At 33.7% G+C, this 41,567-nt stretch carries 47 protein-coding genes (1 of these 47 only partly in view); 9 read left to right on the top strand and 38 right to left on the bottom strand.

Annotated elements, in window-relative coordinates:
• Positions 1–447: 447 nt before the first annotated feature.
• Positions 448–1,326, bottom strand: coding sequence for a LysR family transcriptional regulator (locus JE46_RS20350; protein WP_031457128.1), 879 nt, complete (start codon positions 1,324–1,326; stop codon positions 448–450).
• 80 nt (positions 1,327–1,406) lie between these two features.
• Here JE46_RS20350 and JE46_RS20345 point away from each other — a divergent pair, with 80 nt between their 5' ends.
• Entirely contained in the window at positions 1,407–2,027 is a 621-nt protein-coding gene (locus tag JE46_RS20345; protein WP_031457127.1) for an FMN-dependent NADH-azoreductase, read from the top strand.
• 384 nt (positions 2,028–2,411) lie between these two features.
• Here the strand turns inward: JE46_RS20345 and JE46_RS20340 are convergent, their stop codons facing one another.
• The 8 genes from JE46_RS20340 to JE46_RS20305 all read right to left on the bottom strand — a co-directional run bounded on the left by JE46_RS20340 (position 2,412) and on the right by JE46_RS20305 (position 11,971).
• Positions 2,412–2,897, bottom strand: coding sequence for a hypothetical protein (locus tag JE46_RS20340; protein WP_031457126.1), 486 nt, complete (start codon positions 2,895–2,897; stop codon positions 2,412–2,414).
• Between the two features lie 174 nt (positions 2,898–3,071).
• Positions 3,072–3,476, bottom strand: a complete 405-nt coding sequence (locus JE46_RS20335) for a lysozyme inhibitor LprI family protein (RefSeq protein WP_031457125.1) — start codon at positions 3,474–3,476, stop codon at positions 3,072–3,074.
• A gap of 178 nt (positions 3,477–3,654) precedes the next feature.
• A complete protein-coding gene (locus JE46_RS20330) occupies positions 3,655–4,083 on the bottom strand; it encodes a hypothetical protein (RefSeq protein WP_031457124.1) in 429 nt (142 codons plus the stop codon).
• A 212-nt stretch (positions 4,084–4,295) separates the two neighbouring features.
• Positions 4,296–5,054 carry a hypothetical protein gene (locus JE46_RS20325; RefSeq protein ID WP_031457123.1) on the bottom strand — a complete coding sequence of 253 codons (759 nt, stop codon included), beginning with the start codon at positions 5,052–5,054 and terminating at the stop codon, positions 4,296–4,298.
• 259 nt (positions 5,055–5,313) lie between these two features.
• A complete protein-coding gene (locus tag JE46_RS20320; RefSeq protein WP_031457122.1) occupies positions 5,314–7,086 on the bottom strand; it encodes a RagB/SusD family nutrient uptake outer membrane protein in 1,773 nt (590 codons plus the stop codon).
• Positions 7,087–7,091: 5 nt separating this feature from the next.
• Positions 7,092–10,373 carry a SusC/RagA family TonB-linked outer membrane protein gene (locus tag JE46_RS20315; RefSeq protein ID WP_031457121.1) on the bottom strand — a complete coding sequence of 1,094 codons (3,282 nt, stop codon included), beginning with the start codon at positions 10,371–10,373 and terminating at the stop codon, positions 7,092–7,094.
• 69 nt (positions 10,374–10,442) lie between these two features.
• Positions 10,443–11,363 (bottom strand): FecR family protein, encoded by a 921-nt coding sequence (locus JE46_RS20310; RefSeq protein ID WP_031457120.1) that lies wholly within the window; start codon positions 11,361–11,363, stop codon positions 10,443–10,445.
• 92 nt (positions 11,364–11,455) lie between these two features.
• Positions 11,456–11,971: an RNA polymerase sigma-70 factor gene (locus JE46_RS20305; RefSeq protein ID WP_031457119.1), complete on the bottom strand. Its 516-nt coding sequence runs from the start codon at positions 11,969–11,971 to the stop codon at positions 11,456–11,458.
• A 380-nt stretch (positions 11,972–12,351) separates the two neighbouring features.
• On the opposite strand from JE46_RS20305, the gene JE46_RS20300 reads away from it, so the two are divergent.
• Positions 12,352–13,407, top strand: coding sequence for a phosphatidylinositol-specific phospholipase C1-like protein (locus JE46_RS20300; protein WP_031457118.1), 1,056 nt, complete (start codon positions 12,352–12,354; stop codon positions 13,405–13,407).
• A gap of 70 nt (positions 13,408–13,477) precedes the next feature.
• Here the strand turns inward: JE46_RS20300 and JE46_RS20295 are convergent, their stop codons facing one another.
• Positions 13,478–15,424 (bottom strand): metallophosphoesterase, encoded by a 1,947-nt coding sequence (locus tag JE46_RS20295; protein WP_031457117.1) that lies wholly within the window; start codon positions 15,422–15,424, stop codon positions 13,478–13,480.
• A 139-nt stretch (positions 15,425–15,563) separates the two neighbouring features.
• Positions 15,564–16,202 carry an HAD family hydrolase gene (locus JE46_RS20290; protein WP_031457116.1) on the bottom strand — a complete coding sequence of 213 codons (639 nt, stop codon included), beginning with the start codon at positions 16,200–16,202 and terminating at the stop codon, positions 15,564–15,566.
• 142 nt (positions 16,203–16,344) lie between these two features.
• Here JE46_RS20290 and JE46_RS20285 point away from each other — a divergent pair, with 142 nt between their 5' ends.
• The 5 genes from JE46_RS20285 (at position 16,345) to JE46_RS20265 (ending at position 20,225) form a co-directional block, all read left to right on the top strand.
• Positions 16,345–17,133 (top strand): SDR family NAD(P)-dependent oxidoreductase, encoded by a 789-nt coding sequence (locus JE46_RS20285; protein ID WP_031457115.1) that lies wholly within the window; start codon positions 16,345–16,347, stop codon positions 17,131–17,133.
• 228 nt (positions 17,134–17,361) lie between these two features.
• A complete protein-coding gene (locus tag JE46_RS20280) occupies positions 17,362–18,168 on the top strand; it encodes a phytanoyl-CoA dioxygenase family protein (RefSeq protein WP_031457114.1) in 807 nt (268 codons plus the stop codon).
• A gap of 154 nt (positions 18,169–18,322) precedes the next feature.
• On the top strand, positions 18,323–19,009 hold the full coding sequence (locus tag JE46_RS20275; RefSeq protein ID WP_031457113.1) for a CDP-alcohol phosphatidyltransferase family protein: 687 nt from the start codon (positions 18,323–18,325) through the stop codon (positions 19,007–19,009).
• A 1-nt stretch (position 19,010) separates the two neighbouring features.
• On the top strand, positions 19,011–19,442 hold the full coding sequence (locus JE46_RS20270) for a GtrA family protein (RefSeq protein WP_031457112.1): 432 nt from the start codon (positions 19,011–19,013) through the stop codon (positions 19,440–19,442).
• Between the two features lie 204 nt (positions 19,443–19,646).
• A complete protein-coding gene (locus tag JE46_RS20265; protein WP_031457111.1) occupies positions 19,647–20,225 on the top strand; it encodes a DUF4833 domain-containing protein in 579 nt (192 codons plus the stop codon).
• Between the two features lie 423 nt (positions 20,226–20,648).
• On the opposite strand, the gene JE46_RS20260 is transcribed toward JE46_RS20265, so the two are convergent.
• From JE46_RS20260 to JE46_RS20145, 24 genes are all read right to left on the bottom strand, one after another.
• Positions 20,649–22,151, bottom strand: coding sequence for a leucine-rich repeat domain-containing protein (locus JE46_RS20260; protein ID WP_031457110.1), 1,503 nt, complete (start codon positions 22,149–22,151; stop codon positions 20,649–20,651).
• Positions 22,132–22,359, bottom strand: coding sequence for a hypothetical protein (locus tag JE46_RS20255; RefSeq protein ID WP_031457109.1), 228 nt, complete (start codon positions 22,357–22,359; stop codon positions 22,132–22,134). The genes JE46_RS20260 and JE46_RS20255 overlap by 20 nt, the downstream gene beginning before the upstream one ends.
• A 2-nt stretch (positions 22,360–22,361) precedes the next feature.
• Positions 22,362–22,772: a hypothetical protein gene (locus JE46_RS20250; protein ID WP_031457108.1), complete on the bottom strand. Its 411-nt coding sequence runs from the start codon at positions 22,770–22,772 to the stop codon at positions 22,362–22,364.
• Positions 22,773–22,872: 100 nt separating this feature from the next.
• Positions 22,873–23,064 carry a hypothetical protein gene (locus tag JE46_RS20245; protein WP_031457107.1) on the bottom strand — a complete coding sequence of 64 codons (192 nt, stop codon included), beginning with the start codon at positions 23,062–23,064 and terminating at the stop codon, positions 22,873–22,875.
• A 20-nt stretch (positions 23,065–23,084) separates the two neighbouring features.
• A complete protein-coding gene (locus tag JE46_RS20240) occupies positions 23,085–24,707 on the bottom strand; it encodes a hypothetical protein (protein WP_031457106.1) in 1,623 nt (540 codons plus the stop codon).
• 383 nt (positions 24,708–25,090) lie between these two features.
• Positions 25,091–25,282, bottom strand: a complete 192-nt coding sequence (locus JE46_RS20235) for a hypothetical protein (RefSeq protein WP_031457105.1) — start codon at positions 25,280–25,282, stop codon at positions 25,091–25,093.
• A gap of 33 nt (positions 25,283–25,315) precedes the next feature.
• Positions 25,316–26,656: a hypothetical protein gene (locus JE46_RS20230; protein ID WP_031457104.1), complete on the bottom strand. Its 1,341-nt coding sequence runs from the start codon at positions 26,654–26,656 to the stop codon at positions 25,316–25,318.
• Between the two features lie 403 nt (positions 26,657–27,059).
• On the bottom strand, positions 27,060–27,251 hold the full coding sequence (locus tag JE46_RS20225; protein ID WP_031457103.1) for a hypothetical protein: 192 nt from the start codon (positions 27,249–27,251) through the stop codon (positions 27,060–27,062).
• A gap of 33 nt (positions 27,252–27,284) precedes the next feature.
• Positions 27,285–28,586, bottom strand: a complete 1,302-nt coding sequence (locus tag JE46_RS20220) for a hypothetical protein (RefSeq protein WP_035136928.1) — start codon at positions 28,584–28,586, stop codon at positions 27,285–27,287.
• A gap of 50 nt (positions 28,587–28,636) precedes the next feature.
• Positions 28,637–29,089, bottom strand: coding sequence for a hypothetical protein (locus tag JE46_RS20215; RefSeq protein ID WP_031457102.1), 453 nt, complete (start codon positions 29,087–29,089; stop codon positions 28,637–28,639).
• A gap of 3 nt (positions 29,090–29,092) precedes the next feature.
• A complete protein-coding gene (locus JE46_RS20210; RefSeq protein ID WP_051872962.1) occupies positions 29,093–29,869 on the bottom strand; it encodes a hypothetical protein in 777 nt (258 codons plus the stop codon).
• On the bottom strand, positions 29,869–30,333 hold the full coding sequence (locus tag JE46_RS20205) for a hypothetical protein (RefSeq protein WP_031457100.1): 465 nt from the start codon (positions 30,331–30,333) through the stop codon (positions 29,869–29,871). The genes JE46_RS20210 and JE46_RS20205 overlap by 1 nt, the downstream gene beginning before the upstream one ends.
• Positions 30,323–31,165: a hypothetical protein gene (locus JE46_RS20200; protein WP_031457099.1), complete on the bottom strand. Its 843-nt coding sequence runs from the start codon at positions 31,163–31,165 to the stop codon at positions 30,323–30,325. Before JE46_RS20200 ends, JE46_RS20205 begins: the two co-directional genes overlap by 11 nt.
• Positions 31,165–31,461, bottom strand: coding sequence for a hypothetical protein (locus JE46_RS20195; RefSeq protein ID WP_031457098.1), 297 nt, complete (start codon positions 31,459–31,461; stop codon positions 31,165–31,167). The genes JE46_RS20200 and JE46_RS20195 overlap by 1 nt, the downstream gene beginning before the upstream one ends.
• Positions 31,439–31,807, bottom strand: a complete 369-nt coding sequence (locus JE46_RS20190) for a hypothetical protein (protein WP_031457097.1) — start codon at positions 31,805–31,807, stop codon at positions 31,439–31,441. The genes JE46_RS20195 and JE46_RS20190 overlap by 23 nt, the downstream gene beginning before the upstream one ends.
• On the bottom strand, positions 31,807–32,310 hold the full coding sequence (locus JE46_RS20185; RefSeq protein ID WP_031457096.1) for a hypothetical protein: 504 nt from the start codon (positions 32,308–32,310) through the stop codon (positions 31,807–31,809). Before JE46_RS20185 ends, JE46_RS20190 begins: the two co-directional genes overlap by 1 nt.
• Entirely contained in the window at positions 32,310–33,275 is a 966-nt protein-coding gene (locus JE46_RS20180; protein ID WP_031457095.1) for a hypothetical protein, read from the bottom strand. The genes JE46_RS20185 and JE46_RS20180 overlap by 1 nt, the downstream gene beginning before the upstream one ends.
• Positions 33,276–33,292: 17 nt before the next feature.
• Positions 33,293–33,883 (bottom strand): DUF6046 domain-containing protein, encoded by a 591-nt coding sequence (locus tag JE46_RS20175; protein WP_031457094.1) that lies wholly within the window; start codon positions 33,881–33,883, stop codon positions 33,293–33,295.
• On the bottom strand, positions 33,883–35,304 hold the full coding sequence (locus tag JE46_RS20170; protein WP_031457093.1) for a phage tail tape measure protein: 1,422 nt from the start codon (positions 35,302–35,304) through the stop codon (positions 33,883–33,885). The genes JE46_RS20175 and JE46_RS20170 overlap by 1 nt, the downstream gene beginning before the upstream one ends.
• A gap of 224 nt (positions 35,305–35,528) precedes the next feature.
• Entirely contained in the window at positions 35,529–36,098 is a 570-nt protein-coding gene (locus tag JE46_RS20165) for a hypothetical protein (RefSeq protein WP_051872961.1), read from the bottom strand.
• Between the two features lie 74 nt (positions 36,099–36,172).
• Complete coding sequence (locus tag JE46_RS20160) at positions 36,173–36,589, bottom strand: hypothetical protein (RefSeq protein WP_031457091.1); 417 nt, start codon at positions 36,587–36,589, stop codon at positions 36,173–36,175.
• Entirely contained in the window at positions 36,589–37,764 is a 1,176-nt protein-coding gene (locus JE46_RS20155) for a DUF2586 family protein (RefSeq protein ID WP_031457090.1), read from the bottom strand. Before JE46_RS20155 ends, JE46_RS20160 begins: the two co-directional genes overlap by 1 nt.
• Complete coding sequence (locus JE46_RS24095; RefSeq protein WP_157505957.1) at positions 37,761–38,078, bottom strand: hypothetical protein; 318 nt, start codon at positions 38,076–38,078, stop codon at positions 37,761–37,763. The genes JE46_RS20155 and JE46_RS24095 overlap by 4 nt, the downstream gene beginning before the upstream one ends.
• A gap of 218 nt (positions 38,079–38,296) precedes the next feature.
• The gene (locus JE46_RS20145) at positions 38,297–38,710 is read right to left on the bottom strand and encodes an N-acetylmuramoyl-L-alanine amidase (RefSeq protein WP_031457088.1); all 414 of its coding nucleotides are present in this window, start codon (positions 38,708–38,710) and stop codon (positions 38,297–38,299) included.
• Positions 38,711–39,015: 305 nt separating this feature from the next.
• Between JE46_RS20145 and JE46_RS20140 the strand changes: the two genes are divergently transcribed.
• Both JE46_RS20140 and JE46_RS20135 read left to right on the top strand, forming a co-directional pair.
• The gene (locus JE46_RS20140) at positions 39,016–39,303 is read left to right on the top strand and encodes a hypothetical protein (RefSeq protein ID WP_031457087.1); all 288 of its coding nucleotides are present in this window, start codon (positions 39,016–39,018) and stop codon (positions 39,301–39,303) included.
• Between the two features lie 86 nt (positions 39,304–39,389).
• Entirely contained in the window at positions 39,390–39,872 is a 483-nt protein-coding gene (locus JE46_RS20135; RefSeq protein WP_035136924.1) for a hypothetical protein, read from the top strand.
• Between the two features lie 180 nt (positions 39,873–40,052).
• On the opposite strand, the gene JE46_RS20130 is transcribed toward JE46_RS20135, so the two are convergent.
• The 3 genes from JE46_RS20130 to JE46_RS20120 form a co-directional block, all read right to left on the bottom strand.
• Entirely contained in the window at positions 40,053–40,283 is a 231-nt protein-coding gene (locus JE46_RS20130; RefSeq protein WP_051872960.1) for a hypothetical protein, read from the bottom strand.
• An 86-nt stretch (positions 40,284–40,369) separates the two neighbouring features.
• On the bottom strand, positions 40,370–40,936 hold the full coding sequence (locus tag JE46_RS20125; RefSeq protein WP_031457084.1) for a hypothetical protein: 567 nt from the start codon (positions 40,934–40,936) through the stop codon (positions 40,370–40,372).
• 346 nt (positions 40,937–41,282) lie between these two features.
• Positions 41,283–41,567: the 3' portion of a hypothetical protein gene (locus JE46_RS20120; RefSeq protein ID WP_031457083.1), read on the bottom strand. Its footprint extends 150 nt past the window's final position; only the last 285 of its 435 coding nucleotides appear in the window; the start codon falls outside the window, past its right edge; the stop codon is at positions 41,283–41,285.

Below are 41,567 nucleotides of genomic sequence, written 5' to 3'. Positions count from 1 at the left end.
TTTCTAAAAACGGCTATCTATGACTTAAAAAACATGTTTTTAAGCGCCTCAATTTTTAAAGACTACAACTTAAAAACAAAAATAAACCTCGCTTAAATATGTTTAAACGAGGTTGTTTTTTATGCTTATCTTGAAATTTTACTTTTTTAAGAGAGTTGCGCAACAGCTACGTGTGTTAGCACTTGTAACAATATGCGCAAACTTTTACCGCTTCTATTTTATTCTCTAAATTGTCTTTTATGTTTTAGATGAGAATTGTCGGCTAAAGAAAAACAAATAGTAATAAGCTTTGAAAAAACTTTTAAGTTTTCAAAATAGAAGCTAAATGTTTTTAAAATTTAGTATTCTCAAACGAACATTTTATAAGTGTTTGATTTTCAAAATTCTGATTTCTAATATTAATATAATATTAGTTGTGTTTAAAAACTAATTTAATAAGGCGGTAAATTAGTTTTTTTTCATTTTCTCTATAAAAAGGTTAATTTCTTTCAAGTTATTATTCTTCAGCTTGAATGAATAAAATAGTTTTTGCTCTATTATTTTAGAAGACTTAATTGGTGCTTTAATTAAATTTTTCTCTAACTCTTCCTCACATAAATGTTTAGGAACTATACTAAATCCGCTATTATTTTTTAAAGTTTCTATTATGTCCAAATAAGAAGGTAAAATATATCTTGGAACTATTCTGGGACTAGTATTAAATCTGGAATCCCAGAACTTTTTTATATCATTTTGGTTATTGTCATAGGTAAACCAGGTTTGCTTTTGCAGCCATGTGATGAATTGCGTATCATTTTTTTCAATATTCTCTGGAATAACAATAGAATTGGAGCAAATCAATTCTAACTCTTCATTCTTTAAGTATGTGAATTGATGGTCGTAAGTATCGTGTTTTTTTATTCCGACCAATAATTGAATTTTTTCCATTTCAAGAGCTTCAATCAATTCTTTTTCATTTCCAAATTGGGTCACTATATACATGTCAAAAGTATAAATATGATGTAGTAATTCTTTCCTGAAAAAGTCTGTGGTACAGCCAATTGTTATTGCAGATCGTTGTTTTTTTGCTCTTTGACCTGAATAATATTCTACTTTTTCTAATTCATTTAATGGATTATTAATTTGTGAATATAAAAATTTTCCATATTCGGTAGGGTCTAATTTCCGGGTAGTTCTTTCAAATAGTTTTTTTCCAATATGGCTTTCCATGGCAGATAAATGTTTACTAACTCCAGGTTGCGTCATATTTAATTTTTTTGAAGCTTCTGTTATATTTTTACATTCATATATAGCGCTAAAAGTTCTCAACCATTCTAAATTAATCATAACATATATTATAAATTAACAAACAAAAATAATTAAAATTATCAATGGTTTGAATCTACATTTGTAAAAAATTAGAAAAAATGACAAAAACATTAGTTGTAAACTACACACCCAGAAAAGGCTCTTACACAAAAACTTTATTTGATGAATTTGTATTACTAGCAAAAGGAAAAACAGAAATTAAACATTTAAATTTAGCTGAAACTCCACCAGAATTATTATTAGAAAAAAATTTGAATTTAATAATGGAATGGAATATGGGTAAAAGAGACTTCTCAGAAACAGAACTCTTAACGCTATCTAATCATCATAAACTTATAGATGAAGTTATTGCAGCTGATAATATTGTATTGGCTTTTCCTATTTACAATTTTACAATGCCAGCAGCAGTAAAGGCTTGGATAGATGCTATTGTCGTTAGTGATAAGACATTTTCTTTTAGCCCTGAAACAGGCTTTAGTGGTCTTTGTAAAGATAAAAAAGCTTTATCAATAGTAGTTAGTGGATTCGATTATAATAATTCCGATACTATCAAGGAATTTGCTTCATCCACAATAAAGCAAAATTTTGATTTTATGGGTATCTCTTCAGAACAGATTTCAGCTTTTGGGGTTGACCAAAATAGAGATCAATTAAATTCAATTCTTGAAAATGCAAAATTGGAAATAAAAACTTTGATTGATAAATGGTTTCCAAATTAATACTAATTATTTCAGCATCTCGCTCAGTTAGCATCTTATGAAGGCGAATATTTTCGCCTATACGAAACATAGTATAAAATAGGTTAATCTCCTAAATTTGCAAATTGTGCGAGACGTGTATTTTGAGTATTTTTTACTTTGAGAAAGCGAATATAAAATGCTTTTTTACATAAAATTAGAACTTCTACTTATACGTTTAAATATCTGAATATTCCTTCAAGATTCTGATTTTTAAAGCTATAAACACTAACTTGCTGCCGCTTGGCGAGGTTGAGGAATAAAGATGCTGGATTTTTCGGTTAAACACAAATTTCACAAATACAAAACCAACTTTCCATTAGTCCAAGACTCCCAATCTCGTCAAACGACTGTTATCCGTTGTTTTTATTTCGTTAGCCTTGAATATTTATTTATCGCCTTTATCTTCGACTCTCCCTGTTGTATTGTCAAAATATCAGTTTCTTCATCATATTCAATTATATACTCAAGTTTTAGATTTGCTTTTTTATCGAGAATGATTTTTCCATCAACGAATTTATACCTTAATTTTATTTTAGACTGCGTCCCACCAAATTCATAGGAATCAATTGTATTTTCATTAATGTGCAATTTGACTGTTTTAAATTTTTCGTATAGTTGATTGCTTGCCTTTTGAACTTTTATTTTTTTCTCTTCACAATTGTCAATGTTCTGCAGGATGTTATCAAAATATTTCACAGTGTATTTTTCAGATTTCTCGTTGTAGATTGTATCAAGATTTATCAAATATAAATCCATTTTCCAACTTCCAATAATTTTATTTTTCTGTTCTTTTTTCGGAAATGATAAGAAGCTTATTAAAATAAACGCCGAAGAAATAAGTATTTTCATTCTTATAATTTTAAGGTTTCGTTTTTCACCAAAATAACGCACAACGTTCTGTTACTACAGCAAGTTTGGAACTAAATTAAGACCATTCTTAGGATTTGCCAAATCATTTAAATACAAAACTATCTTTCTATTAAGCCAATGACCAATCCATTGTAGCTGTTATATGACGTAGGTTTATGTTCTTTTAATAAGTAATTTTACTCTTTCAAAAACAAATTCAGCCTTTTTGTCTATTACAATCATATCAAAATCATTACTGCCTTCAATAAAATCTCCTTCTTTTTTAGTTTCTGAATAAACTTTTTGGAAGTATTTATCCCGTTTTTTTAACCATTCCAATTGTTCCGTTTTTAAACTTGACTGTTTTTCAATGCTAAGTTTTTGCTTTAGTTTCTTATAAGCAACATTAAGTAAGCTGTCGGATTTTTTGTAATATTCAACAGAACAACCTTTCATATTATCTCCTTTATCTAAACAAATTTGATAAGATGATTCAATTTTTTCAATTGTTTTTAGTGTTTGTGAATTACAATTAAAGGAAAGTATAATAAGAATTATAGTTATTGATTTTGGTATCATAAATCATTTTTGGTTTTGCGTATTTTTGGTTCTAGGTCACATAACGTTCCGGCGCTTGGCGAAGTTGCGAGCTTCGGAACCAATTATTTTCTTTTAAAGAAAATTTCTTGCTAAAAGTAAACGTGTGTTTACTACAAAATTCGCAATCTTGCTAAACGCTTGTTGTGTGCTGCTTTTTTTATTCATATACTATTTCACATTCACTATCAAATACTTCTGAGTTTATACATCTCAAAATTATTTTTTTCCTATTTTTAAGTTCAATTACTATTTGAGAATTTTTCTCATTTTGTTCACAAAATATTTTAGATATTTCATTGTCTATAATGTCAAATTTGTTTGAATAATCTTTAAATATAAAGTTTTCATCATCTTCAACATCTCCTAAATCTGAATAATTTATTGTTTCGGTATCTTCCCAAAATCCAACTCCAGCATCAAGAAAATATTTTTGCCAATTCTTTCCATAATTTTTTAGATATACAAATATTACAGATTTAGTTTTTAAATTTTCACAAACTAGTATTTTATCTATCATGTAATTTTCAAAACCCTCAACTACAAAATTGCGAAGAAAATATAATTGATTTTCTAATTCCTCATTCATGTTTTTTATTTTAATTCTCTCAATATCCTGTCGATCGAAAATAGCACACAACGTTCTGAGACTACAACGAGTTTGGGACTAAATTAAGCCCATTCTTCAGATTTGCCACCCGAGCGATAGCGAGCTGGCGAAGCAAATCATCAAAATACAAAACCATCTTTCAATTAAGCCAATTACTCAAATCCGTTGTAGCTGTCGGTAATAACTCTTTTTTATTTTATTCTACTTTTTAAATCACACTCTTTTTCAATATTTTGTTTTTTTTGAGAGTTTGCAAATTCTTCGCTTGATAATTCTTTTGCTGTAAGTTTTTTATATTCAGTTATCTGACAATCACAAAATTTGTTTAAATCATTTGTTTTTGCATATCTACTATTTTCAAGATTACTTAAAATATCCTTTTTTACTGTTTCTTCTATTTTACTTGTCCAATTCATTTTCGTGTTAGAATCAAAACACTCTTCCAAATTTAATGTACCCAATTTACTTTCTGATTTTAATGAAATTAGAATTTCATCAATTTTACCAGATTTTAATTCATCAATATGTTTTTCTGATATGTTTTTATCATTTGCAAGTTTTGTTACTATACAAATGCAATACAATTTTCTTTGCTTTTCATCAGGAATCATTCTTTTCGAACCACTCATCATTTCTGCAATATCAATATTAATTCCATTTATTGTGATGATTTCAGGATTTTCTTTGTAAGTCGCCAAATTCACAAAAGCTAAAATTAAAAATGCACCAAAACAAATTGCAAAATACTTGATAAATTGAAATGAACGAATTTTTAATTTCTCTTTTGATATTCCACTACCAATTATCCAAGTGCAAAAAAATATAACTAAAAAACAGCCAATTAAAATTCCTGGAGAAGTAAAAGTTAAAAGTTCATGACTTGCACTTACATATTCAGAACCTGCACCGAATAATAAAAATACACCAATAACTATTTTTAAAATTTTCATATTTTGTATTATTTTTTCAAATATAATTTATTTATAATTAAAAACTTATCTACTAAATTTCTAAAATACTCTTTTATAATATTGGTTCTATGAAACCTAAAAGCCCTAGCCCAGATGGAAGCGGCATCCTTTTGTGCCTCGTTTTTTAACGAGGCACAAAAGATATAGCGGACAGCTGGAACCAGCTCCTGATTAAAAAACAAAAGCCTGTCTCTCTCGAAACAGGCGTTTTGTCAAAAAAATAAACTAACACGACTTCTTACTTATATCCTTCGTTTTGTTCCAGATCTTTTGCATCGATCACGGTTTGCGGAATCGGGAAAAATCTTCTGTATGGCTCTGTGGCTGGTTTTGCAGTTCCCGGCAAATCAAATTTTCCGAAACGAAGGCTTTGTGGTCTTCTTTGCAGTTCCCAGTACAATTCGAAACCTAATTCTTTATACAATTGTGCTGCGTCTAAAGCGGCAGTAAGTGCTTTTCCGGGAGTATTTGCAAATAATGATTCTCTGTGTCTGCTGGTACGCAATGTGTTTAAATCGCTCATTGCTAAACCTGTGCTCCCTTTTCTGAAATAAGCCTCGGCTCTCATGGCATACACTCCGCCTAAACGGAACAACGAAATATCAACATTACTGTTACCGTTTCCTCCTTCGGGATCAAATTCATATTTAAAAATACGGGCTCCCTGATTGATTTCGTTTTGGGCAAAAACAGATTCCAATGGTTTTGCAAACGTTAATGTTGGTGTAAAATCCATTCTGGTCGTGGTACTTTTTTCCATATACAAAGGAGAAACTTTGATACGGTTTCCTACCATTTCAAGAGATGCCGATGTCAATAATTTGGGTCCATACTGAGGTCCGGCCTGAATACCTCTGTTAAAATGAAACCAAGGCAGGTTTTTATCATTGTTAGGCACAAGATCTGTTGCTGGAACGCTTACATCTGTACCATCATTCATAAACCAGGTACCGTCTGCATATTGGTAATGCTGGTGAAACCTTGGGTCATCATGATTTCCATCCCAGGTGGCATAAAATTCAGGAGTTGTACAGGCAGCATTTGTTCCTCTGTTTGCTGCAGAAGTTCTCTGGTTACGTTCCATACATACATAAGCGAAACTGTTTGATCCGTTGCGGATGTAATCTATTTTTTGTGAAATAGCAAAAATTAACTCTTTCCCTTTATCATTGTCTCTTGCAAAGTTTTTGAAATAATCACTCTCTAAAGAAAATTTACCTGAGTCAATTAGCAATGAAGTGTAATAAATAACACGATCCATATCGGTTCCTGAACCTGATACGGCTGCTTCACTAAAATTGAAGTTTGAAGTTGCATTATAACGGTCTTTAAAAACGGCACGATTTAAATACATGGTACTCAAAAAAGCGTAAGCTGCCTGTTTTGTAAATCTTCCGTGGTGTGTGCTTTTTGTTCCTATATCAGCCAAATCAGGAATCAAAGCTTCAACTTCGGTAATTAATTTATCGATTTGAGTGTCTGCTTTAAAAACCTGCAAAGGTGCTTTGAAAACCATCGGATCTTTGTATGGCGCCTGTCCGTATAAATCCAGCGTGTGGTAAGTATAAAATGCTAAAAGGGCTTTGGCTTCGGCCAAAAACATTGCTTTGTCAGCAATAGTACTTTCTTCAATAGCTTTTATTGCAGTAAGGGAACGTGTAATTCCGTTGGTCAACAAGTTCCAATTGTCTACCACAATGGCATTATTAGAAGTCCATGTAAATTCGTGCATATCTCTCCATTTTCCTCCGTCTCCCCAGTCACTTCCCCGGGTTGGTAAAATAGCCTCGTCTGTTGTGTATTCCTGCAATGAAAAAACACCTCCGTGATCTGTAAATGTTCTGTCTCCCAATCGGTCATAAGCCGCAGCAAGTGCACCGGCAGGATCTGAGGCTTCACCTCCCAATACTTCATCCAGTACAACTTCATCAAGATCTGTACAGCTGGCAAAGAGAAAAATAAAAGAAAATAGCGTTATAATTTTTAAACTGAATATCGTTTTTGTCTTCATGATCATTATAATTTTAAAGTTGCACCAAAACTGAAGGTTCTGGAAGTTGGGTAACTCGCGTAATCGATACCGATAGACTGGTTTCCACCGTTTGATTTTGGTGTATTCACTAAAGGGTCATATCCTGAATAATTTGTAATCGTAAGCAGGTTCTGACCTGTTACATAAAGTGTTAACCCGTTTATCCATGTTGCGTTTTTAAGGTTGAAATCATACCCCAAACGAGCTGTATTTAATCTGATAAAATCTGATTTTTCAAGGAAAAGCGATGATAAAATCGGAGAGTTTGCAGAGTTTGCACCAGAGTCATAATATTGTATCGCTACGTTTCTGTCTGAAGCAAGGTTGTTGATATTTAAAGCATTCAATCCTGTATTATTCAATAAATAACCTCCTGTCTGACCAATGATAGAGAATGAAAAACTGAAGTTTTTGTATTTCATATCACTGTTAAGTCCGTAGTAAAAAGTAGGCAGTGCACCTTCAAAAATAACGCGGTCGCTGTTATCAATTTTTCCGTCACCGTTTTGGTCTTCAAAAATATCATTTCCGTTAGCGTCAAAACCAATATGTTTTCTCATGTAAAATGATCCTGCAGCATAGCCGTTTTTGTAGATATTCGCATTTACACCCGATTGTCCGGGTCCTGAAACTGTTCCGGTTAAGATTTCTGAAACCGGTAAGTCTTCAATTTTATTTTTTAATGTTGCGCCGTTTACATCAAGATTCCATGTAAAATCCTTTGTATTGATTATTTTTGAACCCAACATGATCTCGATACCTTTGTTGATGATTTTACCATCTTTAATATTTGTCCAGATTGTTGTAGTGGGGCTTAATACCGGTGCAGGAACATTCAGGATAGCGTCTGTTGTTGTTTTGTTGAAATAGTCAACTGTACCGTACAATTTATCGTTCCATAAATTAAAATCTGCTCCTACGTTAAACTGTGTAACGACTTCCCATTTTAAATCAGGATTGGCTGTTCTTACTACAGAAATTCCGTTTACCAGATTCAAATCATCATACAAATAATATCCGTCTGCTCCGGATAATGAGTAGCTTGCTTTTGTCAGTTTGTTCTCTACTTCCTGGTTTCCTGTTTGTCCCCAGCTTGCTCTAAGTTTTAAGTTGTTTACAGCAGTAGCATTTTCAAGGAAACTTTCTTTAAAAATATTCCAGCCTAAAGCAAATGAAGGAAAGTAACCGTATTTATTGTTTTCTCCAAAACGAGTTGAACCATCTGCTCTCATCGAAGCGGTCAACAGGTATTTATCATTAAACGTATAATTTAACCTGCCAAAGTAAGACTGTAATTCGTTTTCCTGTGCATAACCTGTTATGACCGGTTTTTGTCCTTTAATGCCGGGATTGATTGATGGTTTTACTCCTACTCCTTTTTCGTTAATGTTTTCAATAGTAAAATTGGTTCCTGATCGCTCGAATTTCTGATAAGAGAAACCTCCCAAAGCTTCGATTTTATGTTTATCTAAATTTAGGTTGTACGTCAGATAATGTTCGATCAAAGAGTTTTTAGAATCCAGATTGTTCTGTACATACCTTCCTGTCGGGTTTAAATCGGTGGTGTTTGGATAAATGGTCGTATTTCTTTCAGATGTAGAACGGTCAATACCTACGTTTAATTTATATTCTAATCCGTTGATAATTCTAAAAGAAGTTTCTAAGTTTCCTAAAACTCTCAAAGTACGTGTTTCATCTTCGTAAATGCTTAACAAATAAGCAGGATTGTAGTGCGCATTCATATTAAAATTGGTGTACTTTCCATCAGCATCATAAACCGATCTTGTTGGGTTTGCCATCAAAGTATGTACAATCAATTGCCCGTTAGATCCACCGTCATCACTGGTTGGAACACCGTTATCCTTAGTTTCACTTGCTGTAAGGTTCAATTTTAATTTTAAACGTTTGTTGTCTAAAAATGATTCTGAAGCATTAATCCTTCCCGAAAGACGTTTGAAATTACTGTTACGGATAATCCCCTCCTGATCCATATGTGCTATCGAAGCATAATAATTTCCTGATTCTGTTTGTTTTGCAAAAGAAAGTGCGTTGTTTGTCGTAATGGCTGTTCTGTAAATTACGTCCTGCCAGTCTGTGTTTCCGCCGTGATCAAAAGCAGGGTCTTTAATCGCTTTTCTATATTGATCTGCACTTAAAACGTCCAGTTTATTAGCCACTCTTGCAACTCCTAAATACGAATCAAAAGTCATTGTTCCCTCTCCTTTTGCTCCTTTTTTAGTCGTCACAAGAATAACACCGTTAGAACCTCTTGCACCGTAAATAGCCGCTGCCGAAGCATCTTTTAAAACGGTAATCGATTCGATATCGCTTGTATTCAAAAAGTTCAATGGATTTTTCGCAGAAGAAGCTCCAAAACCAACATTAGTTCCTGTAGGGCTTACATCGTCATTTGACAACGGCAGCCCGTCTACTACGAACAACGGCGTACTACCGCTTCTGATAGACCCAACTCCTCTAATTGTTACGTTTACTCCTGCTCCCGGCTCACCGCTTGCATTTACAACACGTACACCCGCAACTTTTCCCTGAATTAAGTTATCTACTGAAACGTTTACACCTTGTTTAAAATTGGCTGCCTCTAATTGTGTTACGGCTCCGGTTACATCTTTTTTAGACTGTTTTCCGTAACCCACAACCAAAACTTCACTTAACTCTGATGTATTTGGTTCTAACTGAATCGTCATAAAGCTTTTTTGAACCGCAACGGTTTTCATTTTATAGCCCAAATACGAAACCTCAAGATTACTACCTTCCTGAACTGTAATTTCGAATTCTCCGTCAAAATTACTTACCGAAGCATTTTTGGTTGTAGCTTCTACAATGCTTACGCCAGGCATTGGTACTCCGTTTTCGTCAACAATTTTTCCTTTTACCTTGATCTTATCTGCGGCTTCGTTCTTTTTTACAGTAACAGTTTTCTGAATCAGCACTAATTTTCCGTTGATGTTGTAATTGAAATTTGCTTTTTTAGAAAGGTCGTTTAAAATCACAGTTAATGATTCATTCGTATCACTTACTGTATAGACCTTATTATCAGCGATAATTGCCTGCCCGTAACTGAATTTGTAGTCCGTTTGCTGGCTTAATTTTGAAAAAATAGAAACCAGCGTTGCCTTTTCTATTTTATTATCTACATTTGATTTTTTGTAATTGACTTTACTGTAACCGTTTTGAACGGACAGCAATGTCAGGACCACAAAGAAAAGTCCTTTTAGAAAATTTAAATTGATTCGTTTAAAATACATGATTTAAGTTATTGGTTTTCGATACTTAATTATTAATCGCAGTTGTTCTCAGCAACTGCTTTTTTGTTTTTAATTCATTTTTACTATTTGGCCATAAACTTTAAATTTTAGGTTGGTGATGTAATTTATCTGCTCCAGAACATTCTCTAATGTTGCGTCTTTTTTGATGAATACCGTTAATGGCATAGTTAATACCTGTTCGTTTTTTAACTGAAAGGAAACGCCGTATTTATATTGTAAAATAGTGATAACCTGCTGAAGTTTAGTCTGATCCAGTGTAAGATCTGTAGCATACCAATTAACCAAAAAGGACTTCTCTGCCACTTGTCTGGTCAGGTTTTGCGATTCGAACAAAGCCGCTTCATTCGGAATCAGATAAACACTTTGTCCTTTTGAACTCACATTTACTTTTCCGGTTACAACGATTACTTCGCATTTCGTTTTTGACATTTGTATGTGAAACGAAGTCCCCAAAACTCTTGTTTTGATTTCGCCCGATGTGATAATAAAAGGATGCTTTTTGTCTTTGGCAATTTCAAAAAATGCATTTCCTTTTAATAGTGAAACGTTTCGTTCTTCGCCAGAAAATTTTTCAGGATACTGAAATAATGAGTTTGCTGCCAGATAAATTTTCGAGCCATCACTTAACTGGATAGATTTGGGGATATCTGATGTTTTAAATGTCAATTGCTTCTCTGAAACAATTTCAGGTTTATAGAAAAGTCCTAAACCAACAAGAAAAAGAATACTGGCAGCTGCCATATATTTAAAATAAGGTCTGAAGGTTCTTTTTCTGATTCGAAATTGAATTCCTTCATATATATTTTGAGAAACTTCATCAGGATTGCCCATTGAAGTTTCGTTCCATTTTGAATTTTGATAGTGGTTAAAAGCAAAATCATCCAACAGATTTTCTTCTGCTTCCGAAGTTTTGTTTCGGGAACTTTTATCGATAAGATATGCTAAACTATGTTTGATTCTTTTTGTCATAATACTTACTTGTTACTTATAAGTACTAAAACTTTAAAATCGTACTATCCGGAAATATTATGAAAACATCAACAGAAAGTTATCTTAAAAAATTAACGGAAAATAATGAATGGAGCCAGCCAAGCCAAATCTTTCAGGCCTTCACGCAATTGTTTTACAGCTGATGAAATTTGGTTTTTTACAGTTTGTTTTGAAATTCCGAGTTCATCAGCAATCTGTTCTATTGACATATCCTGAAATTTATACATCAATAAAACTTCTTTTCTTTTTTCAGGAAGCTGCTCTAATAAAGAGTAAAGTAAATCCATTACTTCGGGATCTATAGACGAAAAGTTATCAATGATGTAATCTTCAAATTGATCTTCCATAATGGTCTTGTCGAAACGATTATTCTGGTAATGTTTGAAAATCTGATTTTTGACTGCCCGAAACAAATAAGGTTCAATTGCATTAATGCTCAAATCATCTTTTCGTTCCCATAAATCAATAAAAACATCCTGAACAATGTTCTGCGCCAAGTCTTTATCCTGAGTCATTGTATACGAAAAGGAGGTGAGTTTTTTCCAGTAATCAGTATACGTTTTTTCAAAAATTTCAGGGTTCTTCATGGGTATTTGTAGTGGTATTTGTTGATGTAAAATAAGGAAATGTCCCTTCAATACTTTTTGTCTGAAGGTTAAGTTTTAATTAAATAAAAACCTCTTTTGATGAAGAAATACTACTATTTTGAATCAAAAATGATAATCGATTGCTGATTTCTTTTTTTTTATCTAACACAAAAATAGAATTCAGACTTTAATTTAGTGAGCTTTAAAAAAGGATAAAAATCATGTAAATCAATGTCATCCTAAGCGGAGTCGAAGGGCTTTTAAGTTCAGAAAAGGCTTCGACTCCGCTCAGCCTGACACCCAACCTTCGTACTGCCTCTAAAAATTTTAAATTATTTATCATATTCCCTTATCTTTATTAATACTTATTATTTTAAATTATGAAACGAATTCTGTTTACATTTTTAATTACCACAGCAGTAGCCTACACTTCTACTGCACAAAGCGACGATTTAAAAATTAATCAGCTACAGGTTATTGGCTCGCACAACAGTTACCGCCACGCCATCGAAACCGATTTGTACAATTTCATTCAGGCAAAAGATACTTTGCGTTCGCTAAAAGGTTTGCAATACACCCATATTAGCCTTACAGACCAATTAAACAAAGGTTTGCGTAATCTTGAAATTGATGTTCAGGGTGATTCTCAAGGCGGAAAATATGCACATCCAAAAGGTTTGAATCTTGCAAAATCCGGAGAAGTTTATGATCCGAATGGAGAAATGAAGAAACCGGGTTTTAAAGTTTTTCATATGATCGATATCGATTTTAGAACTTCTTGTTACACGCTTCAAAATTGTCTTGCCGAATTAAAAAAATGGTCTGATGCCAATCCGGATCATGTTCCTGTTTTCATTACGCTGGAGCCAAAAGATGATGACAGTTTTTTAGGCACAAAAGCAGAGAAATTTACGCCCGGGTTATTTGACGCTTTAGACAAAGAACTTCGTAAAGGCTTAGGAAATAAGTTAATCACACCGGACATGGTGCGCGGAAAATACAAAACCCTTGAAGAAGCGGTTTTAAATAACAACTGGCCAACACTTAAAAAAGCAAAAGGTAAATTTTTATTTATTTTGGATAACAATGGAGCCAAAAGAGATTTGTATGCTTTAAACCATCCGTCACTAAAAGACAGAGCGGTTTTCATCAACGCTGAACCCGGAAAACCGGAAGCCGCAACTTTATTCAGAAACAATCCTGAAGATTCAACAATTACAGATTTAGTTAAAAAAGGCTACATTATAAGAACCAGAGCAGATGCTGATACCAAAGAAGCTCGTGCAAATGATTACACACATTTTGAAGCAGCCAAAAAATCAGGCGCACAAATCATTACAACAGATTATTATTTGCCAAGTACGTTCTTTGATTCTTCTTATCAAATTAAATATGATGACGGAAGTTATGTGAGAACTAATCCTGTGAGTAAATAGTTTTTTCAGGTTTTCTTGTTTCAGGTTTTAGGTGTTGGACTTGAAACTTGAAACCTGAAACAAAATAAACTTAGCGTTCCTTACGGTTAATAACTCCATTCTTCAAATCTACACTAAAATGATCTGCAGGAGCTTCGTGCATGAATTTATTGAAAATAATCAGAAAAAGACGTATTTGATTTTGCAGTGGTTTTTCTTTTGAAGTATCTTCTTTATGATTTCCAAAGAATGATTGCGACAATAATCTATATGCTTTGGCCCTTTTTTCGCTAACATCGACTAAAGCCAATTCATCTGCACTACGGAAACGATAAAAATCGACCAGAAAATCATAACCTGTCCAGTTAAAATCTTCTTTTTTGACGTTATTTTCTGCTAAAATTTTATTCGATTTTTGTTCGGCTTCTGCCCATTCTTTTTTGAGGGCTTCTTTATTTTTCAGAATAAAATTAAAATCTTTATCAGTCTGAATATTAGCCAGAACCAATAAATCTTTACCGGAAACATTTAGGAAAAAATCTTTAAATGCAAAAGGCCAGTCATCTTTTAGAAAACGCAGCCGTACTAATTCTTTCAGATGAAAATCGGTAAAATCATGATAACTTTTGGTTTTCAGAATATCGATATTCCAAATGTCTTTGGTATTTTGACTTTCCAAAAACTGATATTCCATTTTATACAAATCGAAAAGTTCGTCATAGCCCGGAACATTGTCGATTGTGATGGTTTGAATATCGACCAGATTGTCTTTTTTGATCGTCAGTAATTTATACGCCGGAATATATGCAGCCAATGAGGGTGTCTGAACATTTACCAAAGTGTTTCCTTTTGATGTCGTACGGATTCCGGTATCGTTGATGTGCATGTGACCGCCAAAATGAATCTTTAGTCCTGCATCAGCAAAAACCTGCGCCACTTCTTCAACCGGAACACGATTCAATTGCCATTTATTTGGTCCTAAAAGCTCCTTTATTTCTGAAGAAGCATCATCGTTAAAATCAATCATCGGAAAGTGACTGAAAGCAATCAGTGTTTTGCCTTGTTCTTTGGCTTGCGCCGAAATAGCTGCGACCCATTTTATCAGATGTTTTTTGTTCGAAAGCACGTTATTATAACCCGTACTCGCTTCAGAATAACTTTTAGAATCCTTTGGATCTGAACCATTTTTCTTTGGAATGTACACATTTCCGTCAATTGCCATCAGCCAAAGCCCTTCCACAGGTTCAACCACATAACTCACATCCGGAACTTCGTAGCCCGGTGTCACACTGTAAACCCTGTTTGATAATTCAGCTGCTTTTTCAGCCTTTTTGTAATTGTAGTTTTGACTGGTATAAGCCGCAAAAGGCGTTGACCAGAATTTGTATTTTTTATCGGGATAAAACCCAAAATTCTTTAATCTGTTTGTAATTCCTAAATAACCCATTTTAGCAATATCGGCAGTAACCACTACAGGCTGTTCGATAGTTAAATTCGGCTTATACAATCCGTCTTTGCTGTAAATAGGTTGACTTTTACCCTCATTTCCTAAAAAATCTTCTTTACCGGATTCCTGAGCAAAAGGCCCAACAGGATCGTGATTTCCGGTTGTGATAAAAAATTCAATATTATATTTTTTTCGGTACTGGTCGAGAATTTTTTCCAAACCACGTACGTGAATGGGCTGACCATCATCTGTATAATCACCCGGAAGTGCTACGTATTTTATATTTCGCTTTGCGATATCTTCTAAAGCTGCAATGAAAGCAAAATAGTTTTCATTAAAAATTCGGGTCGAATGCAGCTGTGAGGACATTGTTCTGGCTAAAGTATATTTGCCGGTTTTAGGATTTAAAACCCCTTGATATTCATTATCTGATAATTTTCCGAATAAATCCTGCAAGTGCACATCCGATAGAAAAGCTATCTGAACTCCGTTAAGTGAATTTTGTTTTTGGGCTGAAACGAGAGCACTTAAAAAGAACAGAAGAAAAAATATTGAAGAACTTTTATAAAGAAAAATCGATTTTGAATCCATTAAATAAACGTGTAGAAATTTGTAGTTTGAAATCATATAATTTTCAAAGAAAAGACAAATTTTATTGCTTTTACCCCAATTACGTTTATGTTATTGTTATCGAAAGATAATGTTTCAGCTACCTTTCGCATCAAAGAAATTAAAAATTAAGGATGTCACTCAATTCTTCGAAACTTGAAAATAAAATGGCTCCTTCCTGCTTTAAATCAAATGCATTGTGTTCATTTGCAAAACCATACACTTCAAAACCACCTTTTACTCCTGCCATAACACCGGCAATACTGTCTTCGATCACAATACATTCGTTTACCTGGAAACCCATTTCGCTGGCAGCAAATAGAAATATTTCCGGATCTGGTTTCCACTTTTGAATTGTATAGGAACTGAATATCTTATTCTCAAATTTATCCAGCAAACCGGCAATTCCAAGATTCAGCCTGATTTTTTCAACCGGTCCGCTTGAAGCTACACAATACGGAATTTTTAATTTGCTAATAAATTCCTCAACACCTTCAACAGGTTTGGCTTCATTTTTAAACGCTTCAAAACTATTTACGCGGTATAGATCTTCAAAATCTGCAGGAAGTTTTTGCCCGATGGCATTTTCAATATGAAGAAAACATGATTTTAAATTACGCCCGTTAAAAATTCGATAAGCTTCCTCTAGTTCCATTTTAAAACCATATTCCGCAGCCATATTAATTAAGATTTGATTGCCAATTTTTTCTGTATCTACCAACACACCATCACAATCAAAAATTACACATTTTACACTCATAATTTATCTTTTCCTTTTTAATCTCTACTGATATCAATTACAAAAATATTCTTTTTGAAGGTTAAATAAAATCTAAAACGGTTACATTTTACATCATCATTTTTATGAATTAATCTTTATATTTGATCATTAAATTAATCAAATGAGCGAAAAAACTAAACCGTATGCTTTAATTACCGGCGCCAGCAAAGGCATTGGAAAATCGATTGCTTATGAATTGGCTAAACAGGGTTATCCACTATTGCTTGTTGCAAGAAGTGACGAGGAATTAAAAGCACTATCTGATGATCTTCATGTTAAATACGGAATTAATGCTCCTGTTTTATCGATTGATCTTTCGATAAATGGTGCATCGCTACGAGTAACCGATTGGATAAAAACGAATAACTATCCGGTTGGCTTCTTAGTTAACAATGCCGGTTATGGTGTGTGGGGAGATTTTAGTCAGTCTTCGCTAACCGACCAACTTGGCATGATGCAGCTGAACATGAATGTCGTTGTAGAACTTTCACATTTATTAATACCCATACTTTCGCAAGAAAAACAAGCCTACATTTTAAATATATGTAGTACTGCTGCTTACCAGGCTGTACCTACCCTGGCTGTTTATTCGGCTACAAAGGCTTTTATTTTATCCTTTACCCGTGCCCTGCGTTTTGAACTTGCCAAAACTCCAATCTCAGTAACCTGTTTTAGTCCGGGCCCGGTTGCTACTGGTTTTGCTTCAAGAGCTGGTTTAGATGCTCTTGGCAAAATGGCTGAAAAGTTCAATATGCAGCCTGATGAAGTTGCAAAAATGGCAATAAAAGCCATGTTCAGCAAAAAATCTGAAGTTATTCCGGGTTTTACCAATATCATCTCGGTTTATGCCAACCGCATACTACCAAAGGCTTTTATCGAAAAAACGGCAGCCGGGATTTATAAAGTTTAATTTTTTCAAAAAAAAATAAAAAAATATTCTTTGCAAATGAAAAAATATATTACATTTACAATGTCTACTAATTCGATAGAACATGTATAATAATAGAAATATGTTTAATTTTCCTAAAAGCCGAATGCACGCAAACATGCGAATGTGCTGTTGTTGTTGCTGTAGCTGCTGCTAACTTTTAGATAAAATTTCAAACTCATTATTTCATTTATTAAATATATATATATCATGGTATCTTCTTATAAAACATTTACACTTGCTAATCAATTAACTGCTGAACAAATTGCCTTTTTTAACGAACATGGCTTCATTCATTTCAAAAAATTTATAAATCCGGAAACGGTTTCATCCATCATTGATGCCTCGAAACAGGTAGAGCAAAAATGGATTGACAATAACCTTGAAAAGGTAAATGGCGTTCCAATTAAATACGGAAAAGATTTAGACGGCTCTCCCATTGTACAGCGTTTTGCTTTTATCAATCAGCATCATCAGGCCTTAAGTGGTCTTTTACTTGATCCAAGATTTAATGGTTTATTACCATTGGCAGGCGATGGCGCAAGATTAGGTACTGAAGAAAAAGACGGAATGGTTTTCAATCATTATATCAATGGACCGGAAAGTAAATTTGCTAAAATGGGCTGGCATACAGATGGTTTGAGAGATATTTTTTATGGTGCAAAATTAAACCCGATGCTAAATGTGGGGATCCACTTAAGCACTTTAAAACCGGAAAACGGCGGGCTTAAAATCATTCCCGGTACTCACAAGCAAAGTATTTATCAAATGCTTTTCCGTAAAAAATACTTTTTAGATCATAAAGCCGATCCTAAGGAAATTTCCATCACTCCGGAAGCAGGAGATTTAACCATTCACGATGGTCGTTTGTGGCACAGGGTTGCAGAATCAACTATCCGTGGCGAAGAAAGCAGACGAAGAGTTATTTATATTCCCATTATAGCAGGAAAATACGCTCCTAAAAACGAGAATAGTCCAACGGTTTTCTATCAACGCTTTGCGGGTATTGTTAAATAATTATGCTGTTTATTATCGCATTTAGTTATCTGGTTAGATCAGGTAAGCTAAAAAGTACCACAGATTTTTTTAAAAATACGCAAAGAAAAATCAAATTAAAAATTGCAAAACTAGAATTGGCTATACTATCTGGCTTACAAATATTGCGTTATTAATGGGAACAGAAACACAGATTGAAGATTATAATGCAATTGCACAAAGAACATTTTCAGACCGCAAGCGAACTAATATTTTAAAAAGAGCAGAACAGTTAACGATTGTATTTTTGCTTCCAAAAGTACCTAAATTCATTTCGCCAAACTTGCTCACCTTAATTGGTACGCTTGGTTCGGGATTCGTTTTTTTAGCTTTTTTTTTAGGCGCTTATTTTGCAAATTGGTATTTACTTTTGGGTATTATCGGTTTGGGTATAAATTGGTTAGGCGATTCTTTAGACGGAAGACTGGCTTATTACAGAAATATTCCACGTCGTTGGTATGGTTTTGCACTCGATATTATCGCCGACTGGATTGGTATTGTACTTATAGGTTTTGGCTACTACATTTATGCTGAAAACGGCACACAAATAGTAGCCTTTGCTTTTGTCGCGTTGTATGGCTGGTCTATCATCATTAGCCAGTTACGCTACAAAATTACAAATGAATACAGTATAGATTCCGGGTTTGTCGGACCAACTGAACTTCGATTTATTATTGCTTTCATTTTAATTTTAGAAGTTTTATTTCAGGGATCAATTACCTATTTGACTGGCTCAATCACTATTTTATTATTGATAATTAATATCATAGATAGTTTTAAGCTTTTAAAATTGGGCGATTTAAGAGATAAAAAAACTGAATGATATGCTTAGTAAAAAATCCATTTATACTTTTCTGCAGGCACAAGTTGCGGCATTTGTAGGCGGTATTACCGATTATGGTTTAATGATTTTACTAACAGAAGTATTTAAACTGCATTTTACCTTTTCTATTTTAATCTCCGGAACCGTTGGTGCCATTATCAATTTTAGCATCAACAGATTTTGGGTATTTAAAAATCAATCCGGTTATAGCAGCCACATCAATAGTCAGCTTTTCAAATTTGCGTTGGTGGTATTGGGAAGCATTTCCTTAAAATCATTAGGTACGTTTATTTTTCAAAAAGTATTTCAAATCGATTACAGAATCGGAAGATTAATCACGGATTTATTTGTTTCTTATGCATTTAATTATCCGCTGATTAAAAATTGGGTTTTTAAGGCAAACGAAAAACAGAACGTAATCCAATCAAATTAGTATATTAATAATCAATTCGTGTAATTACTTCGTCTATTCGCTTCGCTCGGGTCGTGTTTTCTATTCAACACATAGCCAACTATGTTTGTTTAAACAAGTGAAACGCTTTTTTTAAGCGTCCTAAATCTATGTTTCGAGCCTGCATGAGCGGAGTCGAAGTTTGTTAAAATAATTACACCCAATGGGTTGTACAAACATTTCGTTATGAAAAAATCATCATTTAAATATTTTACAAAATCACTAGTCGTTATAACGATCTTAGTAAATATAATTTCCGGAAATCTATTGGCACAATCCAAAAATCCATCGCCATTACATTTTCCAACGCCTAAAAATATAGATAACATGCTATTTTATATCCAGCGGGATCCGAATATAAACACTGCAATTTATTCCATAAACTATCAGGAAAATGGAAAAATAGACAAAAGCAATCCTATAAAAGCGTATTGGATTCGATATGCTGAGAAAGGAGAAAAAAAAGATTTTAGTTATATACAACGAAAATTTGCCTACGGAATAGAAAGTAAAACGTTAAACAACGAGGACTTTGAGCTTCAGTTTGTATCGTATAAAAAGTTATCCTTAACCTTGAAAAAGACAGACTCAGATCAAAAATATCATGTTTTTGCAAACGTAAATCAGAAAAAAATTCAGATAGAAAAAATATTTGTACGCATTGAAGGAGGCTCTTTTTGGCTACCCAATGTAAAGTATGCCGAAGTTACCGGAATTGATGCTTCGTCAAATAAAACGATTACGGAAAGGATATTATTGAAATAAGATACTTATATCTGGATGTATCAAAGGTTTAATTTCCAAATTTAAATACTTTTACAAAACGGTAGAGTAAAAGAAAAATGATGCAACTATAATCGGAAAAACAAGAAGTCCCTAAAAACAAAGCCAAAAGTATCCAAAAAAAGTCAATACAAATTGTATGCTTTATTAATTTACTTTAACATTATCTAATACTTATAAGGATTATATCAGTATAACTAGCATTATAATTAACTGTAGCGGTCCTAGTTTATGGTATAAGCACCTATGAAATGGATTACTCTCCTGATAATTTATACATATAGCAAAGCCACCATTAGAAGACTTTTTGTCTTTCAATGGTGGCTTTTTGTTAAATTAAATTACTCTGAGAAAGTATTAATCTGCTGAAGGACTTTTTTAAATTCCTGCCTCAGTGGAATCTGTTTAAGCATTAATTGACCACGATTTAGCCAACAAAGAAGCTTCTGTATCTGAACCTGTTATCGTATCCGGATTGTACATAGCGTAAACAACACCGTTGTTAGGCACACTATCAGTCCAATCAACCAAATTCCAACCTGCAGTATTAATACCACAGCTATCTAAAGTTAAGAGTGTCAAAGCATCTAAATTACTTGAAGGATTAAAATAAGTTAGAGGATTAACTCTTAAACGTAATTGCTGAATATTACTTAAGCTTACTGCCGGGTCAAAAACAGTTAAATTATTGCCTTCTAGGGTTAAATGGGTTAATGCTGCTGGCAATTCTAATTCTGGATCAAAAGCAGTTAAATCATTACTATCCAGATTCAAAGTTTGCAAATTCGACGGTAACGCTATTGATGGGTTAAAATCAGTCAACTTATTAATCCTTAAATCGATGAGAACTAAATTATCAGGTAAAGCTATTGCCGGATCAAAAACAGTTAAATTATTATTACTTAAATGTAAGGACTCTACATTTGATGGTAATGCTGTAGGAGGGTCAAATTCTGTAAGCTTGTTATTATTTAAACTTAAAGCATATAGATTAGCAGGCAATGGCAAAGAAGGCGTAAAAGTCGTTAATTTGTTTATAGCTAACACCAACTGGCTAATACTGTTTGGTAAGGCTATTGAAGGATCAAAACCTGTTAAATCATTAAACGCCAACCATAAAGTATTTAAATTTGGAGGTAACGCTATTGACGGATCAAAATTAGTCATTCCATTTTCACCTAAATACAAGTAATATAATGAATTAGGCAACGGTAAAGACGGGTTAAAATCACTAATACCACAACCTGATAAATTTAAATTAAATAAATTAGGCAATGCTATTGAAGGGTCAAAGTTACCAATAGGGTTATATGTCAATTTTAATATACTCATAGCCGGCAACGCTTCTGATGGGTCAAATGAAGTTAATACGTTGAATCCTAAATCTAATTCGTATAAGGTTTTATCCGAAAAATCTGTTAAGCTGAATTCTGCAATACCTAAACTAGCAAGTTTTAAATTACTAACAGGTACTTCAGATACATTAAAAATAGCCTCATTCCCTGTAACTGTAACTCTGTCAAAAGTTAAAGACCCTCTTGTTTCAAAAAATGCGTTCCAGTCGCTGATACTTTTTTTGTCTCCAATTCCATTATTTAGACATGTGGTATCAATATCTGTAAATAATAACCTCATAGCTGCCGAAGGTAATAAAATCGTTATTGCTATCAATGATGCTTGTGAATCTGAAGTAATAGGTAATCTATACAAATCACCTGGAACAAGCCCTCCAGCAAGAGCTTCACCGTTGTTATTATATTCGCCTTTGATTTCGATACTACCACCAAGCTCAGTAGAGGCAATTTCTTTTACATTTCCGTCAGAATCTCTAACCAACACTTTATCTTCTATCGTGCCAGGGTCAACTTCTTGAAAGTTTAAATGTGTTTTAAATATCTGTTTTGCCATAATTAAAAGTTACTTCTGAAATTTCTGTTGTGTCTGTTTGCTCAGATTTAATTGTCTTGCTAAATCTGAATATTCCGTCAATAAATGATAATGTTACTTGCTCATTTTCATTTTCGGAGTTGGTAATTGTAAGGCAATCTTTTTTTAGAATTTGCCTCAATTGTTTAAGTTGCTTTTTAAGCTTCTTAATTTTCTTTTTGCTTGACATATTTAAAATTCTAATTGACTGTATATTTCGTATCCATCCAGTAAATTATCGTCACCTCCTACATAAATACCCTCTATTTTTGTATTTTCGACAATCCCGATACAATAATCCCCGACTTCTTTTATTTCATTATTTTCATTTCCAGGTGCTTTAAAAACAACCATTTCGTCTGACGGAATTATTCTAGCTTTTTTTATTGCTTCCGGATGTGCATCTGCGGCTTCTAAATGATTATCAAAAGCTTCTTTATCGGCTTTTTCACTCAATAGTTCCGTAAATCCCTCAATAGATGCAGGGGGTATCAAATCATATTTATGAAAATAGGAATCCTGCCACGCCCAAAACTGTTCCTGGGGAGGTTTTAGACCGTTTAAAAACCAGTTTTTTAATATATTTTTTTCTGTAATTGCCATAATTATTTTTTTTCAAATTGCGATAGAATTGATTTCACTTACTGACCTGCTCTCGCTATTGGATGGCTTTTTTTTATTCCTGCCTCCACTGGAAAATCTTTTACTTTTCTTCTTTCGAAAACAAAGGCGTAACGCTTGGCAGTACGGCCGATAATACTAACCCAGCCAGTTTAATTCTGTTAATTGTTATTAATGAGAACCCTACACCTTGTAAAAGGTCAAGTTTTGTGTCAATAAAGCCTGTTAAGACAATTAAAATACTTGCGATTACGGCGATTTTTTGTTTGTTCATATTTATTAAATTATTTAAAATTAATTATAGACAATTATCTCTACAGGCATCTTATTCAAATAGCTGTCTGTCCCTCCAGGTACATCTTTATCCACAGAACCAACAAAAAAAGAATTTGTGAATGCTTTTGCAACGCAATAGAAGTTGCTTATAGTTCTGCCGACAGTTATGAAGGTTTTATTTTGCTCAGAAGTTGCACCAACCAAGTCACCAATATATATTCCTGCCCCATCCCTGCTCCAAACAACATCACCTCCTAAAGTATTTTCTAAAACAATTGCTGTTGGTGCATTCGTACCATTTTGAGTTAGAAGAGCTCTGTAAACTCTGTATGGAGGCATGTAGTTTATAATATAAGGATCGGGTGTAGTTCCAGTTCCTGTAATCGAAATGTTTGCGCCGGCAATTATATTTGTTTGACTTTCTGAACCTGAAGAGCCACCACTAATTATACGCCAATCAATTCCATTGAAAAAAACAGGAACCTTTACAGCTCCTTCGCCAACTGGAATTTGTCCATTTTCAGGGTCAAGAGCATCAATTACAGTGGCATATGCAGAAGAAGATGGAATAGGTAATCCACTAACATTGAATTCTCCTAATTGAGAATACCCCCCAATAATTAACCTTGAAGAAAATAACCCAATATCATTACCAGAAGCACTAAAATACATTGGTTGTGAGTTGGATGAATTTAAATAAACTGCCCCGCTGTCTGCTAAACTGAAATTAGAGCTACTTGTAGTATTCATACTTACTCTGGGAGAGATGGAGTATATTTGATTATCAGATTCCATACTTAATATTCCGCCTGATTTTAGCTGGCAATATCCTCCAGTATTAAAATATAGAGGCGAATTATCATTGATATTCCCTACATTTATTCCTGAATATGGACTTCTAATATCAACATATCCTCCTGTAGATGATATATCAACTCCTCCAGAAGTGGATGTCATCGATACTCTTCCACTTTCATCATTAGTAGTAATTTTATTAGACTGGCCATTTCCAAACATTTCAACTTTTGGAGCAATCATGTCGACATATGCACTTTGTGAACGTAATTCTAATCCTGCTACACCTTGAATCTCTGTTTTTGTTGTACTATAAATGTTCAGAGGATTAGAACTGTAATTATTAATATTTAACCCTTGATTTGAATGTAATTTTACTACTCCAGAATTTGGCATTTCTAATTGCGCCCCCATGCTACCTGTTACGTTAACACCTGCAGAATTTCCTTGAATTTGTATAGGATTAGAATTTCCCCTATTTTGAATTACTATACCATTTGGGGATACCGCTAATTGACCATAAGCATTATTAGAAATCTCAGCACCAAATTCACTTAATGAAACAGAACCATTTGAACCTGAAACTACAAAGTTAGATATACCTGTTGCGGTTGAACCATTAGCTAAAGTTTGGGGTAAATCCTGAGAACCACCGCCACCAAACTCACTACGAGGAACGTATTTTATAATTTTATCAGTTCCACGAACTAAAACACTATCGGCTTTTGTAGTACTAGCCGGCACCGAATTTAATTCTAACGGCTTAGCAAAATAAGTCGTCGAAATTGTCTGAGCCGATAAATTGAATGTGACGGCGAGCACTAAAAATAAAAGTAGTTTTTTCATATTTTTTTGTCAATTAGTATTGTTTTGAGAGTTTGATTTGTAATCTTTTCAATTTTGAAATCTCCATTTTTCAAACTGATTAGCGCTTTCAACAGATGTAGGCAGTATCAAATTATATTTATGAAATATGACTTAATACTGCCGCGCCCAGAACTGTTCTTGCAAAGATTTTAAACCTTTAAAACCAGTTTTTTTATATATTTTTTCTGTGTTTGTTTTTAGATTGCGATAGAATTGATTTCACTCACTGATCTCTTTTCGCTATTATTACATCTTACGATTATAGTCTCAGTACCTACACGATATTTGCACCACAAAGTATCATCAACATTAACATTGTCTGTAGATGCTATTAATTTGCCGGATTTTTTGGAATCTTTAAATTACTTTTCTGTCTTAGAAAGTAAAGGCGTAATACCTGGCAATAATGCTGACAACAACAAACCTCCCAATTTGATTCTGTTGATTGTGATTAAAGAGAAACCAACCTCTTGTAAAAGCTCAAATTTTGTATCAATAAAGCCTGTCAAGACGATTAAAATACTTACGATTACAGCGATTTTTTGTTTATTCATATTTATTAAGTATTTGATTATGGATTACAAAAATTAGTGAGCAACCCATTCTGTGCCGTTAAAGAAAACAGGACAAATAATATTTCCACCACCAACAATTGGAGTCAGGTATGCAGGAGATGTTGCATCCAATACTGTTGCATAAGCAGTATTAGATGGAGTTGGTAAATTTTCGAAAATAAACTCACCTAATGATGCTATTCCTGTTATTAAGGTTTTATCAGATTGGATAATTAAAGGGCTTGTATTACCTCTGTTTTGTAATTGTACACCACTTGGATTCATTGATAAGCCTCCATAACTTCCTGCATTTAAATCAATTCCACCATAAGTATTTTGTATATAAAAAGGAGAAGAGGATACCGCCGTAAGAGTTGAATATTGTTTGCCTAAATTCAATCTACCGTTACCACCGCCTTCAAAATTTATATACCCTGTATCTGAGTTATTATTAGAACTTATATACATGCCATTACTATCACCAAAATAAAACCCATTACTGTGAGAATAAATTAGACCAGTTCTAATATCTGCATTTTGAATAGCAGAGTAATCATTATAAAATTCAATTACTTGAGAAATTTTAGGTATTCCCACAAAATTAGTAGTACTTTGATTTATTTCTCCATTAAAAGTTACCTTGGGAGCCCATAAGGTTAGACCCGAATTATCTATATTAATAACTCCGTTACTTCCAGTTATACTTAGGTTGTCAATATTACTTGCAGCAGAGCCTTCATCTAATAACTCTTGTAAATTTTGAGAACTACCACCGTCTGTAGAAATTTCTATATTTCCAGTAGAGTCTGCTCTATTTCCATTTATAGAAGTTATTAAATAATAGTCATTATCGCTAATTGGTGCGGGAAAATGCATATTACTATTGGATACTGGTGTATCTATAGTTACTTTAGTTCTAAAAGCAGAATTATCAGCACGCTGTTCCAAACTAAGTATACCTTCGTCAAAGGATATAAATGAACTCTTCGTATCATAACCACTACCAAAATATGAGTTACCCTTACTCATTCCAAACTCACCATATCTTTGACTGTCGTATGATCCTGCCCAGAAATCTATATAATTATTATCTTCTCCAAATATTTCTACATAATTACAATCAGATCCTTCGCACCATTCAGCGTAAGCATCTTTATTTAGAACATCTTGCAAGGTAGACGAACCACCAAACTCACTTCTTGGCACAAATTTTAAAATCTTATCAGCCCCACGCACGATTACACTATCAGCCTTTGAAGTACTAGCCGGAACAGAATTTAATTCTAACGGCTTAGCAAAATAAGTCGTCGAAATTGTCTGAGCCGATAAATTGAATGTGACAGCCAGCACTAAAAATAAAAGTAATTTTTTCATATTTTTTTGTCAATTAGTATTGTTTCCGGAGTTTGATTTGTCATCTTTTCAATTTTGAAATCTCCATTTTCAAACTGATTAGCGCTTTCAACAGATGTAGGCAGTATCAAATTATATTTATGAAATATGACTTAATACTGCCGCGCCCAGAACTGTTCTTACGGATGTTTTAGACCGTTAAAAACCAGTTTTTAATATATTTTTTCTGTGTTTGTTTTTAGATTGCGATAGAATTGATTTCACTCACTGATCTCTTTTCGCTATTATTACATCTTACGATTATAGTCTCAGTACCTACACGATATTTGCACCACAAAGTATCATCAACATTAACATTGTCTGTAGATGCTATTAATTTGCCGGAGGACTTTTTTTGCTTCCTGCCTCCTTAGGAATCTTTAAATTACTTTTCTGTCTTAGAAAGTAAAGGCGTAATACCTGGCAATAATGCTGACAACAACAAACCTCCCAATTTGATTCTGTTGATTGTGATTAAAGAGAAACCAACCTCTTGTAAAAGCTCAAATTTTGTATCAATAAAGCCTGTCAAGACGATTAAAACACTTACGATTACAGCGATTTTTTGTTTATTCATACTTTAAAATTAATTGATTACGGATTAAAAAAATTAGTGAGCAACCCAGGTAGTACCATTATAGATTACCGGGCAAACTGTTGTTCCTCCACCATTAACGGGTTGCAAATAAGCAGGTGAGGCAGCATCGCTAACAGTCGCATACACGAAGTAACCAGGTGAAACTGGTAAGGTATCTACTGTATACACAGGTAATTCAACAGGATTAAAGTATTTGGCTTTATTGACATGAACATCTAATGCATTGCCGTATATCTCAACCGCTTTGCCAGAGCCCGCTGATAAACTTGCTATACCGGTTGGGTCTATATGAAACTGACCTCCAGTACCCGCATTATTATCCAAATACAATCCTGCTCCTGATACATACATCGGATAAGTATTAGACCTTGCAGCCAAGCCCTGTGATTCAAGTGTAATAAATGCTCCACTTTTAAGAGATAGAGGAGAACTTACACTAGCATCACCTATTTGCACACCGGCACCCGTACTATTCTTAATAACAACGGGACCACTACTGGAATTTAATTCAATACCGCCCGATTGTGATTGTAATGAAATTTTACCGGTACTATCTGATATGTATAATTGATTTAGTGCACCACCGCTTATAAATTCAAATTGATTCGCCTTTGCATAAAGTTTACTTTGAGTTACAAGGCTTAATGTATCATTGGCTTTTAAATGAACATCGCTTTGAGATGTTATCTTTATGTTTTGAGATGCTTCTATATTAGCCGTCCCATTTTGTGATTTTAAATTAACCCCTGCCCAGCCATCAATATTGACCTTATCTCCCCAACTCTTAATATTCATTGGTAGATTACTTTGATTGTCAATGTCTAAACCAGTTACAGACCTCAATTCAACTACTCCGGTCTGTAATTTCAGATAATTTCCGTAAGCTCCTTGTACGTAAACACCCGAATTTCGACCAAGCAAATTAATAGGATATGAATTTCCCCTATTGTCAAGAACTAAACCATTTGCACCAATATTCAGGGCACCATATCCAATATTAGACATTTCAACTCCAGTATTATCTAATGAAAAACGTCCATTTGGACCATTAACGGCAAAAACATTAGATATAGCGGTAGTACCTTTGTCTAAAGTTTGTTGTAAATCCTGAGAACCCCCACCGCCTGAAAACTCACTTCTTGGCACAAATTTTAAAATCTTATCAGCTCCACGCACGATTACACTATCTGACTTTGAAGTACTTACCGGGACAGAATTTAATTCTAACGGCTTAGCAAAATAAGTCGTCGAAATTGTCTGAGCCGATAAATTGAATGTGACGGCCAGCACTAAAAATAAAAGTAATTTTTTCATATTTTTTTTGTCAATTAGTATTGTTTCCTAAGTTTGACTTGTTTGAGTATTTATTCATAAGATGATTTTAGCATTTCGTCACCACCGTTCCAGTTTCCACTAACCAAAGAACCTTCAATCCATCCCACGCAATAATCACCTATAGCTTTTACTTTTTGATCTCCTTCAGGACTTGTTTTAAATACCTGTACCTGACCATATGGAATAATTCGGCTTAATTCTATCAGCTCGTAATGCGCATTTAAATCTTCTACATGTGCATTAAAATCTTCTACATACGTATTAAAATCTTCTAGATGCGTATTAAAATTTTGTAGATGCGAGTCAAAAGCCTCCTTATCGGCTTTGCTATTCAATAATTCCGAAAGTCCTTCAATAGCTGTAGGTGGTATTACATCATACTTGTGAAAATAGGACTCCTGCCACGCCCAGAACTGTTCTTGAGGAGGTTTTAAACCGTTTAAAAACCAGTTTTTCAATATATTCTTTTCAGTAACTGCCATGATTTATTTTTTCCAGATTGCTAAATAACTCACTTCCGAAGCCGCTCTACTTTCAGAATTATTACAAATAACCGTTATACGATCAATCTTCAGGTCATAATCACACCAAAGCGTATCATCTCCATTTACATTACCAGAAAAATATATTTTATTGATGGATGGAATAAATGCCTTTAAATTGCTCATTGTATAACCTGATGGTGGAAAAATATCAGCGTAATTCTTAGAAAAATTGCCATGATCTTGTCCCTGATCTCTGTTTGTTGTAAGTATTTGCCCGTAATCGTAATGCTCCATTAGATTTTTTTGTGCTCCAGTCTCAATTGTCAACATCTTAGTATAGACAATTGCAAAAGCATTTGACAAAGCTTCAAACGAAGTCTGATCTGCTTTGCCTTCCAGGGCTTCTTCAATTTCTTTGGTTTCTTTTGGTTTTGTAAAATCAGCCCAATCGATAGAGCCTATTCCTGATCCAAATGTTACGTAACGAGTTCTAATAACTGTTTTAGATTCGTTGTTTTCAAAAACAAGGTTTTCCTTGTCTTCTTTGATAATGACTTTGCTTTGAACGATTCCGCCTTTAAAAAAGAAAACTTCACCATTTACATAAACAACACCATCATCAGCGGTTGAACCCGTAATGTTGCAACCATAAAGAATTGTTTTATCTCCGGCAATTCCTCCCAGACCATTAAAAACGGCTGAAATTTTTTGCAATTCGTCCAGTATTCGTGTGGTCATTGGAAAACCGCCTACCTGATTTACATCGAGTTTATTCATTATATTGCTATTATTTGATATGATTTTCCGGCTAAGACATAAAATTCAATCTTAGCCTCTATTTCGTTTAATTTTGTGTTTACAAGCTCTTGCGGTACATTTACTAAAAAATCTACTTTTGAACCTGAGTAATTGAAGGCCGGTTCTAACCACATTATTCCAAGATAAACAGGTCTGTTTTCGGCTTGTGTATAAATATAATCCTGTGTTTTATTGACAGTGTTCGTAATTGTTATTCTCCTATCTTCTTTGTCAAAAGCATCATTGAGAGCACCGCGCAAATAGCATTTTTGTGAATTGTATTGTAGCTTTTTCAAATTCTCTTCCCGCATTCGGGACCATTGATAATTCAGATGTTCAACAGGAGAAATCAATGCTTTTAAATACCCAAATATTACTGGCTTTCTTAGAAATGTTGGTAAAAGCAATAATATCAGTTTGTTCCAATCTACCTTATACCACATAACTCACACCTTTAAAATCGGGAACAGTAAAATAACCGCTTGCCGGAATCGTTCTCACTGTGATAGGTTCCGGATCTTTGTATTCTCCTGTATTAATATCAATTATCTGAGATTCGGCATTTACGATGTTCGGGATTCTTACACCTTCTACAGCTTTCAGCTTTGTTTCAAGATCAAAAAGAACCAACTCACCATTAAAAGGCAGTTCTTTCATATATTCTAAAATTGCGTCTTCAACAGGATAGGTACCACCACCATCAGGTAATATTCTCATTCCGTATTGATCTAAAACCAATGGATCACGGAATATTTGTAAAGTCAATAATAAAATATCCGGCTCATTGTTTACTACTATATAGTTAACACCAGCGTCTGTAATTTCATCAATATAGAAATCGAATGCTTCCTTTTGAAGTTCATCAAGTGGCTGTAAAACTCCTTCGTTTTCGGAAGCAATTTTTATCAGCAATTGACCACCATTTTTAGTAACAGCACTGTATTTTACAATTTTTGACTCTTCAATTATATCTTCACTAAAACCTGTGTTATCGTATTTATCTGTGTCAGTAATCAAATCAAAGCCATACTGAAACGCCAAAGCTTTAGAACGATACCAGGAAGGACGATGTGGGTATTTTTGTTCGATAATGTCTTCCACTTCTTTTTTGTGCGTGTCAAACAATTTTTCTAACAAAACATGAGCATAGGAAACGATAAAAATGAATAACCTGTAAATAGCGAATTTACTGGTTGAATTCAATTCAGCTAAATTTTGATCAGCCGAAACTGCATCTAGCATCTGTTTTTGTATTACTTCGATATTTCTTGCCATTATGATACTATAAAAGTTGTGTTTATTGCCATTGTACCTATACCTAATTCTGGTATAATATTGCTATCTAAGTTGGTAAAACCTGTAGCAATTATTTGTTTTTTGTTCGTGAAATATTCAACGATTTGTGTGTCCAGTAATTCACTTTCCGGAACTTCAATTATGTTACCTGGTATTGGATCATCAGTAATTGAAAAACCATTTTTAAGAGCAATATCGAATGCATAAACCGGAGTCCCTATGTTCTGAATTGCTACATCAAAAAAAGATTGATTATGTAAGATTTGCTTTTGCATTGTCTTTAAGTATTCGGTTTTCTCGCTTTAATTCGATTATTTCCTGTTGTTGTAGTTTAATCTTTCTGTCTTTTAGTTTTAGTTCCTCTTCCAGTAATGAAATTTTCCTATTCATCAGATTTTCAAATTCTATGTATCGGGTTTCATATCTGTTTTTGAGATCATCAAGAATTTCTTTATAATGTCCTGATAACCTAATATCATTTTCTATTGCAGTTGTTTCGGCATTTTCTTTTGCCTGCAATACATCAACTTGATATTTTGACCTTGTAAAAAGAAATGTAAAAAGACCGGTACCGCCAATAGCAGCCAGAATTGAAGAAATAAAAAATAAAATATCATTCATTAAACGTCATTTAAAAACTCATTAAATCTATTTTTTACAGCCGTAAACTGTGCTGCATTTACTAATGTTGTTGTATTACCTGCACCTCCTGTAGTTGTAACCAAAAAACTCATGTTCTCTACAGCGGTTAATAAATCGGAAACCAAACCTTTGAGGGTTTCATTTTCCTTTTTCAATAAAAAGCCCGCTTCAGTAATTCTAAATTGAACCGTGTTAATTTGAAGATCTAAACTTTCTATCTCTGAGTAAGATTCAACATATAATCTTTTGATATCCTCTTTAATTGGACTAACAAGAACAGAACTGCCAACAGTGGGGAACAAGAAAAATTTATTTTTATTTCCATCAATTACCGACGATAATTGAACATCTGTGTATTTTATTTGATCATCTGATACCATACAGGTCCCTTGTTCTTTATCAACCGAAATCACTTTTGCCGGAAATGTATCAACATCCCGCTGCATAAGTTTTCTAAATGCATCTTGTATCTTTTTATCCATTACAAACGCTTACCAATTGTTACTGTTCTTCTTGCCCCACCAGTTCCAAACGATGTGACTACTTTTTTAATAAAATAATCTCCTTCACGGTCAGGGTGCTCACTGTCAATAAATTTTGCTTTCATACCTCTTGTAGCAAATGGAATTAAGAAGCTTTTTACATCGCCATCAAAACCATCATACTTTAGCTTTTCAAGTTCAGCGTTTGCCATTTCTTCAAGTTTTTTCATGTCTGAAATGACAGACGTATGATACTCTCTTTGTTCACCGTCCGTATCTCCAACTTCAACACTTTGACGTTTGTTTTCTTTATCGATGTATGTATATTTAATTTTAATTCTTCTGTCTTCCTTGCTTTTAAATTCAAGGTTGTTTTCGACAACATTAAAATTTAGATTATAGACGGCAGTTTCTCCTATGTTGGTAAGTTGCTCCAAACCGCAATACAATTTACCTTCATCAGTAATAAAAGCAGACATTAAGAAATCTTTTTTAAGACTTTCTAAAACTTGCGCTCCATTAGCATTTTTTATAATCCATTTATCCATTTTAACAAGTGGAATCGGGCTTGATAATTGAACTGGAGTACCTTTTACAACTTCCTCAAGAATTTCTTTCATCGTTGTTTTCTCCCATGTTTGGGTAATACTTTTTCGTCTTAACAACCAAATTGCATCTTCACAATGTATTTCAAACGGTATCTTAGGGTTAATCTTTTTTACGTAGCCTGTAAATTCAACACCTGAATACTTACCCTCATAGCCTAATGTAATCTTTACCGGATCACCGACCTTGATTGCGTTTTCAGTATATTTTTGCTCGCCATTTTGTTTTACTTTAAATCGTGCCGGTAGTTTAATAATGGCTGTGTCTGCCATATCTTCGACCGATTTTGTAATTACAATTTCATTTACAGCATTAAATATAAAATCGCCTATTTCAACCTTTGCTTCGAGTATAAACATATTCCAACAGATTAATTTTAGTTTGGGGTTGTTGATTTCTTTTCATTTAAATCGGCAAAAAAATCAGTATCAGAAATCGCCTTAATGCTATATTTTTGTATGCCTGATTCGCCTATCATTTCATCAAACTGGATATCTTCAATTACTAAGCGTCTAATGCCGAATAGCTCAAAAAAGGCATTTTCTTCAATTTCAAGAGCATCATTTATATTAACCAGCTCATTTAATGATTTAACCTGATCTGAAGGATATATTTCAGGATCATCCTTGTCAACGCAAACCCCTTTAATTGATATCACATAATCATCAGTATTTATGTATTCCTTAACCGTTCCTTTTTTATACTTTCCAACCGTTACAGTTTTTACAATTGTTTTGGTAAGTCCTATTGAAACTAAAGGTTCATTGGGTAACACAAATATTTGTCCTTTATAAGACAACTTTAGCTGCATGAAATATTTTGCTCCTAAAAGCTGATTTGAGTTTATAGCACTCAAATCAGGCAAACCATATTTTTTTTTGTTCATTTTCCACCATTCGGGAAAATGTGGGCCGGTATAATCCAACGCAGCCCTTACAAGTACTTCTTTGATGTTAAATTGTGCCATTAGTCTGTTTGCATTTGATTTACACTGTTGACAGCTCTTAAGATCATTTCCTGAACTTTTTCGCCTAAGTTTTCGATTCCTTTTTCGGTGCTTTCAACAAAGATTTTAGTATCGTCCTGAAGCTTTTGAATATTGATTGTTAAGTGAGTCATTTTAGAACCTCCGGATACAATTGAATCAGATTGACCCTTGATATCCTCGCCTTTGATATTCTTGCTTTTGTCAGCTCCGGCAGTAAGTCCTTTTTTCTTATTTAAATAATCGTCATAAGCTCCTGTTTCACCGTCTTTTTTTGCTTTGGCATTACTAAACCTGTCTTTTAATTCCTGGAAATCTCTTTTAATTCCGTCGGTATCAACTTTAATTCCTACCTGGCTAAATTCATTTATAGCTTTGGCATAATTATCATTCTTTTTTTTGTCAAGGTCAGCAATTCCCTTTTTTCGGGCTTCCATCTCGCCATTAATCTGAGCAATCATTTTTTGATTCTCAGATGAATCACCCATACCAACAGCTTCCTTAAACTTATACCAGCCTAACTTAACCTTATCAATATTAGTCATTAAAGAATTAACCATTAGTGCAAAACTGAGTTTTGCAGCATCTGTAAAACCCTGCCACAAAAACGTAGCTCCATTAACCGTATGTTGCCAGCTTTCGCCCCAGCCGCTTGTATATTTCATGACCATTCCAATAACCATAATCAAAGCTATAATACCCAGAACCATCCACGTAGTGGGATTAACCGCCATCAAAGCGTTATAAATTGCCATCCTATTGTTCAAGAACGTCCATGCGACACTTAGTGCTATAATTCCCTCGGCAAAAGGTGCTAAAATGTTGATAATACCTGTTAAACCGGTAGTCAGCCAATCAACGCCAATCAAAACGCCAGTCATTATACTACCAAAAAAACCAAGAGCTTCACTAACATAATTTACTCCCAATGCAGACTGTATAAAACCCCTAAAAGCGGTTACAACAGGGTCTATCATTTCAAAAAGGATTGAAAACCATTCTGAAACATAAGCAAGGTTATCACCTACAAACTTCAATCCGGCAACCATAAGCGAAATAACAGATGTAAAGATTCCGCTAGCTTCTCCACCAACCTGAAGAAGAAATTTATTCCACTGTTTATCAAGAGCCTTAATCTCTTCTCCAAGTGTTGTAGATGCCGATCCTTTTTTAAATTCTTCATACGCAACCCGGGCTTCAATGACCTTCTTGGTAAATGACGAAACGGAATCAAATATGTTCCCAAAAACATCTTCAAATATTTTTGATTTCTTTGCAGTTTCAATAAGACCTTTGGCGAAAACCTTAACTTTATCATAAGCCTGACCAACTGAATTGGCAATCTGTTTTAAGCCACTACTGGCATAATCTTTTATCGTTATAATAAATTCGTAGGCTGTCATAATTATTTATGTTTGAGAATTTTGTTTCTCTTTGGTTCTTATAAAATGCAGGTTTTGAATTTCCTCACACCAGGCAGAATCGCTTAGTTTTTCGGGTTTTCTAATGTGCATGTAGTATTTTAAATAGGCATCAAACAGCCTTATGTATATGTAAGGTTCTCCTTTTTTATTAGTTTTTACTAATTCAAAAGATGAGGCGTCATTGGTGTCAATGACTGCCTCATCTAAAGCTTTTTTAGCATAGCAATTTTTTTATTTTGTAGCTTTTCGATTGCCTGATATAATGGAAATCTGATAACAGCGTTGTCTCTGTCATTGAAGACCGCATCTTTTTCAAGAACTACTACGTCAAAAAGTTTTTCCTGGGTTACAAAAGGTTTTCCGCTTGGATTTTTCTTTTCTGCCAGTTTGATATCATTACGGGTAATGCTTCTAATTTTGCATTTAACATCACCGATCGTAATAATTGAATTATTACCTTCTGTTTCGATGTCAGCTTCATCAAAATTGAAGAAATCCCTCATTTCTTTTCGGGCTGGAAAGAAATAGTCATCATTGGTTTTAATTTCGTCATCACCACCAATAAATAAAACATTGATCAATTCCTCTCCAAAGGCTAAATCACCATCGTTTGTCATGGCTGTAAAAGCTCTTTTGAAATCTTTCATTTTTGGCTCACGTAAATAGGCGGTTTTATCTTCAACTGGTAATGCGTAAACACCTCCGTATTTTTCTTTCCAGTCGTTAATTTGTTTTTCGTCTACTACTCCTTTTTTTAAATCTGCTTTGTTCATTTTTTGTTTGTTTTTAAAAAAGCCACTCTTTTAATTTAAAGAATGGCTTTTCGATTTTTTGAATGTTTCAGTTTTTATTGTTGATGTTTAATATCCAGGAAAACGATCGGTAATTCTACAAGCATATTTTGATCTCCCTGCTTCATCCCTTTTTTGTATTCTTTAACCTCGCAACTTGTTAGTACATCGGTAATCGTTGCACCTCCATCATTTGGTGAAAAACTCCAAATGATATCAAAGTTCAAAGCCAGAATATCATTGTTGGGAGCATCTTTGATCATGGCCTCAACTTCACTTTGCCACAATGTAATTTTACCTTCACAATCTTTGTTGCCTCGGGTAATCATATGACCTACAGATCCACGACCACGCAAAACTGCTTTTTCTTGTTTAACTGTGTATTCTACTTCTTCAATACCTTCGATAATTCTACCGCCTAAAGCAATAGAAATATCATTCCACGAATAATTTTTACTACTATAATCTGCCATTACTCTAATGTTGTGGTAAATCCTATGTTTACCGTTATGAAATCTGCATAACCAACTGGCAATAATTGAAGCTCAACGTTAACATTGTTGGTTACTAAAACATTTTGATTTTCATCAATAAATGCTTTAACACCTGAAAGTTTTCCAGCTTCAACCATAAGCCCGCCAATTTGACGCTCAATTGAATTTTGCCATGTTTTAATAATTGTCGGGTGGATTGTTCCGCTTGCTGTAACCGGAACCTCATCTGAAAGCTCCTGCACCAATGTAGCGTAAGCAATCAAAACAGCTTCGTCCATCACCAAACCACGAGCAAGACTATTGAAGTCATCCGTTGATTTAGTTAATGTTTTGTCTCCTGTAAAGAAGAAACCGGATTGACTTGCAAAACTTCTTAAGAAAATATAATTCTTATTGTCAATAGCATCCCAGGCAGCATCCAGAGTAAATACTGGTTCACCATTTGTAAAGTAAGCTGCAAGAGGCTCAACAGCTCCATCTTTTACACGGCTAATTTTTCGCTGTGTCGGAATACTCGCTAATCTTCCCAAAGCCAAACCAATTGATGCTTCTTTTGAACCGTCAACGTTTGCAATCAAGATTGATACTTTGTTGTAATCAGTTGTAGAATAATCCTTAAGATTTGCAACTGTACCGTCGAATTTATTTCCTGAAATTAGAATACGTACCGGAAAGTAACGGTCACTAAAATCTTCTGCTAATGCCTGAGCTTTAACAACAGATAAATGCACATCGTTATCAAGACCGTTTGTAATAGTTTCAGAAGTTCCAGACTTCTTTAAAAGCCCTAAAACCCTGATTTTCCCCTGTGCATCTGATAACAGTTTCTTTGCAAAGTTTTTAGTTAAATCGGCCTGGTCTTCTAAAGTAACTGTTGAAGCCACCAGCATAAACCAAAGTTCAGCTCCTTTTTTTGCTTCAGCATAAAAGCTCTTTATCTGGCCATATGCAAATGCATTTGTTCCAGTTTCTTCGATACCAAGATTAACAGCTTCTTCGAGTGAAAAAATTTGGTACGAATTCCCTACTGTAACTTTGTTGGCACCGGTAACCGTTGCACCGGTCAAAACAAAGCCTGGGACTTTTTGTGTGTCGGATTGTAATAACCCTAAACCATTGTTAGAGATATTAAACATTATATTTGGTAAACTCATATTATTTTAAAAAATTTAATTATTAAACAAAGTGCAAATCCAAGAATAAAGGCAATAAGCAAATTCCAAAATGTAAAACCTGATTGAATCTCTGCTTTCGATTGATCTGAAAGCTCTTTTAATCGGTATTCTTTTTCCAGCCTGGTTTTTATTTTAGCTGCTATTGCTAAACTGTCACATGTTGCTGTAACATAAATAAAGTCATGGACAACTTTTATTTTTGCAGTTGCATTCCCATTCTTTTGGGTGTATATTTTAGGTGTTTCAACCTTATTTTTAGATGTTTCAACCTCATTTGAATCAGGTTTAAACATTAAGTCTGAAATTGGTATTTTTAAACTTGTTTCTGACTTTGGAGCGTAAATAATTGTGTCTTTATAGCTCACAATATCTTCTTTTGTTGTTTCAATAATTGTATCAACTTTTTGGGTTTCCTGCCGTTTAGAACGGCAGGAGCTCAAAAAGCAAAAAACAAGTACAAAACAAATCAGTAAAAATTTAAGTTTTATGTTTTTTCTTTGCATCTCATCTGTTATAGATCTTTATATTCCTTTAAGGCATCAAAACTCGGACAAGCTTTTTTAACTTTTGGGAAATCCCTGTGTCCTTGAATTTTTGCAAGTGGAAATTTTATTTTTAATTCTTTTAGCTTTTTTAAAAGCGATGCTTTTTGCGCCGGTGTTCTGTTATCAATCGGAATGTTGTTTTCATCTACACCTCCTATATAGGAGATATTAATCGTTTCACTATTGAATCCTTGTACACCATTTGAAACCTGTTCTATTGGTAATAATTGAACAATTTCGCCATCAGGTTTAATAATAAAGTGATAGCCGGGCATTTTCCAGCCCAATTGCTTTTGCCAATAGCTTTGAATTGCGCTAATGCTCGTTTTTTGAGAAGTTGCCGTACAATGCACCGCTATATACTTCATATTTCTTGGCATAATTATTCTTGTTTTTAGCTTGGTAATCTTTTAGAATATCTGTAATTGATGCTACTTGTGTATCCGTCTATTCTCTTGATAGAACCCTGAATTTATATTCATTAACATTTTATACAAAATCTTCTGTCATCAGCAATAGTTTTATGTATTTCTGATTGTTTGATGAGGCAAAATTGAAGCGTTTTTGAAGCAAAAAAAAATAACCTGCCAATGCTTGTATGACATTAAAACAAACATTGTATCAATTTTTTACAAGCATTGGAGGATAAATTTTTAGAGCCCTATTATATATCGAATTTTGCTCCATGACAGATATACTTTTAGACACAACAGGAGATTTAGATATCCAAAACGGTGATATCGTAATCGGTTATTCTGATAACCAACACCAAGAGCATATTTTACTTGCAAACAAAGGAGAGTACAAAGAATTCCCAGAACTGGGAGTCGGCATTGACAGAATGTTAAATGAAGATGATTTTTTACCTTTTTTGATTGAAGCTAAAAAGAACCTTGAATATGACGGAATGAAAATCAATAACATCAAGTTTGAAGAAAACGGCAATCTAAATATCGATGGTTATTACAAATAAGAATAAAGGCATGCTTTTATTTGGATACGCTCTAAAGAAAGCAATACAAAACCATTGATAGATAAACCAAAAACAACACGCAGAGTATGACACCACGTAAAGAATTATTTATAAAAGTAAAAGAAGAACTCGCAAACATTCCCGAGTTAGAACTTATCGATTTACAGCGACAACAGTTTGGTAATGGAAAGGAAAATTATCCTGCTTATTACACTGCTGCATTAATTGAAATCAGGTCGATTACCTGGACTTTGATGGTCGAACAAAAGCAGGAAGGGAAATGTGTTGTTGCTGTTACTTTTTACTGCAAAGATGGCTGGATGGAACATTTTTACAGCTCAGATCCTGAAAACGCATTAATCGAAATTGACATTCTTGATAAAATCGTCGAACAATTGCAAAATTTTCAAGGTGAACAGTTCAAACCTTTGAATCATGTTAATGAAGAACCTGGAGAAAAAGGCGAAGAAATCATGAGTTACACCCTTTTATTTGAAACCTCGATTTACAGATCAGTAAATTCAAAATACACTTATATAAAAAATTTGAATGCCAGTGTAATTTTTTAGAGAAATCAGAAATGAGTCAGGGATGTTTTTAAGAATAAAAACTATAAATAAAAGGGTATTGTTTTTATAAAAAAGGAAACCTAATTGTTATAAATCAAACAGGCGTTTAGTATTGCTGCTAAACGCCTGCTTTGCCCTACCCGTAAGTCTGACTATGCAAATAAAAATTTATTATACGTTTTATAAAAATTGAAATAATGTCGGTTGTACCGGTTCTGCCGATTTAGCATTATCATTGTAGACCCCTTCGAATTTAATGATAGCCTCAATAGTTCTGTTAGATAAAAAGAACCTGTCGGCAACTTCTTCAATGATAGCATCAATACGCCACTTCGGATTTTTTACCTGTAGATCATAAAAAAGCTTTCTCACTTGGTTGTTTCTTTCGGTAAGTCTTTCATTGCGTGTCATAGTGGCAAAGATATGTAAGTTATTCCTATTTTCAAACATGATTTGAAGCCATAAAAAAACCACTTTTTACAGTGGCTTTTGGGTTTCTAACCTTTTAGTTTATGGAAATATTCTTTAAATTCTTCTATTGTTTTAAAGGTATTATTTGTAACCGTTATATAGGGTTTGCCTTTGTTAAAATAAAATTTTGCAACATCCTGACCTGTCAAAAGTGATACATCTGAATTGCCTGCAGGAGCTGTAAAGTTTTTACTTGTTTGCCAAAACTCGATAAAAAAATCAACAAGACGCTCATCTGACCCTGTAATTTTCAAAGATTTAATTGTATAAATATCGTCAACTTTTCCAATGCTGTAATTAAAAATAAGGGTTTTATATCCGGACTGCGCTAATCTGTCAGTATAAGTTATCGTGTAAGATCCGCCATCATAAAGCAATTTACTATCATCGCTTTTTGTTACCACCATATTCATTTGATAAGTAAGAAACTCACTGATATTATTTGTAATGTAATTCATGTCAAAATAAGTTATTTGACTTGTAAAAGTAGAAGCTCTATCTACAACATGCTTTGCCGGATAGTAGGGTGATACTTCCTGAGATTGTGCCGAAATTGATAAAAACAAATAAGTAAGCAATAGTAGTTTTTTCATTTTAAGAATTGAATTATTTATAAATAAAAATTAGTTGAATTATAATTACACCAATAGCATTATAATCCTGCAGCTTTGGGGTTCTTTAATTTTTCATATTTAAACCTCATTAGCTCGTTTAAAAAACAAACATATAAAAAATAAGTAATTACTGCCAAAATTATTTGATGCTTGTTCTGTGTTTTTGCATTTATGGAAGAAACTTTCTGTTCAAATCAGTTAATTTTAGCTGATTTAAAATATCAGATTGAAAACTTAACAAACAACAATTCCATTAATTTTTAAACTGTCAAGAAAAAGAAACGGCTCATTAATGAGCCGTTTCTTTTTCTTGACAGTTTAAAAATTACTGGTCCCACCACCGCTGATTTATATATACTTCAGCATAAGGAAAGGGCGAGTTTTGCTTAGTTTTTTCTTTTATAAATTCGGGGGTTTTTAAGAAGATCTTTATTTTATCAGTCTCCTTTAATTTAAGGAATCTTTCATTTGCAAGTTTCTTCTTTGAAAGTAGATTTGATGGATATAATTTCCAAAATGCAGCGAAGGATAAATCTGGCTCACCAACTTCTACAGTTGTAGTTTTATAAAGTTTCGACCAGGCTTTTATATGCTCTTCTTTCCATGGAAA

It is taken from the genome of Flavobacterium chungangense LMG 26729 (assembly GCF_000735715.2).
Classification (GTDB): Bacteria; Bacteroidota; Bacteroidia; order Flavobacteriales; family Flavobacteriaceae; genus Flavobacterium; species Flavobacterium chungangense.
Note: the sequence above shows the minus strand (reverse complement) of the source record. Positions and strands in the feature narration are given on the sequence as shown.

Bases quoted from the DNA above. Each gene is read 5' to 3' on its own strand.
- JE46_RS20350 (WP_031457128.1), bottom strand. From the start codon at position 1,326: ATGATTAATTTAGAATGGTTGAGAACTTTTAGCGCTATATATGAATGT.
- JE46_RS20345 (WP_031457127.1), top strand. From the start codon at position 1,407: ATGACAAAAACATTAGTTGTAAACTACACACCCAGAAAAGGCTCTTAC.
- JE46_RS20340 (WP_031457126.1), bottom strand. From the start codon at position 2,897: ATGAAAATACTTATTTCTTCGGCGTTTATTTTAATAAGCTTCTTATCA.
- JE46_RS20335 (WP_031457125.1), bottom strand. From the start codon at position 3,476: ATGATACCAAAATCAATAACTATAATTCTTATTATACTTTCCTTTAAT.
- JE46_RS20330 (WP_031457124.1), bottom strand. From the start codon at position 4,083: ATGAATGAGGAATTAGAAAATCAATTATATTTTCTTCGCAATTTTGTA.
- JE46_RS20325 (WP_031457123.1), bottom strand. From the start codon at position 5,054: ATGAAAATTTTAAAAATAGTTATTGGTGTATTTTTATTATTCGGTGCA.
- JE46_RS20320 (WP_031457122.1), bottom strand. From the start codon at position 7,086: ATGAAGACAAAAACGATATTCAGTTTAAAAATTATAACGCTATTTTCT.
- JE46_RS20315 (WP_031457121.1), bottom strand. From the start codon at position 10,373: ATGTATTTTAAACGAATCAATTTAAATTTTCTAAAAGGACTTTTCTTT.
- JE46_RS20310 (WP_031457120.1), bottom strand. From the start codon at position 11,363: ATGACAAAAAGAATCAAACATAGTTTAGCATATCTTATCGATAAAAGT.
- JE46_RS20305 (WP_031457119.1), bottom strand. From the start codon at position 11,971: ATGAAGAACCCTGAAATTTTTGAAAAAACGTATACTGATTACTGGAAA.
- JE46_RS20300 (WP_031457118.1), top strand. From the start codon at position 12,352: ATGAAACGAATTCTGTTTACATTTTTAATTACCACAGCAGTAGCCTAC.
- JE46_RS20295 (WP_031457117.1), bottom strand. From the start codon at position 15,424: ATGGATTCAAAATCGATTTTTCTTTATAAAAGTTCTTCAATATTTTTT.
- JE46_RS20290 (WP_031457116.1), bottom strand. From the start codon at position 16,202: ATGAGTGTAAAATGTGTAATTTTTGATTGTGATGGTGTGTTGGTAGAT.
- JE46_RS20285 (WP_031457115.1), top strand. From the start codon at position 16,345: ATGAGCGAAAAAACTAAACCGTATGCTTTAATTACCGGCGCCAGCAAA.
- JE46_RS20280 (WP_031457114.1), top strand. From the start codon at position 17,362: ATGGTATCTTCTTATAAAACATTTACACTTGCTAATCAATTAACTGCT.
- JE46_RS20275 (WP_031457113.1), top strand. From the start codon at position 18,323: ATGGGAACAGAAACACAGATTGAAGATTATAATGCAATTGCACAAAGA.
- JE46_RS20270 (WP_031457112.1), top strand. From the start codon at position 19,011: ATGCTTAGTAAAAAATCCATTTATACTTTTCTGCAGGCACAAGTTGCG.
- JE46_RS20265 (WP_031457111.1), top strand. From the start codon at position 19,647: ATGAAAAAATCATCATTTAAATATTTTACAAAATCACTAGTCGTTATA.
- JE46_RS20260 (WP_031457110.1), bottom strand. From the start codon at position 22,151: ATGGCAAAACAGATATTTAAAACACATTTAAACTTTCAAGAAGTTGAC.
- JE46_RS20255 (WP_031457109.1), bottom strand. From the start codon at position 22,359: ATGTCAAGCAAAAAGAAAATTAAGAAGCTTAAAAAGCAACTTAAACAA.
- JE46_RS20250 (WP_031457108.1), bottom strand. From the start codon at position 22,772: ATGGCAATTACAGAAAAAAATATATTAAAAAACTGGTTTTTAAACGGT.
- JE46_RS20245 (WP_031457107.1), bottom strand. From the start codon at position 23,064: ATGAACAAACAAAAAATCGCCGTAATCGCAAGTATTTTAATTGTCTTA.
- JE46_RS20240 (WP_031457106.1), bottom strand. From the start codon at position 24,707: ATGAAAAAACTACTTTTATTTTTAGTGCTCGCCGTCACATTCAATTTA.
- JE46_RS20235 (WP_031457105.1), bottom strand. From the start codon at position 25,282: ATGAATAAACAAAAAATCGCTGTAATCGTAAGTATTTTAATCGTCTTG.
- JE46_RS20230 (WP_031457104.1), bottom strand. From the start codon at position 26,656: ATGAAAAAATTACTTTTATTTTTAGTGCTGGCTGTCACATTCAATTTA.
- JE46_RS20225 (WP_031457103.1), bottom strand. From the start codon at position 27,251: ATGAATAAACAAAAAATCGCTGTAATCGTAAGTGTTTTAATCGTCTTG.
- JE46_RS20220 (WP_035136928.1), bottom strand. From the start codon at position 28,586: ATGAAAAAATTACTTTTATTTTTAGTGCTGGCCGTCACATTCAATTTA.
- JE46_RS20215 (WP_031457102.1), bottom strand. From the start codon at position 29,089: ATGGCAGTTACTGAAAAGAATATATTGAAAAACTGGTTTTTAAACGGT.
- JE46_RS20210 (WP_051872962.1), bottom strand. From the start codon at position 29,869: ATGAATAAACTCGATGTAAATCAGGTAGGCGGTTTTCCAATGACCACA.
- JE46_RS20205 (WP_031457100.1), bottom strand. From the start codon at position 30,333: ATGTGGTATAAGGTAGATTGGAACAAACTGATATTATTGCTTTTACCA.
- JE46_RS20200 (WP_031457099.1), bottom strand. From the start codon at position 31,165: ATGGCAAGAAATATCGAAGTAATACAAAAACAGATGCTAGATGCAGTT.
- JE46_RS20195 (WP_031457098.1), bottom strand. From the start codon at position 31,461: ATGCAAAAGCAAATCTTACATAATCAATCTTTTTTTGATGTAGCAATT.
- JE46_RS20190 (WP_031457097.1), bottom strand. From the start codon at position 31,807: ATGAATGATATTTTATTTTTTATTTCTTCAATTCTGGCTGCTATTGGC.
- JE46_RS20185 (WP_031457096.1), bottom strand. From the start codon at position 32,310: ATGGATAAAAAGATACAAGATGCATTTAGAAAACTTATGCAGCGGGAT.
- JE46_RS20180 (WP_031457095.1), bottom strand. From the start codon at position 33,275: ATGTTTATACTCGAAGCAAAGGTTGAAATAGGCGATTTTATATTTAAT.
- JE46_RS20175 (WP_031457094.1), bottom strand. From the start codon at position 33,883: ATGGCACAATTTAACATCAAAGAAGTACTTGTAAGGGCTGCGTTGGAT.
- JE46_RS20170 (WP_031457093.1), bottom strand. From the start codon at position 35,304: ATGACAGCCTACGAATTTATTATAACGATAAAAGATTATGCCAGTAGT.
- JE46_RS20165 (WP_051872961.1), bottom strand. From the start codon at position 36,098: ATGAACAAAGCAGATTTAAAAAAAGGAGTAGTAGACGAAAAACAAATT.
- JE46_RS20160 (WP_031457091.1), bottom strand. From the start codon at position 36,589: ATGGCAGATTATAGTAGTAAAAATTATTCGTGGAATGATATTTCTATT.
- JE46_RS20155 (WP_031457090.1), bottom strand. From the start codon at position 37,764: ATGAGTTTACCAAATATAATGTTTAATATCTCTAACAATGGTTTAGGG.
- JE46_RS24095 (WP_157505957.1), bottom strand. From the start codon at position 38,078: ATGTTTAAACCTGATTCAAATGAGGTTGAAACATCTAAAAATAAGGTT.
- JE46_RS20145 (WP_031457088.1), bottom strand. From the start codon at position 38,710: ATGCCAAGAAATATGAAGTATATAGCGGTGCATTGTACGGCAACTTCT.
- JE46_RS20140 (WP_031457087.1), top strand. From the start codon at position 39,016: ATGACAGATATACTTTTAGACACAACAGGAGATTTAGATATCCAAAAC.
- JE46_RS20135 (WP_035136924.1), top strand. From the start codon at position 39,390: ATGACACCACGTAAAGAATTATTTATAAAAGTAAAAGAAGAACTCGCA.
- JE46_RS20130 (WP_051872960.1), bottom strand. From the start codon at position 40,283: ATGACACGCAATGAAAGACTTACCGAAAGAAACAACCAAGTGAGAAAG.
- JE46_RS20125 (WP_031457084.1), bottom strand. From the start codon at position 40,936: ATGAAAAAACTACTATTGCTTACTTATTTGTTTTTATCAATTTCGGCA.